At 72.5% G+C, this 55,656-nt stretch carries 52 protein-coding genes (2 of these 52 running past the window's edge); 27 read left to right on the top strand and 25 right to left on the bottom strand.

Annotated elements, in window-relative coordinates; genetic code table 11:
- Positions 1 to 1,403, bottom strand: partial view of a glycoside hydrolase family 9 protein gene (locus tag ACWCPF_RS14435; protein WP_451045328.1) — the 5' portion only. The gene continues 838 nt to the left of window position 1, outside the view; only the first 1,403 of its 2,241 coding nucleotides appear in the window; its start codon is at positions 1,401 to 1,403; the stop codon falls past the left edge of the window.
- Positions 1,404 to 1,864: 461 nt separating this feature from the next.
- Between ACWCPF_RS14435 and ACWCPF_RS14430 the strand changes: the two genes are divergently transcribed.
- Together ACWCPF_RS14430 and ACWCPF_RS14425 are read left to right on the top strand one after the other, a co-directional pair.
- Positions 1,865 to 4,261 (top strand): SpoIIE family protein phosphatase, encoded by a 2,397-nt coding sequence (locus ACWCPF_RS14430; protein WP_451045327.1) that lies wholly within the window; start codon positions 1,865 to 1,867, stop codon positions 4,259 to 4,261.
- Between the two features lie 73 nt (positions 4,262 to 4,334).
- Complete coding sequence (locus ACWCPF_RS14425) at positions 4,335 to 5,630, top strand: SLC13 family permease (RefSeq protein WP_451045326.1); 1,296 nt, start codon at positions 4,335 to 4,337, stop codon at positions 5,628 to 5,630.
- Between the two features lie 9 nt (positions 5,631 to 5,639).
- On the opposite strand, the gene ACWCPF_RS14420 is transcribed toward ACWCPF_RS14425, so the two are convergent.
- Entirely contained in the window at positions 5,640 to 7,619 is a 1,980-nt protein-coding gene (locus tag ACWCPF_RS14420) for a ricin-type beta-trefoil lectin domain protein (protein WP_451045451.1), read from the bottom strand.
- Positions 7,620 to 7,977: 358 nt separating this feature from the next.
- Entirely contained in the window at positions 7,978 to 8,913 is a 936-nt protein-coding gene (locus ACWCPF_RS14415) for a helix-turn-helix domain-containing protein (protein ID WP_451045325.1), read from the bottom strand.
- A 74-nt stretch (positions 8,914 to 8,987) separates the two neighbouring features.
- Between ACWCPF_RS14415 and ACWCPF_RS14410 the strand changes: the two genes are divergently transcribed.
- Positions 8,988 to 9,812: a phytanoyl-CoA dioxygenase family protein gene (locus tag ACWCPF_RS14410; RefSeq protein WP_451045324.1), complete on the top strand. Its 825-nt coding sequence runs from the start codon at positions 8,988 to 8,990 to the stop codon at positions 9,810 to 9,812.
- Between the two features lie 65 nt (positions 9,813 to 9,877).
- Here the strand turns inward: ACWCPF_RS14410 and ACWCPF_RS14405 are convergent, their stop codons facing one another.
- Positions 9,878 to 10,393 carry a flavoprotein gene (locus ACWCPF_RS14405; protein ID WP_451045323.1) on the bottom strand — a complete coding sequence of 172 codons (516 nt, stop codon included), beginning with the start codon at positions 10,391 to 10,393 and terminating at the stop codon, positions 9,878 to 9,880.
- A gap of 226 nt (positions 10,394 to 10,619) precedes the next feature.
- On the opposite strand from ACWCPF_RS14405, the gene ACWCPF_RS14400 reads away from it, so the two are divergent.
- On the top strand, positions 10,620 to 11,243 hold the full coding sequence (locus tag ACWCPF_RS14400; protein WP_451045322.1) for a LysE family transporter: 624 nt from the start codon (positions 10,620 to 10,622) through the stop codon (positions 11,241 to 11,243).
- 116 nt (positions 11,244 to 11,359) lie between these two features.
- Positions 11,360 to 11,821 (top strand): nitroreductase family deazaflavin-dependent oxidoreductase, encoded by a 462-nt coding sequence (locus tag ACWCPF_RS14395; protein ID WP_451045321.1) that lies wholly within the window; start codon positions 11,360 to 11,362, stop codon positions 11,819 to 11,821.
- Positions 11,822 to 11,924: 103 nt separating this feature from the next.
- On the opposite strand, the gene ACWCPF_RS14390 is transcribed toward ACWCPF_RS14395, so the two are convergent.
- Complete coding sequence (locus ACWCPF_RS14390; protein WP_451045320.1) at positions 11,925 to 12,389, bottom strand: pyridoxamine 5'-phosphate oxidase family protein; 465 nt, start codon at positions 12,387 to 12,389, stop codon at positions 11,925 to 11,927.
- A 137-nt stretch (positions 12,390 to 12,526) separates the two neighbouring features.
- Between ACWCPF_RS14390 and ACWCPF_RS14385 the strand changes: the two genes are divergently transcribed.
- On the top strand, positions 12,527 to 12,889 hold the full coding sequence (locus ACWCPF_RS14385) for a DUF1304 domain-containing protein (protein ID WP_451045319.1): 363 nt from the start codon (positions 12,527 to 12,529) through the stop codon (positions 12,887 to 12,889).
- Complete coding sequence (locus ACWCPF_RS14380; protein ID WP_451045318.1) at positions 12,886 to 13,449, top strand: TetR/AcrR family transcriptional regulator; 564 nt, start codon at positions 12,886 to 12,888, stop codon at positions 13,447 to 13,449. Before ACWCPF_RS14385 ends, ACWCPF_RS14380 begins: the two co-directional genes overlap by 4 nt.
- A gap of 10 nt (positions 13,450 to 13,459) precedes the next feature.
- Here the strand turns inward: ACWCPF_RS14380 and ACWCPF_RS14375 are convergent, their stop codons facing one another.
- The 3 genes from ACWCPF_RS14375 to ACWCPF_RS14365 form a co-directional block, all read right to left on the bottom strand.
- Positions 13,460 to 14,320, bottom strand: coding sequence for a hypothetical protein (locus tag ACWCPF_RS14375; RefSeq protein WP_451045317.1), 861 nt, complete (start codon positions 14,318 to 14,320; stop codon positions 13,460 to 13,462).
- A gap of 132 nt (positions 14,321 to 14,452) precedes the next feature.
- A complete protein-coding gene (locus ACWCPF_RS14370) occupies positions 14,453 to 15,559 on the bottom strand; it encodes an NAD(P)-dependent alcohol dehydrogenase (protein ID WP_451045316.1) in 1,107 nt (368 codons plus the stop codon).
- 44 nt (positions 15,560 to 15,603) lie between these two features.
- Entirely contained in the window at positions 15,604 to 17,058 is a 1,455-nt protein-coding gene (locus ACWCPF_RS14365; protein ID WP_451045315.1) for an aldehyde dehydrogenase family protein, read from the bottom strand.
- A gap of 104 nt (positions 17,059 to 17,162) precedes the next feature.
- On the opposite strand from ACWCPF_RS14365, the gene ACWCPF_RS14360 reads away from it, so the two are divergent.
- Both ACWCPF_RS14360 and ACWCPF_RS14355 read left to right on the top strand, forming a co-directional pair.
- The gene (locus ACWCPF_RS14360) at positions 17,163 to 17,627 is read left to right on the top strand and encodes a MarR family winged helix-turn-helix transcriptional regulator (protein WP_451045314.1); all 465 of its coding nucleotides are present in this window, start codon (positions 17,163 to 17,165) and stop codon (positions 17,625 to 17,627) included.
- Between the two features lie 212 nt (positions 17,628 to 17,839).
- On the top strand, positions 17,840 to 18,220 hold the full coding sequence (locus ACWCPF_RS14355; protein ID WP_451045313.1) for an anti-sigma factor antagonist: 381 nt from the start codon (positions 17,840 to 17,842) through the stop codon (positions 18,218 to 18,220).
- A 133-nt stretch (positions 18,221 to 18,353) separates the two neighbouring features.
- Here the strand turns inward: ACWCPF_RS14355 and ACWCPF_RS14350 are convergent, their stop codons facing one another.
- On the bottom strand, positions 18,354 to 19,307 hold the full coding sequence (locus tag ACWCPF_RS14350; protein WP_451045450.1) for a ribose-phosphate diphosphokinase: 954 nt from the start codon (positions 19,305 to 19,307) through the stop codon (positions 18,354 to 18,356).
- A gap of 249 nt (positions 19,308 to 19,556) precedes the next feature.
- Here ACWCPF_RS14350 and ACWCPF_RS14345 point away from each other — a divergent pair, with 249 nt between their 5' ends.
- Both ACWCPF_RS14345 and ACWCPF_RS14340 read left to right on the top strand, forming a co-directional pair.
- A complete protein-coding gene (locus ACWCPF_RS14345) occupies positions 19,557 to 20,246 on the top strand; it encodes a DUF4230 domain-containing protein (RefSeq protein WP_451045312.1) in 690 nt (229 codons plus the stop codon).
- A 47-nt stretch (positions 20,247 to 20,293) separates the two neighbouring features.
- Positions 20,294 to 20,977, top strand: coding sequence for a VanZ family protein (locus tag ACWCPF_RS14340; protein ID WP_451045311.1), 684 nt, complete (start codon positions 20,294 to 20,296; stop codon positions 20,975 to 20,977).
- A gap of 9 nt (positions 20,978 to 20,986) precedes the next feature.
- Here the strand turns inward: ACWCPF_RS14340 and ACWCPF_RS14335 are convergent, their stop codons facing one another.
- Positions 20,987 to 21,223, bottom strand: a complete 237-nt coding sequence (locus ACWCPF_RS14335) for a hypothetical protein (RefSeq protein WP_451045310.1) — start codon at positions 21,221 to 21,223, stop codon at positions 20,987 to 20,989.
- Positions 21,224 to 21,371: 148 nt separating this feature from the next.
- Here ACWCPF_RS14335 and ACWCPF_RS14330 point away from each other — a divergent pair, with 148 nt between their 5' ends.
- Together ACWCPF_RS14330 and ACWCPF_RS14325 are read left to right on the top strand one after the other, a co-directional pair.
- Entirely contained in the window at positions 21,372 to 22,388 is a 1,017-nt protein-coding gene (locus ACWCPF_RS14330; protein WP_451045309.1) for a PHP domain-containing protein, read from the top strand.
- 256 nt (positions 22,389 to 22,644) lie between these two features.
- Positions 22,645 to 23,613: an SDR family NAD(P)-dependent oxidoreductase gene (locus tag ACWCPF_RS14325; protein WP_451045449.1), complete on the top strand. Its 969-nt coding sequence runs from the start codon at positions 22,645 to 22,647 to the stop codon at positions 23,611 to 23,613.
- Positions 23,614 to 23,743: 130 nt separating this feature from the next.
- On the opposite strand, the gene ACWCPF_RS14320 is transcribed toward ACWCPF_RS14325, so the two are convergent.
- Positions 23,744 to 24,703: a phosphotransferase family protein gene (locus ACWCPF_RS14320; RefSeq protein ID WP_451045448.1), complete on the bottom strand. Its 960-nt coding sequence runs from the start codon at positions 24,701 to 24,703 to the stop codon at positions 23,744 to 23,746.
- Positions 24,704 to 24,870: 167 nt separating this feature from the next.
- On the opposite strand from ACWCPF_RS14320, the gene ACWCPF_RS14315 reads away from it, so the two are divergent.
- The 5 genes from ACWCPF_RS14315 to ACWCPF_RS14295 all read left to right on the top strand — a co-directional run bounded on the left by ACWCPF_RS14315 (position 24,871) and on the right by ACWCPF_RS14295 (position 30,374).
- A complete protein-coding gene (locus tag ACWCPF_RS14315; RefSeq protein WP_451045308.1) occupies positions 24,871 to 25,665 on the top strand; it encodes an alpha/beta fold hydrolase in 795 nt (264 codons plus the stop codon).
- Positions 25,666 to 25,814: 149 nt separating this feature from the next.
- Positions 25,815 to 26,414 (top strand): HD domain-containing protein, encoded by a 600-nt coding sequence (locus ACWCPF_RS14310; protein ID WP_451045307.1) that lies wholly within the window; start codon positions 25,815 to 25,817, stop codon positions 26,412 to 26,414.
- Positions 26,415 to 26,615: 201 nt separating this feature from the next.
- On the top strand, positions 26,616 to 27,857 hold the full coding sequence (locus tag ACWCPF_RS14305; RefSeq protein WP_451045306.1) for an FUSC family protein: 1,242 nt from the start codon (positions 26,616 to 26,618) through the stop codon (positions 27,855 to 27,857).
- A 57-nt stretch (positions 27,858 to 27,914) separates the two neighbouring features.
- The gene (locus ACWCPF_RS14300) at positions 27,915 to 28,973 is read left to right on the top strand and encodes a hypothetical protein (RefSeq protein ID WP_451045305.1); all 1,059 of its coding nucleotides are present in this window, start codon (positions 27,915 to 27,917) and stop codon (positions 28,971 to 28,973) included.
- 126 nt (positions 28,974 to 29,099) lie between these two features.
- Positions 29,100 to 30,374 carry a lactonase family protein gene (locus ACWCPF_RS14295; protein ID WP_451045304.1) on the top strand — a complete coding sequence of 425 codons (1,275 nt, stop codon included), beginning with the start codon at positions 29,100 to 29,102 and terminating at the stop codon, positions 30,372 to 30,374.
- On the opposite strand, the gene ACWCPF_RS14290 is transcribed toward ACWCPF_RS14295, so the two are convergent.
- Genes ACWCPF_RS14290 through ACWCPF_RS14280 form a run of 3 tightly spaced genes read right to left on the bottom strand, consistent with a single transcriptional unit; the run spans position 30,342 to position 32,494 of the window.
- A complete protein-coding gene (locus ACWCPF_RS14290) occupies positions 30,342 to 31,067 on the bottom strand; it encodes a DUF2470 domain-containing protein (protein ID WP_451045303.1) in 726 nt (241 codons plus the stop codon). The genes ACWCPF_RS14295 and ACWCPF_RS14290 overlap by 33 nt on opposite strands.
- A gap of 27 nt (positions 31,068 to 31,094) precedes the next feature.
- Positions 31,095 to 31,856 carry a hypothetical protein gene (locus tag ACWCPF_RS14285; RefSeq protein ID WP_451045302.1) on the bottom strand — a complete coding sequence of 254 codons (762 nt, stop codon included), beginning with the start codon at positions 31,854 to 31,856 and terminating at the stop codon, positions 31,095 to 31,097.
- Positions 31,857 to 31,879: 23 nt separating this feature from the next.
- Positions 31,880 to 32,494, bottom strand: a complete 615-nt coding sequence (locus ACWCPF_RS14280; protein WP_451045301.1) for a TetR/AcrR family transcriptional regulator — start codon at positions 32,492 to 32,494, stop codon at positions 31,880 to 31,882.
- Positions 32,495 to 32,602: 108 nt separating this feature from the next.
- Here ACWCPF_RS14280 and ACWCPF_RS14275 point away from each other — a divergent pair, with 108 nt between their 5' ends.
- Positions 32,603 to 34,174, top strand: a complete 1,572-nt coding sequence (locus ACWCPF_RS14275) for a cytochrome P450 (protein ID WP_451045300.1) — start codon at positions 32,603 to 32,605, stop codon at positions 34,172 to 34,174.
- Here the strand turns inward: ACWCPF_RS14275 and ACWCPF_RS14270 are convergent.
- The 10 genes from ACWCPF_RS14270 to ACWCPF_RS14225 all read right to left on the bottom strand — a co-directional run bounded on the left by ACWCPF_RS14270 (position 34,136) and on the right by ACWCPF_RS14225 (position 44,861).
- On the bottom strand, positions 34,136 to 34,999 hold the full coding sequence (locus ACWCPF_RS14270) for a pentapeptide repeat-containing protein (protein WP_451045299.1): 864 nt from the start codon (positions 34,997 to 34,999) through the stop codon (positions 34,136 to 34,138). The genes ACWCPF_RS14275 and ACWCPF_RS14270 overlap by 39 nt on opposite strands.
- 25 nt (positions 35,000 to 35,024) lie before the next feature.
- Positions 35,025 to 35,768 (bottom strand): PIG-L deacetylase family protein, encoded by a 744-nt coding sequence (locus ACWCPF_RS14265; protein ID WP_451045298.1) that lies wholly within the window; start codon positions 35,766 to 35,768, stop codon positions 35,025 to 35,027.
- A 28-nt stretch (positions 35,769 to 35,796) separates the two neighbouring features.
- Positions 35,797 to 37,098, bottom strand: a complete 1,302-nt coding sequence (locus ACWCPF_RS14260) for an alpha/beta fold hydrolase (protein ID WP_451045297.1) — start codon at positions 37,096 to 37,098, stop codon at positions 35,797 to 35,799.
- Positions 37,099 to 37,202: 104 nt separating this feature from the next.
- Positions 37,203 to 38,237 (bottom strand): LacI family DNA-binding transcriptional regulator, encoded by a 1,035-nt coding sequence (locus tag ACWCPF_RS14255; RefSeq protein ID WP_451045296.1) that lies wholly within the window; start codon positions 38,235 to 38,237, stop codon positions 37,203 to 37,205.
- A gap of 91 nt (positions 38,238 to 38,328) precedes the next feature.
- A complete protein-coding gene (locus tag ACWCPF_RS14250) occupies positions 38,329 to 39,753 on the bottom strand; it encodes a BNR repeat-containing protein (protein ID WP_451045295.1) in 1,425 nt (474 codons plus the stop codon).
- A 17-nt stretch (positions 39,754 to 39,770) separates the two neighbouring features.
- Positions 39,771 to 40,091 carry an L-rhamnose mutarotase gene (locus ACWCPF_RS14245; RefSeq protein WP_451045294.1) on the bottom strand — a complete coding sequence of 107 codons (321 nt, stop codon included), beginning with the start codon at positions 40,089 to 40,091 and terminating at the stop codon, positions 39,771 to 39,773.
- 49 nt (positions 40,092 to 40,140) lie between these two features.
- Positions 40,141 to 41,223, bottom strand: coding sequence for a rhamnose ABC transporter substrate-binding protein (gene rhaS / locus ACWCPF_RS14240; RefSeq protein ID WP_451045293.1), 1,083 nt, complete (start codon positions 41,221 to 41,223; stop codon positions 40,141 to 40,143).
- 44 nt (positions 41,224 to 41,267) lie between these two features.
- Positions 41,268 to 42,260, bottom strand: coding sequence for an ABC transporter permease (locus ACWCPF_RS14235; RefSeq protein ID WP_451045292.1), 993 nt, complete (start codon positions 42,258 to 42,260; stop codon positions 41,268 to 41,270).
- Positions 42,253 to 43,347: an ABC transporter permease gene (locus tag ACWCPF_RS14230; RefSeq protein ID WP_451045291.1), complete on the bottom strand. Its 1,095-nt coding sequence runs from the start codon at positions 43,345 to 43,347 to the stop codon at positions 42,253 to 42,255. Before ACWCPF_RS14230 ends, ACWCPF_RS14235 begins: the two co-directional genes overlap by 8 nt.
- Complete coding sequence (locus ACWCPF_RS14225; RefSeq protein WP_451045290.1) at positions 43,344 to 44,861, bottom strand: sugar ABC transporter ATP-binding protein; 1,518 nt, start codon at positions 44,859 to 44,861, stop codon at positions 43,344 to 43,346. Before ACWCPF_RS14225 ends, ACWCPF_RS14230 begins: the two co-directional genes overlap by 4 nt.
- Before the next feature lie 282 nt (positions 44,862 to 45,143).
- Between ACWCPF_RS14225 and rhaI the strand changes: the two genes are divergently transcribed.
- The 6 genes from rhaI (at position 45,144) to ACWCPF_RS14195 (ending at position 52,868) form a co-directional block, all read left to right on the top strand.
- The gene (rhaI, locus tag ACWCPF_RS14220; RefSeq protein WP_451045289.1) at positions 45,144 to 46,304 is read left to right on the top strand and encodes an L-rhamnose isomerase; all 1,161 of its coding nucleotides are present in this window, start codon (positions 45,144 to 45,146) and stop codon (positions 46,302 to 46,304) included.
- Positions 46,305 to 46,418: 114 nt separating this feature from the next.
- Entirely contained in the window at positions 46,419 to 48,458 is a 2,040-nt protein-coding gene (locus ACWCPF_RS14215) for a bifunctional aldolase/short-chain dehydrogenase (protein ID WP_451045288.1), read from the top strand.
- A gap of 5 nt (positions 48,459 to 48,463) precedes the next feature.
- Positions 48,464 to 49,900, top strand: a complete 1,437-nt coding sequence (locus tag ACWCPF_RS14210; RefSeq protein WP_451045287.1) for a rhamnulokinase — start codon at positions 48,464 to 48,466, stop codon at positions 49,898 to 49,900.
- 72 nt (positions 49,901 to 49,972) lie between these two features.
- Positions 49,973 to 50,728 (top strand): (Fe-S)-binding protein, encoded by a 756-nt coding sequence (locus tag ACWCPF_RS14205; protein ID WP_451045286.1) that lies wholly within the window; start codon positions 49,973 to 49,975, stop codon positions 50,726 to 50,728.
- Entirely contained in the window at positions 50,725 to 52,212 is a 1,488-nt protein-coding gene (locus tag ACWCPF_RS14200) for a LutB/LldF family L-lactate oxidation iron-sulfur protein (RefSeq protein ID WP_451045285.1), read from the top strand. Before ACWCPF_RS14205 ends, ACWCPF_RS14200 begins: the two co-directional genes overlap by 4 nt.
- A complete protein-coding gene (locus ACWCPF_RS14195; RefSeq protein WP_451045284.1) occupies positions 52,209 to 52,868 on the top strand; it encodes a LutC/YkgG family protein in 660 nt (219 codons plus the stop codon). The genes ACWCPF_RS14200 and ACWCPF_RS14195 overlap by 4 nt, the downstream gene beginning before the upstream one ends.
- On the opposite strand, the gene ACWCPF_RS14190 is transcribed toward ACWCPF_RS14195, so the two are convergent.
- Positions 52,859 to 53,431, bottom strand: a complete 573-nt coding sequence (locus tag ACWCPF_RS14190; RefSeq protein WP_451045283.1) for a hypothetical protein — start codon at positions 53,429 to 53,431, stop codon at positions 52,859 to 52,861. The genes ACWCPF_RS14195 and ACWCPF_RS14190 overlap by 10 nt on opposite strands.
- 180 nt (positions 53,432 to 53,611) lie before the next feature.
- Between ACWCPF_RS14190 and ACWCPF_RS14185 the strand changes: the two genes are divergently transcribed.
- On the top strand, positions 53,612 to 54,469 hold the full coding sequence (locus ACWCPF_RS14185) for an AAA family ATPase (protein WP_451045282.1): 858 nt from the start codon (positions 53,612 to 53,614) through the stop codon (positions 54,467 to 54,469).
- On the top strand, positions 54,466 to 55,656 hold the 5' portion of the coding sequence (locus tag ACWCPF_RS14180; protein WP_451045281.1) for a VWA domain-containing protein. It continues 162 nt past the right edge of the window; only the first 1,191 of its 1,353 coding nucleotides appear in the window; its start codon is at positions 54,466 to 54,468; its stop codon lies off the right edge, out of view. Before ACWCPF_RS14185 ends, ACWCPF_RS14180 begins: the two co-directional genes overlap by 4 nt.

Genomic DNA, 55,656 nt, shown 5'->3' with positions numbered 1-55,656 from the left:
TAGGGCCGGTAGAGGCGGGCCGCCTGGGCTGCCGTCGCGGCCAGGTTGAGGGTCGCGGCCGTGGTCGGCGGGTGCAGTTCGCGCTTTTGCGGATCGGCGCTCGGCAGCAGCGGCAGGCCGGTCCACTGCTCGTCGTGGATCTTGTGATGGGCCATGCCGGCGAGCGGCTGCCCGTCCGGCACCTGCATCTTCAGCAGGAAGTCCAGCTCCCAGCGGGCCTCGTCGAGGATGTCGGGCACCCGGTTGCCGCTCTCGGGGAGGGCGAGCGTGCCGTCGCCGAGCTTCGCGGGGCGACCGGTGCGGGCGACCAGGGAGCGTTCGTAGGTGCTCAGCAGCTCCCAGGCGGCGATGCCGCCGTTGACGACGTACTTGCCGTGGTCGCCGGCGTCGTACCAGCCGCCGGTGACGTCCAGGGTGTAGTCGCACACCCCGGGTTGGCAGGGGACGGCCCGGTCGCCCTGGTTGGGGGCCACGCCCACATGGCCGGCCGGCCTGCCGTAGCCGGGGCGCAGGTCGTCGCGGATCTCGATGCCGCTGCGCTGCGTGTAGTAGTACTTCACCGCGTCCAGCCGCAGTCGCTGATAGCCGGCCGTGCCGATGTCGAAGGGGTGGCTGGTCTCGCCGTCGGCGACCAGCGTGAAGCCGGCGCCCTGCTTGCGGTGGGCGCCGAAGTCGATGGAGTGGACGTGCTGTCCGGAGGACACGTCGAGGCCGCGCGGCACGCTCCAGCCGTGCGCGACCGTCGCCCCCGCGGCGTTCTTCAGCTGCCAGGGCAGCCGCTCGGCGGCGTCCGTGACGAGCGTGGCGTTCTTCGGCCCGGCGGGCAGATAGCCGACCTGATTGACCCGCACCCGCGGCCCGGTGTCGGGCTCGTAGGCCTCCGGCGGCACCCCGCCCAGCAGCGACACGTCGTCCAGGCAGAACCGCCAGGGATCCGCGCTCCCGCCGACCTGGAAGGCGACCTGCCCCTGTGCGCTGTCGACCGGCGAAGTGAAGGTGTACGCGTACGAGTCGCCCGCCGCGTCCAGCACCGGGGTCGCCTCGTACCAGGTGTCGTACGGGGCGGCCCCGAGGCCCACGATCGCCCGCACCACATGCCCCTCCGGCACTCCGGAGGCGCTGAAGGAGAAGCGGTACGACGACCCCTTCACCAGGGTGATCGCGTCCTGGCCGACAGCGGAGTCCCAGCGGTTGACGGTGCCGCCGGGCACCTCCGCGCAGAGCCGGCCGTCGGTGAGAGCGGCGGTGACGTTGCTGGTCCACCACGGATCGGCGGTCGTGTCGAAGCCGCCGTTCCGGACCTGTTCGACCTCGTCGGCGCCGGCCTGCTGCACGGGCAGCGCGGTGAGCGCCGCGCCCAGCAGGGCCGCGAGGGACAGCAGGGCGGTGCTGCGTCGTGTCACGTCCGGGCTCCTCGGTCCAGTGGGAGCGCTCCCAGAGAAGGGTCGCAGGACATGTTTGTTGCACTCGTGACACCCCGTCAACAGGTGGGACGAGGAGAACCTCGGCGAGTACGGCACTCCGGCCAAGCGGTTCGGGCGAAGTCGGCCGCGGTGCAGCGGCGCCCCGAAGGGGCGCGGGGCGCTGACATATGCGGCTCCGCCGCGCGGGCGCGACCAGGCACGACGGCGCCGCGGCGGGGCGAGGGCGCCGGCCGTCGCGCGGCGCGACCGTGCGACGGCCGGAGGCGGTCGCGACGGCCTCGACGGCCCGCGCCGCCGGGGTGCCGGGGAGCGCTTCGGTGGCCGGTGCGACCGCCCCGGCCGTCGGGCAAGGCGGGCGGTCGCGCACACGTTCCACGCACTAGGCTGGAGCCCGAGTTATGCACTTGTTCACTGTGCGTAAGGGCGATGGAGTGGCGACGATGAGCCCGGTGGATCCGTTCGACGATGCCTCGACCGCGCGGGCCGTCATCGACGAGCGGGGGATCGTGGTCCGGTGGGGCGCCGGCGCCCGTCGGCTGCTGGGGTACGAGGCGGCCGAGGCGGTGGGCCGACCCGCCGCCGACTTCCTGGCCGACACCGACGCCGACACGAACACCGGTGCCGGTACCGGTACGAGCGCGCTCGCCGCGCCGGCCGGCCCCCGGTGGAGCGGCACCCTGACGCTGCGGCACCGCGACGGCCGTGCCGTGACCGTCTGGCTGCTCGCGCTGCGCCGGCCGACGCACGACTGGCAGGCCGTCGTCCCACCGGCCGCCGCGGACCTCGACCCGCCGGACGACGCGCTGACCTCGGCGGCGATGAGACAGTCCCCCTGCCCGATGCTGGTCTGCGACCAGGATCTGCGGCTGCGCTGGATCAACGAGCGGATGACCGAGCTCATCGACCTGCCCGCCCACCCGGTCGACGGCCTGAGGATCACCGACATCGGCGTCCGCCGCGAGAACACGGACCTCGAGGAGCAGCTGAGGGACGTGCTCACGACGGGCCGGCCCCGGGACATCGAGAACTACCTCCGCCCGAGCGGCCTGCAGAACGCCTCCGCCCATCTGACCCGGCTCGCCCCGCTCACCGACGCCGCCGGCCACATCCAGGGCGTCTGTCTGACCGGCCATGACTTCACCGAGCACTACCTGGCCCGGGAACGGCTCCGGCTGGTCAACGAGGCGAGCCTGAGCATCGGCACCACCCTCGACGTCACCCGCACGGCTCAGGAGCTGGCGCAGGTCTGCGTCCCCGCGCTGGCCGATTTCGTCAGCATCGACCTGCTCGACCCGCAGGACGGCGTGGAACCCCCGGCCCGGTTCGCACCGCCGCTGCGGCTGCGGCGCACCGCGCACCACTCGGTCAACCCCGGCACCCCGGAGGCCGTCGCCCAGCCGGGCCAGGCGCAGGAATACCCGACGGGATCGCCGCAGGCCGACTCGCTGGTCGCGGGGCGCACCATCGTCCGCACGGTGGCCGGCGGCGAGCTGGACGCCTGGCTGACCTGGGACACCGCGCGCGCCGCTCGGGTGCGGGAGCTCGGCATCCACTCCACGATGTCCGTGCCCATCCAGGCGCGCGGCGTGACCCTCGGCGTCGCCGTCCTCACCCGGTTTCGCCGGCCCGATCCGTTCACCCCGGACGATGTGCTGCTGGCCGAGGAGGTCACGGCGCGGGCCGCCGTCTGCGTCGACAACGCCCGCCGGTACTCCCGCGAGCGCGAGACGGCCCTCGCCCTGCAGCGCAGCCTGCTCCCGCGCACGCTCCCCCGCACGGCCGCCGTCGACGCCGCCTCCCGCTATCTGCCGGCCGCCCGCGCCGGGGTCGGCGGCGACTGGTTCGACGTGATCCCGCTGTCCGGGATGCGGGTCGCGATGGTCGTCGGGGACGTCGTCGGGCACGGCATCCAGGCCTCGGCCACCATGGGCCGGCTGCGCACGGCCGTGCGCACCCTCGCCGACATCGACCTCGCCCCCGACGAGCTGCTGACGCACCTGGACGATCTGGTCCTCAGGCTGTCCGAGGAGGCCGGCGTGGAGGGCAGCCCCGGCGAGATGGGCGCGACCTGTCTGTACGCGGTGTACGACCCCGTGTCGCGGCGCTGTGTCATGGCGCGGGCGGGGCATCCCCCGCCGCTGCTGCTCCGGGCGGGCGGCACGCCCCGGCTGGTCCAGCTGCCCGCCGGTCCTCCGCTGGGCCTGGGCGGACTGCCGTTCGAATCGGCCGAGCTGGAGCTCGCCGAGGGCAGCGTCCTCGCCTTCTACACCGACGGGCTGATCGAGTCCCGGGAGCGGGACGTGGACGCCGGTCAGCTGCTGCTGGCGGAGGCGCTGGCGGCGCGGTCGGACTCGCTGGACGAGACCTGCGACCGGATCCTGCACGCCCTGCTCCCGCCCGGCGGCGCCGGCGACGACGTCGCGCTGCTGCTCGCGCGCACCCGGGGCCTGCCGGCCTCGCAGGTCGCGACCTGGGACGTCCCGGCGGACCCCGCGCTGGTCGCGCCGATCCGCAAGCAGGTCGTCGAGCAGCTGTCGGCCTGGGAGCTGAGCGACGCGTCGTTCACCACCGAGCTGGTGGTGAGCGAGCTGGTCACCAACGCCATCCGGTACGGTTCCCGCCCCATCCGGCTGCGGCTGATCCACGACGCGGCGACGCTGATCTGCGAGGTGTCCGACGACAGCCACACCGCCCCGCATCTGCGCCGGGCGAAGACCTGGGACGAGGGGGGTCGCGGGCTGCTGCTGGTGGCCCAGCTCACCCAGCGCTGGGGCAGCAGGCACACCCCCGAGGGCAAGACGATCTGGGCGGAGCTGTCCCTGTTCGACGAGGAGTGAGGCGGGCCCTCCAGGCCGTTTCCGGGGCTCTTACCCTCCCGTGTTCTGATGGAGGAGCACCCGGACCTCATCGATGGGCGGGCACCACCAGACCCCGTCCCGGAGTATCGCCCTGAACACCTCGCTCGCCGCATCGCTGTCCGTCGTCCTGCTCGTCGCCGCCCTCGGGTGGGCGGTGCTGCGGCCCGCCGGGCGGTCGGAGGCCCTGGTCGCCGTCCCCGCCGCGGCCGTGGCGATCGTCCTCGGGGCGGTGTCGCCCGGGCACGCGCTGGCCGAGGCGGAGCGGCTCGGGCCGGTCGTCGGCTTCCTGGCGGCGGTGCTGGTGCTGGCGCACCTGTGCGACGTCGAGGGGCTGTTCACGGCGTGCGGGGCGTGGATGGCCCGGCGGGCCGCGGGCCGCCCGCGGCGGCTGCTGGTCGCGGTGTTCGTGCTGGCCTCGGTGATCACGGCCGTGCTCAGTCTGGACGCGACGGTGGTGCTGCTGACGCCGGTGGTGTTCGCCACCGCGGCCCGGATGGGCGTGGGGTCGAAGCCGCACGTCTACGCGTGCGCGCATCTGTCGAACACGGCCTCGCTGCTGCTGCCCGTGTCCAACCTCACCAACCTGCTGGCGTTCACCGCGAGCGGGCTGAGCTTCACTCGGTTCGCCGCTCTGATGGCGCTGCCGTGGGTGGTCGCGATCGGCGCGGAGTACCTGGTCTTCCGGCGCTTCTTCGCCGCCGGGCTGCCCGCCGTCGAGCCGGTCGTGGACGACGGCCCGGCGCCCGAGCTGCCGCTGTTCGCGCTGGTCACCGTGGGCTGCACGCTCGCCGGGTTCGTGGTGGCGTCGGCCGTCGGGATCGAACCGGCGTGGGTCGCGTTCGCGGGCGCGCTGGTCATGGCCGGGCGGGCGCTGGTGCGGCGACGGGTGACTCCGGTCGCCGTCGTGCGGGCCGCCGCGCCGGGCTTCCTGGCGTTCGTGCTGGCGCTGGGGATCGTGGTGCGCGCGGTGGTCGACAACGGGCTCGCCGGCGCGCTGCGGCACGTCCTGCCCGACGGTTCGGGCCTGCTGACGCTGCTGGGCGTCGCCGCGCTGGCCGCCGTCCTGGCGAACCTGATCAACAACCTGCCCGCGGTGCTGGTCCTGGTGCCGCTCGCCGCCCCGGCCGGGGCCGGGGCGGTGCTCGCGGTGCTGCTCGGGGTGAACATCGGCCCGAACCTGACGTACGCCGGATCGCTGGCGACGCTGCTGTGGCGGCGGGTGGTGCAGGAGCGCGGAGAGCGGGTCGAGGTCGGGGAGTTCACCCGCCTCGGCCTGCTCAGCGTGCCCGCCGCGCTGGTCCCGGCCGTCGTGGCGCTGTGGGCCTCGCTCCAGGTGGTCGGCGGCTGACCGCTCGGGTCAGCGCCGGCCGTCGTCGGAGCCGTAGCCGGAGCCGTAGCCGTAGCCCCCGGAGCCGTTGCCCCAGCCGGAGTCGGAGCCGTACCCCCAGCCGCCGGAGGAGCCCCACTGGCCGTCCGACGAGCAGGAGTACCAGGAGTAGGTGCAGGACGTGTCGTCCGAGTCCGAGGACGAGCTCGACGGCGCCTTGGTCGTCGAGGTGGTGGACGGCGTCGGCGTCGTGGGCGCGGCCGCCTTCGGCGTGACGCTCGACTTCGGGGTGACGGTGGGGGTGGCGTCGATTCCCCAGTTGACGAACTGCATCTGCGGGTCGGGCTGCGAGGTGTCGATCACCCAGCGCTGGGCGGCGCCGTCGGCCCGGTTCTTCAGCACGAGAGAGCCCGACCCGTCGGTGGCGGCGGGCGCCAGCGCCAGGTTCTGGCCGGAGCGCGGGACGAGCGTGCCCTGGAGCGTGAAGTCGTAGCGGACGTTCGTGGGATCGGCCTGGCCGGAGCCCGCGCACGGGGCCAGCCGGACCGAGTAGCCGAGGCTGGAGTCGAGGCAGAGGTCGGCGTTGGCGGCGCTGCGCAGCAGACCGTCCGGCTCGTACGACCACTGCTGGCCGGCCACGGAGGAGCAGGCGGCGAGGGTGGCCTCGGTGCCGCTGACCGCCTTGTTGCCGACGAGGCCGATGCACAGTCCGGAGGCGACGTTGTGCAGCCGGCCGCGCAGGGTGCCCTGGGCGTCCTCGTTCAGCACGGGGTCGGTGGTGGCCGTGTCGGTGCCCGGGGCGGGGGTCTTCGCCGTGTCGCCGCTGGCGGTCGTGGTGGCTCCGCCGCCGGAGCCGAGGGCCGCCCACACCGCGAGCGGCAGGACGACCAGACCGCTCACGGTCAGGACGGCGGCGGCGAGGTTGCGGCGGCGGGCGCGACGGGCCGCCTTCTGGGCGAAGCGGCGCGATCCGGGAGGGGCGTCCGCGCCGGGCGTGGCGCCGGTGCGGACGAGCGCGCCGGAGTGCGATCCGACGCGGGCGAGCGCGCCTGCCCGCTGTCCGCCGCGGGCGACCGAGCCGCCGTCCGCCCCGGCGGCGGGGGCGGCTGTCGCCTGGCTGCCGTCGAAGGCCTCGCCGGTGTAGCCGTCGGCTTGCTCGGCGGAGTCTTCGTCGCCGGCCACCCGCACGCCCACATAGGCCGCGGCGGCCCAGCCCAGGATTCCCTCGGCCAGGGCCGCGCCGAGCAGTCCCTCGAACTGGTGCAGCTGGTCGGCGGTGTGGGCGCAGTGCCGGCACTGCTCCAGGTGGCCGCGCAGGTCGGGGTCGACGTCGGCGCCGCCGCGGCGGCAGGTGACGTCGAGCAGCCGGTGGTAGCGGTGGCACTCGTCGTCGGTGGCGAGTTCGCGGTGCACCTGGAGGCATTCCTCGCGCAGCCGCTCGCGGGCCCGGCGCAGTTCGACGCGGGCGCCTTCCTCCTCCAGGCCCAGCAGGCCGGCCGGGACGGCCAGCGGCTCGGCCTCGACCTCGATGTGCCAGAGCAGGCAGCGGGCCGACTCGGGCAGCCGCTGGAACGCCCGGGACAGCATGCGCCGGTGCACGGGCGGCAGCAGCAGGGCCGCCGCGCGGTCGCCGTCCTCGCCCTCGGAGCGCAGCGCGGGATGGAGGAGGTCGCGGCGGCCGTCCGCGTCCCATTCGCCGGCCACGCGGCGCACGGTGACCAGCAGGTGGGGGCGCCACGCGGCGGTCGGTCCGTTCTGCTGCAGGGTCTCGCCGAAGAGCCTGGTGAAGGCGGCGGTGGTGAGCATGCCGGCCGCGCGCTCGCCCTCGGTGCACAGCCGTGCATAGGCGAAGGCGGCCTCCCAGTGGCGATCCAGCAGCTCGCCGACGGGATGCAGCGCGGGCGACGCTCCCGTCCATTGCTTGAGCTCCGAGCTCAGCTGTTCGTCCGTCGCGTCGAAGCGGCGCGCCGAAGGGGAATTCGACAGGCCTGCGTCATTCACGGTCTGCATTCCTTCCGGAGGCATGCGGCATTAATGTCCATACCATCGGGTATGCGATCCCGCCCACGAGACGGGATCGACTCGCACAATGTTCGACACCTCGAACGTCCGTGGGGGACGGCTCTTTTGGAGCGAGGGGGGTGTAAACGTGAGGTGTCTCGTGCACACGGTGGAAATACGTTCTCCGTGCGCCGACACGCCCACCTTGGCACAGCCGGACCAGGAGGAACAAGGGATCTCGCGGTTTCGTGCATAGTGTGCGTGCCGAAGAATTTTGACGAAACGTCAATCCTGGTTCGAGGTCCCGGCTCCGCCTCCGAGTCGCGGCGGGGCGGTCACTGTATCGGTGTCCCTTTTGGTGCTCTGCTCATGTCCCTTTCGGGTCGGTAATTGCCGAGCGCATTCCGTCCCGGTAGGCGCCCGGGGGCGTCCCGTAGCGGGCGCGGAAGACACGGCTGAAGTGGAAGGCGCTCACGAAGCCCGAGGCCCGCGCAACGCGTTCGACGGGCAGGTCGGTGGCCTCCAACAGCCGTGCGGCATGGCGCAGTCGGGTCTCGCGCAGGGCCCGCATCGGGGCCTGGCCGACCTGTTCCGTGAACAGATGGGCGAAACGCGAGGGGGACAGCGCGAGTTCCTCCGCCAGCGAGCGGACGGTGTGCGGGGCCCCGGGGTCGGCCGCCATCCGCGTCTGCGCCCGCCGCACCCGGTCGTCGAGCCCGGCCGGGAGCGCGGGGGCGCGGGCCGAGGCGGTGGCCAGCAGGACGGCCTCTTCCAGGGCGCACAGGGCGAGTTCCCGGGCGGCGGCGCCCTGGGCCACCACGATCCCGTCCCGGCCGGCCGGTGCTTCCCCGCCGGCCGGCTCCGCCCCGCCGGTCCATCGGGCGTCGGCGTTCATGCGCCGCCAGGCCGCCTCAACCCGGTCGTGCAGCGCGGCGGGGACGGGGCCGACGCGGTAGAGGCCGTCGCCGGTGTCGTACGGGCGCAGCCAGGGGGTCCAGGACGGGCGGGCCTGGCAGTGGGCCCACCAGAACCGCCAGTTCGGGGCCCCGGGTTCGACGCCGTAGGAGTGCGGGACGCCGGGCGCGAGCACGACCAGGTCCCCGACGCCGGCCCGCACCTCGCTGCCGCCCTGCCGCAGCCGGCCGCGCCCGTCCGTCGTCCAGGCGAACAGCCAGCTGTCCGATCCCCGGGGCCGGTTGATGCCGTACCCGGGGCCCTCGTCGAAGTGCGCGACCACCACCAGACCGGGCGGCGGGGAGGGAACCCCGGGCACGGCAGTCCCGGGCAGGTCGTCAGCACGCATGGACATCCTCGTGGTGGGGTGCGTCGGCCTAGCGTGGCGGTGTCGAGGGCAGTTGACGATCGAGGAGGGCACGCATGACAGTCACGGATATCGACGCCGCCGGAACCCCCATCCTGACCCAGGCCGGGCTGCGGCAGTACCGGGAGGACGGCTTCACCGTCGTCCGCGCCTTGTTCGGGGACGACGAAGTCGGGCGGCTGTGCGAGGAGTTCGCGGCGCTGCACGCGTCCGGGCGGCCGGTGCCCGGGCACTTCGAGCCGCGCCCCGGAGCCACCGATCCGCTGCGCGCCTACCCGAGGGCGATGAACCCGCACGAGATCGTTCCCCTCGCCCGGCAGGCGCTGCTGGACGCCCGACTGCGGGGCGTGCTGGAGCAGTTGCTGGGCGAGGAGCCGCTGGCCGCGCAGAGCATGTTCTACTTCAAGCCGCCGGGCGCGCGAGGGCAGGCGCTGCACCAGGACAACTTCTATCTGCGGGTCGAGCCCGGCACCTGCGTGGCGGCCTGGCTGGCCTGTGACGTCATCGACCGGGACAACGGCGGCCTCGAGGTGGTGCCCGGCACCCACCGGATGGACCTGTTCTGCCCGGAGGAGGCGGACGAGGCGGTGTCGTTCGCGCGGGAGTACGTGCCGCCGCCGCCCGGCCTCACGGCGACGCCGGTCGACATGGCGCCGGGCGACGTGCTGTTCTTCAACGGCAGCCTGGTGCACGGCTCGCAGCCCAACCGCAGCGCCGACCGGTTCCGCCGCTCGTTCATCGGGCACTACGTGGGCGGCTCCGCGCGGCGCATCGGCTCCCACTACCGGACGGTGTCGATGAGCGGGGAGCCGGTGCCGCTGGCCGTCAGCGAGGGTGCGGGTCCCTGCGGCACCGAATTCGCACCGCAGGGCCCGCACTGAGGCCGCGATGAAACCGCGGTGACCCGGCGAAAGGGAATTCCCGCCCTTTCGCCGGCGGGGTGGATTCAATCGAGCAGGTCCAGCGCCCGCTCCCAGCCGAATTCCTCCCCGGCCGCCCCGTCGTACGGGTAGCCGAACCTGACGCCCATGCCGCGCAGCCGTATCAGGCTGTCCTGGTAGGCGGGGTGGCCGCCGAGGGTCTCGTTCACGCAGGGCAGGACGCCGATGGGCACGCCCAGACCGGCGACCTCGCACAGGGTGCCCAGGGCCAGGGTGTCGGCGATGCCCGCCGCCCACTTGTTGATGGTGTTGAAGGTGGCCGGGGCGACGACCACCGCGTCGGGTTCCGGGAACGGCCGCGGGTCGCCGGGGCGTCGCCAGGCGGAGCGGATCGGGCGCCCGGTCTGCGCCTCGACGGCGGCGGTGTCGAAGAAGCCGTTCATGGCCTGGGGCGTCGCGATGACACCGACATGCCACTCCCGCTCCTGCGCGGCGGTGATCAGCTTGCCGACGTCCGCGGCGATGCCGGCGGCGCAGACGACGACGTAGAGAAAGGGCGGCTGTTCGTCCTGTTGGCTCACCCGCAAACCCTACTCAAGCGGGAAGGACCGGCCGCGTTCGGTCGCGGGGCGCGGGCCGCCGCGGGAGCGGCGTCAGGAAAAACCGGTTGCCGCCGGACGGTCGTCCCCCGCACGATCCGGCCATGGCCACCTTCGACGCCCTTCCGCCGCTCACGTCCGCCGCCGCTGTTCCGGCGCCGGGCCGACAGCAGCCCGGCCGTCCCCGCCGGACCGACGCCACGCGACCGTGACGTCCGCGCTCGTCGCGGGGCTGGTCGCGGGCTACGGCATCGCCGTACCCGTGGGCGCGGTCGGGACCTACCTCGTCTCGCTCACCGCCCGCACCTCCCTGCGTACCGGCATGTGCGCCGCGCTCGGCGTCGCCACCGCCGACGGGCTCTACGCCCTGGTCGCCACCGTCGGGGGCGCCGCCGTCGCCGCCGTGCTGCGGCCGGTGCTGACGCCGCTGAGCTGGGCCTCGGCGGTGGTCCTGCTGGCGCTCGCGGCCCTGGGCGCGCGGACGGCGATCCGCCGCTACCGGGCACACCACCTCACCGTCCGGTCCACACCGCCACCGCCGGGCCCGGCCCGGGCGTATCTCAGCTTTCTCGGGATCACCCTGCTCAACCCGACGACCGTGGTCTACTTCGCCGCGCTGGTCCTCGGCAGCGGCGGTGCGGACGCCGTGCGGCCGCTGGAGCAGGGGGTGTTCGTGCTGGCGGCCTTCGTCGCCTCGGCGAGCTGGCAGCTGTCGCTCGCCGGGGGCGGCGCGCTGCTGGGCCGAGCGCTGACCGGGCACCGGGGCCGGCTGGCGACGGCGCTGGTGTCGAGCGCGGTGATGACGGTGCTGGCCGTGCGGATGGTTGCGTAGCCGTGTCCTCGGGCGGATGAATCGCGCGGGCGGCGGTGTTGCAGCAGGATGCGGGGCGGACGTGCGGGGCACGGCCGCCGCGACGCCATGACGGCACGACGAAGGGGACGGATGCCATGCCTCTCGAAGGTGAGTACGAAGCCAGCCCGGCGCAGTGGGTGCGTGAGCAGGTGGAGCTGTACGAGAGCTCCGGCGGGACGAAGGGGACCACGCTGCGGGACACGGGCCTGCCCGTCATCCTGCTGACGACCCGGGGCGCGAAGAGCGGGAAGCTCCGCAAGACGCCGCTGATGCGGGTCGAGCACGACGGCCGGTACGCCCTGGTCGCCTCCCAGGGCGGGGCGCCGAAGCACCCGGTCTGGTACCACAACGTCAGCGCCGACGCCCGGGTCGAGCTCCAGGACGGACCCCGCAAGCAGGACATGACGGCCCGCGAGGTCACCGGCGCGGAGAAGGCGGAGTGGTGGGAGCGGGCCGTGGCCGCCTTCCCGCCGTACGCCGACTACCAGAAGAAGACGGAACGCGAGATACCGGTGTTCGTGGTGGAACCGGACGACAGCGCTCCAGAGATTTCGTAGAAAAATCTGCCGCGGGAATGCATGAAGGTGTTCCCACCGGGCACCCGTCAGTCAGGCCCCGCCGCGTTCCCCCGTCGCGGCGGGGCCCTTTCGCGCCCGGGGCTCAGTCGGCGACGAGCCACTCCCCGTCCCGCATCAGCTCCCGCCCCTGGATCTCGTCGGCCGTGCGCCAGGCCTGGATCCGGCCGGGCCGGACATGGAAGTACAGGTAGGGCGCGGTCAGTTCGCGCGGGTCGAAGCCGGTCTTGCCCGCGAAGATCTCGGCGTCCTCCTCCGGCAGTTCGGCGGGCGGCACGGCCAGGGCGGCGCCTTCGATCATCACGACGTCCTGGGTCGGGCCGACCGCGATCCGCGCGATGCCGGTGGCCAGCAGATTGCGGCCGGTGGGGCTGGTGGCGGGCGTGGCGAAGAGCAGCGTCGCGCCGTCCCAGACGAAGGAGAGCGGGACGAGATACGGGGCGGCCCCCTCGACACCGGCCGTGGCGACCCAGGCGTCGACGTCGTGTTCCAGCCGGTGCAGAGTGTCGATCTTGCGCTGCCTCGCGGCGCGCGCGGGTACGGGCGTCATGTTCTCAGTGTGACCGCGATCCGCCGGCGGGCCAGTGGTCGTCGGCGGCCGTCGCCCGAGGGGCTGGACTTCTTGGACAGATGTCCCGTTATAGTGGACACCTGTCCAAGACAGTTGCAAGACAGTTGGGGGAGATCATGGAAATCCTGGCGAACGTGCTCGTCGCTCTGGTGGCAGCGCTGCACGTCTACATCCTGGTGATGGAGATGTTCCTGTGGCAGAAGAAGCCGGGGATGGGCTTCCACGGGTTCGATGCGGAGCTGGCCGGGAGAACCGCCGCGATGGCCGCCAACCAGGGGCTCTACAACGGGTTTCTGGCGGCGGGGCTGGTGTGGGGGCTGATCGCGGCCGATCCGACCGGGTTCCGGGCGCAGGTGTTCTTCCTGTCCTGTGTGATCGTCGCGGGCGTGTACGGCGCGGTGACGGCGAACCGCCGGATCCTGGTCGCGCAGGCGCTGCCGGGCGCGCTCGCCCTGACCGCCGTCCTGATCGCGCAGTGACCCGCGACGCGCCCGAGGACCCGCGGGCGGCCCGCACCCGGGCACGGCTGCGCTCCGCGCTGCTGGAGGAGTGCGCCGAGCGGCCGTTGGAGGAGGTCGGGGTGGCCGCGCTGGTACGGCGGGCCGGGGTCGGCCGGGCCACTTTCTACGTGCACTATCCCGACCTGGAGGCCCTCGCGGTCGACGCCTGCGCGGACGTCGTGCGCGAGGCCGTGGAGGCGCTGCACTCCTGGCAGGGGCGGCCGGACCCGGTGCGGGCGCCGGCCGCGCTGGCGGAGTTCTTCGGCTCGCTGACCCCGCACGCGGTGCTGTACCGCACCCTGCTCGCGCCGGGCGGCGGCGGGCCGCTCGGCCGGGTGCTGCACCGGGACCTGCGGGCCTACAGCCTGCGGGAGCGGACCCGGGCGGGCGCCGCGGACGCGCCGCTGGTCGCCTCGGCCGTCGCCGCGACCTTCGCCGGAGTGCTGGCGGACTGGCTGCACGGCGACCTGGAGGGCGCCCCCGGCGAGATCGCCGACCAGGTGTGGCAGCTGCTCGTCGCCCTGCACGCGAGCCGCTGAGCGACGACGGTCAGAGGCAGGCCACCGTCTCCTTCGCCAGCGGCCAGGCCTCGACGCCGTCGGACGTGCGGACGTAGGCCGTCCTGCGGTCGTCCGTCAGCCACAACTGCCGGTCCCCGTGGCGGTATCCGGTGTCGCGCGCCTCGGCCGGCATCCGGACGTCGCCGTCGTAGGGGGCCGTGAGCAGCTCGACCGGGATCACTCCGTCGGGGTCGCGGACGTACTGCCGGTGGTCCGCCCTCCGGCCCATGCCCAGGAAGTGCGCCCGCTCCCAGTCGCAGTGCTCCGCGCCGGCGTGGCTGCTGAGTGTGGTGGTCGCGATCCGCTTCCCGTCGCGGTCGGTCCAGATCTCCTGGTCGCCGGAGTCGGTGACGCTCGCGGGGAGTTCGGCGGGGTCGCAGGAGGCGTGGGTCTCCGGTCCCCAACCCGGCCTGCCCTTCTGGTCCTTGGCGACGACGACCGCCACCTTCGTCCGGCCGCCGACATCGTAGGAGTACAGGACGCGGTCGGACTCCTCGCGCTCGACGCGGAATCCCGAGTGCGGAGCCGGCCGCTCGAACAGGTCGAAGTAGACCAGCAGCCCGTCCTCCGGCGTGTCACCGCCGTCGTCCTCGCCCCACCCGTCGGGCCCACCGCCCCAGGAGATCTCGCCGTCGCACTCCAGCGCCCGGCCCGCGGCGCCCGAGGCGAGGAGCAGCGCCTGCGGGGTGTCCTCGTCCAGCTCCCGGGTGGCGAGGTGGAGCGGGCCGCTGTACGGGGTCGCCGCGGGCCCGTAGTCGATGATCACGTCAGCCCCGTCCCCCTCCTCGGCCCCGCATCCCACCACCACCGCCAGCACCGCCAGCGTCACCGCCACGAACCCTGCACGCATACCCGTCCCCGTTCCACCGGCCGTTTCCACACCCCTGCGACGCCCGGACGGTCCACAACGTTCGACGGCACCGGCCCGGACCGCCGCAAAGGGCGGTCCGGGCCGTGGCGTGGCGCGGGGCTGGGCGGGGGCTCAGAAGGTGAGCACCGGCTTGATGGTCTTGCCCGAGGTCATGTCCTCGACCGCCCGGCCGATGTCCTCGAAGGCGTAGGCGCCGATCAGGCGGTCCAGCGGCAGCCGGCCGGCCTTGACGAGGTCGACCAGGGCCGGGATGAGGCTCTGGGTCTCGCTGTCGCCGAGGGTGAGGCCGACGACCTGCTTGCCGCCCAGCATCCCGTTGACGTCCAGGGCGACCTCGGTGCCGAAGGCCGGTGCGCCGACGATGACCAGGGTGCCGCGGGCGGCCAGCGCGTCGACGCCCTGGCGCAGGACGGCCGTGCTGCCCGTGGTCTCCACGATGCCGTCGGCGCCGCGCCCGCCGGTGATCTCCGCGATGGCCTCGCCGAGGGCGCCCCGGCCGGCGTCGACGGTGTGGGTGGCGCCCAACTCCTTGGCCAGTTCGAGGCGTTCGGCGACCTTGTCGACGGCGATGATCGCGGTGGCCGGGGTGAGGGCGGCCGCCATGACCGCCGACAGGCCGACGGCTCCGGCGCCGAGGACGACGATGGTGGAGCCGATCGCCGGCTTCAGCACGTTCCAGACCGCGCCGACGCCGGTCTGGACCCCGCAGCCCAGCGGGGCGATCGACGCCAGCGGTACCTCCGGGTCGACCTTGACCAGGCTGCGCTCGTCGACCAACGCCCGCTCGGCGAAGGAGGACTGGCCGAAGAAGTGGCCGCCGAGGTTCTCGCCGTCCCGGCTGATGGTGCTGGTGCCGTCGGCGCGGCGGCCGCCGAGGAGGTTCAGCGGCAGCCAGGTCGCGCAGTAGGCGGGGTGGCCGCCGTTGCAGTTGCGGCAGTCGCCGCAGGAGGTGAAGGACAGCACGACATGGTCGCCGGGGGCCACGCCGGTGACGGCCGAGCCGACCGCCTCCACGACGCCCGCGCCCTCGTGGCCGAGGACTCCGGGCAGCGGGAAGGGCAGGCCGCCGCTCGCCACCCCGAGGTCGGTGTGGCACAGCCCGGCCGCCACCAGGCGGACGACCGCCTCGTGCGGGGCGGGGTCGTCGAGGACGACCTCGGAGAGGGTGAAGGGCGCTCCGCCGGACTCGACGACGGCGGCGCGGGTGGTGATGGACATGCTGGTGAACTCCCTTTGCTGCGCAGGCTGTTCGGCGACCGCGTTCAGTCGAGCGAGACGACGACGGACTTGACCTTGGTGTAGGAGGCGAGCGCCTCGGGGCCGTACTCGCGGCCGAAGCCGGAGTCCTTGACGCCGCCGAAGGGGACGGCGGGGTCGAGCATCGCCCAGTCGTTGACCCAGACGATGCCGGCCTGGAGGCGGTCGGCGACCCGGTGGGCGCGGGCCAGGTTGCCGGTCTGGACGCCCGCGGCCAGGCCGTACGGCGTGGAGTCGGCCAGCGCGATCGCCTCGTCCTCGTCGTCGAAGGGCTGGACGGTGAGGACCGGGCCGAAGATCTCCTCCTGGACGACCCGGGAGTCGTTCGCGAGGTCGGCGATGACGGTCGGCTTGTAGTAGTAGCCGCCGTCGAGTTCGAGCCGTTCGCCGCCGCAGACGATGCGGGCGCCCTCCTTGCGGGCGAGGTCGACGTACTCCTCGACCTTGCGCAGGTGCTTCTCCCCCGCCATCGGGCCCACCACGGTCTCCGCCGCGCGGGGGTCGCCGACGGGCACGCCGGGGACGGCCTGGGCGAGGATGTTCAGCAGGGTGCTGTAGACCGGGCGGGCCACCAGCAGACGCGGGCCGCCCATGCAGAACTGGCCGGTGTTGAAGACGAAGCCCTTGATGACCGCGCCGACGGCCTTCTCCAGGTCGGCGTCCTCGAAGACGAGGTGCGCCGCGTTGCCGCCGAGCTCCATCGTGACCTGCTTGAGGTGCTCCCCGGCGACGCTCGCGGCGTGCCGGCCGACCGCGGTGGAGCCGGTGAAGGCGATCTTGTCGACGCCGGGGTGGCGCAGCAGCGCCTCACCGGCGACGGGCCCGCTGCCGGTGACGACGTTGACGACGCCGTCCGGGACGCCGGCCCGCTGGAACAGGTCTGCCATGTACAGGGCGCTGAGCGGGGTCTCGTCGGCGGGCTTGTGGACGACCGTGTTGCCCGCGGCGAGGGCCGGGGCGATCTTCGAGCCGGCCAGGATCAGCGGGAAGTTGAACGGGGTGATCGCCGCGACCACGCCTACGGGGCCACGCTTGGTGTAGGCGAGGGCGTTCATCGGGGTGTCGCGGTTGCCGCCCTCCAGGGAGAAGGCGAGGGTCGCGAAGTACTCGTAGTCGTTGGCCGCGTTCGTGACGTCGACCGCGTGCGCCAGGGTGATCGGCTTGCCGACGTCCAGGCTCTCCAGGCGGGCGATGGTGTCCGCCTCGGCGCGGATCAGTTCCGCGATCCTGAGCAGGACGCGGCCGCGCTCCCGGCCGCTGAGTCCGGACCAGGCGCCGGAGTCGAAGGCCGCGCGGGCCGCCCGCACCGCCGCGTCCACGTCGGCGACGCCCGCCTCCGCGACGGTCGTGACGACCGTGCCCCGGGACGGGTCGACCACCTCGGTCCGCGCTCCGTCCGCGGCCTCGCGCCACTGTCCCCCGATGAACAGTCGACCGGGGTCGATCTCGAAGGTGGTCATCGCCACTCCTCAGCATCGTCGCCAAGATTTCAACAAACAGGATTCCTGTTGGTTCGCAGTCTCTTTACAGACAGGTTTCCTGTCAATGCTCTACGCTCGGACTCATGGCCGGCACCCAGACGAGCAACACAGCGTCCACACCCTCGCCCCACCGGGCGCCTCCGTCCCTGCTCTACATGGTGAAGCAGGTGGAGCTGGTCGTGCGATCACATCTGGACGAGTTGGTCAGACCGTCCGGGATCACCGCACTGCAGTACACGGCGCTCACCGTGCTGGAGCGGCACGACGGACTCTCGGCCGCTCAGCTGGCCCGGGACTCCTTCGTCACCGCCCAGTCCATCGCCGACCTGGTGCGTTCCCTGGAGGGGCGGGGCCTGATCCGCCGCGAGCGCAATCCGCGCAACCGGCGCGAGCTGCTGATCCTGCTCACCGACGACGGGCGCGAGCTGCTCGACCGGCACGCGGGGCCGGTGCGGGAGCTGGAGGAACGCCTGGTCAGCGGGCTCACGGCGCACCAGTCGGAGCAGTTCCGCACAGCCCTCTCCAAGGCCTGGCACGCACTCTCCTAGCGGCCCCGACCATCCCTGGCCGACCCTTCCCGCCACTTCGTTCACAAGGCGAAAAAACTCGGCCAGAGTCGGTTGCATTTCGAAGACATATGTCAATCGAACATGCTGGAATTCACTCCATCGGGGGTAACTTGCTGGTGCGGGGAACTGCTATGCGCTCCCCGGCCGTTGGAAGCTCCCGACCGGTGGAGCGGGTTGGAGGCGATGTCGTCGTGCAGCAGGAACCCGCACCGGACACCCCGCATCTGCGCATTCGCCGGGACCGGGGGTACACGGTGCTCGAGTTCCAGGGCGAGATCGACATCGTCGCGGCGACGGAGATCGGCCCACGGCTCGACGACGCGACCCTCGGCCCGGCCCCGCGGATCGTGATCGACCTGACCCGGATCGAGTTCTTCGACTGCTCCGGGCTGCGCCTGCTGTACCGGGCGCGCCGCCGGGTCCTCGACCACGGCGGGCATCTGCACCTGGTCTGCGCCCATCCGCTCACCCTGCGGATCCTGCGGGCCACCGGGCTGTACCGGCTGCTGCCGCCCGCCACGACGCTGGAGGCGGCCCTGGCACAGCCCGAGGCCACGTCCGGCACGTTATGACGGCTCCCTGCAGCGCCCCTTCAGGGGCGCGGGGCCCTGACATATGCGGCTCCGCCGCGCGGGCGCGACCAGCCACGACGGCGCCGCAGCCAAACGACGGCACATCGCGGCACTTCCAGCAAAGCGGGAGCGCTCATTCGCTGCGCGCCGCGTCGAACAGGGCGCTGACCGACTCACCGTTGTGAATACGGCGCACGGCCTCGGCCAGCGCGGGCGCGATCGACAGGATCCGCAGCTTGTCGGTGTGCTCCTCGGCGAGCACCGGCACGGTGTTGGTGCACACGATCTCCAGCACGTCGCTCTGCTCGCTGAGCCGCTTGAGGGCGCCCCCCGCGAACAGCCCGTGCGTGCACGCCACGCGTATCGAGCGCGGCTCCGACTCCCGCAACCGGTCCAGCAGTTCGAGGACGGTGCTGCCCTTGGCGATCTCGTCGTCGAGGACGATGACGTCCCGCCCGGCGACCTCGCCGATCACCGCGCTGATACTGACCCGGTCGTCGGGGTAGCGCTGTTTGGCGCCCGCCGCCACCTGGGCGCCGATCATCCGGGCGAAGGCCGCGGCCTCCTTGGCGTTGCCGAGGTCCGGTGAGACGACCGTGGTGCGGGTGAGGTCGTAGCGGCGGAAGTGCGCGGCCAGCTCCCGGTGGGCGTGCAGATGATCGACGGGCATCGAGAAGAAGCCGTGCACCTGGGGCGAGTGGAGGGTCATCGTCAGCACGCGGTGCACGCCGGCCGCCGCCATCAGGTCGGCGACCAGCCGTCCGCCCAGCGAGATCCGGGGCGCGTCCTTCTTGTCGGAGCGGGCGTAGGAGTAGTGCGGCATGACGACGGTGATCCGGCCCGCCGACGCCCCGCGGGCCGCGTCGCACATCAGCAGCAGCTCGACGAGATGCTCCTGCACGGGCCGGACCAGGGGCTGGACGAGGAACACGTCCCGTTCCCGGCAGTTCGCCTGGAGCTGGACCTCCAGACAGTCGTTGGCGAACCGGCTGAGGCGGGTGGGGCTCAGGGGCACGCCGAGGTGGGCACAGACCTCGGCTGCCAGCTCGGGGTGGGCACTGCCGCTGAACACGGAGATGTCTCGCACGATCGGCTCCTCGCTGATCATGTCCGGCTGGGGCGGATCTCTCATGCTACGGACCACGCCCGTTTTGCCCACCCTCAGGAGTGCTCTGAAGTCCCTCACGTCCCGAGAAAGCCGGCCAGGCGGTCGACCGGGCGGCGGTCCGGCCGACCGTCCGCGACCTCCGCGGCCCCTCCTGTCACAGGTTGTCAACAGGGCGGTCTGACAACGGAATTGGCGGGCATCCGGTGAGTAGGAAGGAGGACCGTCCCCATGACGACTTCCATCGAGCCCGCCAAGGACACCAAGCCCTCCCAGCGCCGCCTCGGCCGGATGCCCGGCTGGGCCAAGGTGCTCACCGCCGTCGTGGTCGTGCTCGTCGTGATGTTCGCCGGGATCCGGCTCAGCCTGCTGCCGGGACTGCGCGACTTCTTCGGCACCGAGACCCATGACCGCTCCGGCCCCGCCCTGCTCCAGTCCATCCAGGACATGAGCCGCTACGACGCCGCCTCCGGCAACTTCCAGGTCGTCGTCGACCTGGAGAAGGACGCCAAATACCTCCCCGACGCGCTCCGCGGCACGCGCACCCTGTACGTCGGGGCGGGCACCGTGGACGCCTTCGTCGACCTCGGCAAGGTCGGCGACAAGGATGTGACGGTCGACGCCGACCGCACCTCGGCCACGCTCCGGCTGCCGCACGCCCAGCTCGGCACGCCGGCGCTCGACCCCGAGCGCTCCTACGCGGTCTCCAAGCAGCGCGGTCTCCTCGACCGCCTCGGCGATCTCTTCTCGGACAACCCCAACGGTGAGCAGGCCGTGCAGAAACTCGCGGTCAGGCACATCGGGGACGCGGCGAAGGAGAGCGAGCTGACCGCGCGCGCCGAGTCCAACACCACCGACATGCTCCAGGGCCTGCTGCACTCCCTCGGCTTCAAGGAGGTGAAGGTGGCCTACGGCCCCTGATCCCCCGCTCGCCTTGTCACCAGGGAAGTTGAAGACTGGAGGACCGCATGGCCCGTACCGCCCTACGTCCGCTCGCCGCGTTCCGTCTGCGCACCGGCAAGACCGACAAACCCGCCGCGCCGAAGGAACCCCAGGAACAGAAGGCGAGCGGAAAGCCTGCCGCACCGGCCAAGGCGACCAAGGCGACCAAGGCAGCGAAGACGCCGAAGGCGGCAGCGGGCGCTACGGCGAAGAAAGAGACCAGGTCGGCGAAGGCCTCGCCCGCCGCGCGGCGGCCGTTGCCGTTCCCGCTGCGGCTGCTGGCGATGCTGTTCGCCTTCGCGTTCATGGTGGCGTTCGCGGTCCTGCTCGCCCGGGTCACGCTGGAGCCGTCGCCCGCCTCCGCGGCGCTCGTGCACTCCAACCTGCGTCCGGGTGACTCGCTACGGGCCTACCTGGACCAGCCGGAACTGCGCGACGCCGCGAAGCAGATCGGCGGCAACCTGCTGCTCGGCGTGCCCTTCGGCGTCCTGGTGCCGGTCGTGGCGCCCCGGGCGCGCGGGCTGCTGCGGGTGCTGCTGCTGACCGCCGCCGTCATGCTCCTGGTGGAGTTCGCCCAGGGCGCGCTGGTCACCGGGCGCGCCTTCGACATCGACGACGTCATCCTCAACACCACGGGTGCGCTGATCGGCTATCTGCTGCTGGGCCGCAGGGTGAGCCGAGCGGTGCACGCGCGGGACCGGCGCCGGTGACGGGTCGGCTCAGTGCACGGTCCAGGTGTACCGGTCCCCGCCGACCCACCGCACCACATCGGGGTCGTCGAGGTCATGGACGGTGATGCCATGGGCGGCGGCGATGACGAGGACGTCGGTCACTTCCCTCGCCTCGCCGACCACCTCGGCGTCGATTTCCACGATACGGAAGGGGGAGGGGGCCGGCTGCACCCCCAGCACGATGATCCGCGGGTGGGACACACGGAGGTTCGCGATTTCGCTCATGACATAGAGAGTAGGACGCAACCGTGCGGGGCGGATCGCCGGATCCCCCCTCAGGGCCTGTCCGGTGGGTCCGGTCCGGCCGCCGGCGGCCGGACGTCCGTCGTGCGGTCCGGGCACGGGTGGGGAACTCTGGAGCCAGGAGGTGGCGATGGATCCCGTCGAGGCCCTGGACCGGATCGCCTTCCTGCTGGAGCGGTCCCTGGCGCCGACCTACCGCGTACGCGCCTTCCGCACCGCGTCCCGGGTGCTGGCGCGGCTGCCCGCGGCGGAGGTCGAGCAGCGGGCGGCGGCCGGGACGCTGGAGTCGCTCAAGGGCGTCGGCCCGAAGACCGCGCAGGTGGTGCGTGAGGCGCTCGCCGGGCAGACGCCCGCCTACCTGGAGAAGCTGGAGGGCGGCGAGGAGGGCCTGCCGCTGACCGACGGCGCGGGGACCCGGCTGCGGGCGCTGCTGCGCGGGGACTGCCATGTGCACTCCGACTGGTCGGACGGCGGCAGCCCCATCGAGGAGATGGGCCGGACGGCGGCCGCGCTCGGCCACGAGTGGACCGCGCTCACCGACCACTCACCACGGCTGACGGTGGCCCGCGGGCTGTCCCCCGAGCGGCTGCGCCGGCAACTGGACGTGGTCGAGGAACTCAACGCGACCTGGGCGCCGTTCCGGCTGCTGACCGGCATCGAGTGCGACATCCTCGACGACGGCTCGCTGGACCAGGAGCCGGAACTGCTGGAGCGGCTCGACGTGGTCGTGGTGTCCGTGCACTCCAAGCTGCGCATGGAGGCCCGTGCGATGACCCGCCGCATGGTGAACGCGGTGCGCGATCCGCAGGCCGACATCCTCGGCCACTGCACCGGACGGCTGCTGAGCGGACGGCCGGAGTCGCAGTTCGACGCGGACGCGGTGTTCGCGGCCTGCGCCGAGTCCGGTACAGCGGTGGAGATCAACAGCAGGCCCGAGCGGCTCGACCCGCCGCGCCGGCTGCTGCGCCGGGCGGTGACGGCGGGCGTGCTGTTCTCGGTCGACACCGACGCGCACGCGCCCGGCCAGCTGGACTGGCAGGTCCTGGGCTGCGCACGGGCCGAGGAGTGCGGGGTGCCCGCGGAACGGATCGTGACCACCTGGCCGCTGGCGGACCTGCTGGCCTGGACGGGCCGGCACGACGCCTGACACCTACGACGCCCGACAACCACGACGCCTGACACCCACGGTGACGCACCTCACCGGGTGGTGCGGCGGGCCCGGGAACACCTCCAGGTAGTTCATCGTTAAACTGACAGTGGGTGCGGATGCCACAGTGTCCGGCGGGCATTGCCCCCCTTCAGACCGCCCCGACCGCGATTCCCCCGTTGCGGTCGGGGCTCTCCGCTGTCGGCTCGTCGCGCTTGACTTCGAGAGCACTCCAATTCGTAGCGTTGCGGACATGATCGACACCGCACAGCACAAGATCGGCTCGGGCTTCGGCGCCACGAGCACCGCCGAGGACGTTCTGCAGGGCATCGACCTGACCGGGAAGCTGGCTGTCGTCACGGGCGGGTACTCCGGACTCGGCCTGGAGACCACCCGCGCGCTGGTCGACGCCGGCGCCCGGGTCGTCGTCCCCGCACGCAGGCCGGAGACAGCCCGCGAGAACCTCGCCGCACTCGACGGCGTCGAGACGGACGAGCTGGACCTCGGCGACCAGGACAGCGTGCGCGCCTTCGCCGACCGGTTCCTCGCCTCGGGCCGGACCATCGACTTCCTCATCGGCAGCGCCGGGATCATGGCCTGTCCGGAGACCCGGGTCGGCCCCGGCTGGGAGGCGCAGTTCGCCACCAACCACCTCGGGCACTTCGCCCTCGTGAACCGGCTGTGGCCCGCGATCGAGCCCGGCGGCGCCCGGATCGTCTCCGTCTCCTCGCGGGCCCACCACTTCGCGGGCATGCGCTGGGACGACGTCCAGTGGCGCGAGGGCTACGACAAGTGGGCGGCGTACGGGCAGGCCAAGACCGCGAACGTGCTGTTCGCGGTCCACCTCGACCGGCTGGCCCGGGACCGGGGCGTACGGGCCTTCGCCCTGCACCCCGGCGGCATCCTCACGCCCCTCCAGCGGCACCTGCCGAAGCAGGAGATGGTGGAGCGCGGCTGGATCGACGAGGACGGCAAGGTGCTCGACCCCGAGGGCTTCAAGTCCCCGGAGCAGGGCGCGGCCACCCAGGTGTGGGCGGCGACCTCGCCGCAGCTGGCCGGGAGGGGCGGCGTCTACCTGGAGGACTGCGACATCGCCGAGCCGGCCTCGGCGGACGACGCCACAGACGGGGTCAGGGCCTGGGCCACGGACCCGGAGCAGGCGGCACGGCTGTGGGAGCTGTCCGCCGAGCTGACGAGCGTGAACGCGTTCCCCGCGCAGGGCTGAGCGCTCAGCTGGAAGCGCCGCGAGGTGCCGTTGTTCCGCTGCGGCGCCGTCGTGGCTGGTCGCGCAGTTCCCCGCGCCCCTTCGGGGCGCGACCTCCCCCGACCCGCTTGGCCCGCGGGATCTCAGGCCGTCAGAGCGCCGGGTCGGTGAGCTCGTCCAGTGCTGCCTGGAGTTCCGGGTCGACCGCCTCCTGGAGCCAGCGGTCGTGGTCCGCGCCGCTCGCCCGGGGGATCGTCTCGACGAGCATGATCAGGTAGAGGTAGGCGCGGTAGAGGGCGAGGCGCAGCCGGGCCGACCGGTCGAAGGCGGCCCGGCCTCCGGCGTCGCGGTAGCCCCCGAGGAACGCCTCGTCCTTCCTGATGTCCCCCAGCAGCGCCAGCGAGACGAAGTCGGCGAGGGGGTCGCCCCAGAACATGCGTTCGCCGTCGATGAGGCCGCCGATCCGGGGCCTTCCGTCGGCGGGGCGCTCCACCAGGACGTTGCCCTGCCACAGGTCGAAGTGGACCAGCCGTGGGACGGTGACCTCGTCGAGGGCGTCGTAGGCGGTCCGGGCGACGGCGGCCACCTCGTCGACCGGCCGGGGCAGTCGGGCGCCGTGGTCGCGGGCGTCGTCGAGGATGCCGTCGAACATCGCCGTGAACGCGGTGCGCCAGTCGGGGGCGAGCGGGCCGAACGCGCCGGAGGGGTAGCCGAAGCCGGGCCCGGTCACCCGGTGCAGTCGGGCGACCTGACGGCCCAGCTCGGCACGCAGTTCCGTCTGTTCGACGGCGTCGAGCGAGTCGTCCCAGGGGTCGCCCGGGCACGCCGTCATCAGCAGCAGGCGTCCGTCGACGGCCAGGACCTGGGGCGCAGGCACCTCGGCCGCGGCCGCCCCGCGGCAGAACTCCGCCTCCCCGATCAGCAGTCGGCTCTCGTAGCGCAGGCCCGGCGCGGTGGGAGCGACCTTCAGCACATAGCGGCTGCCGTCCGTCAGCCGGAGTTCCTCGACGGTGTTGTACGTGCCGCCGCTGAGCGGACGCACCCCGGCCAGCCGGTCGGGCGGGACGGCGGCGAGCGCCAGCACCTGCCTGGCCCGATCCATCGAGTCCATGGAGTCGGTCGGGTCCTTCGAGTCCGTCACCGTGTGCCCACCCTTCCGCGGTCTACAGGAGCGCGATCCCGGTAAAGGGTACGGACGACGGCCGACTGGCGGGATCGAGACAGCGGTCGGCGGATTGTGCGTACCGGAGTCGGTCGGAACCGGTCTACGGTCGGCTCATGGCAGAGATCAGCTTCCGGGCGTCCGACGACTGCACCCTGCACGCCACCGCCGTCGGAGCGGGCCCGGCCCTCGTCCTGATGCATGCCGGCGGCCCCGACCACCGCAGCATGCTTCCGCTGGCCGAGCGGCTCGCCGACCGCTGGACCGTCGTGCTCCCCGATCTGCGCGGCTATGGCCGTTCGGTCTGTACCGATCCGGCCCGGCACACCTGGGCCCAGTACACCGACGACGTGATCCGGCTCCTGGACCGCCTGGAGCTGCCCGGCGCCGTGCTCGCCGGGGCGGGCCTGGGCTCCACGATCACGCTGCGGACCGCCGCCGCGCACCCGGACCGGGTCCGGGCCGCCGTGCTGATCGGCGTCGAGGACATCGAGGACGACGCAGCGAAGGAGGCCGAGATCCGCTTTCTCGACGCGTTCGCCGCCCGCGTCGCGGCCTACGGCATCGAGGCCGGCTGGGAGCCCATCCTGGCCCGCTTCCCGCCCGTCGTCGGGGACATGGTGCGCGACGCCATCCCCCGCTCGGACCCCGCGAGCATCGTGGCCGCGGCCGCCATCGGCCATGACCGCTCCTTCCGCAGCGTCGACGAGCTCGCCGCGATCACCGCGCCGACGCTCGTCTTCCCCGGCACCGACCCACGTCACCCCACCGCCCTCGCCGAGGCGGCCGCCGCCGTCCTCCCGCACGGACGGCTGGCCACGATCGTGATCGGCGACGAGCTCCGGACCGCCGAGGACCTCGCCCGCGCCCTCGCTCCCGCCGTCCGCGAGTTCCTCACCGGCGTCGCGTGAAGAGCCGTAGCCAGGCGGGTCGGACGAAGTCGGCTGCGGTTCGGCCGCGCCCTTCAGGGGCGCGGGGAACTGCGCGACCAGCCACGACGGCGCCGCAGCGGAACGACAGCACATCGCGGCACTTCCAGCGGCGCGCCTAGGCTGGGCGGATGACGACCGCCCCGACCGTGCTGTCCATCGCCCTGGAGGAGACCTCGGACCCCGCGCTGCGTCCGCTGCCCGCGCAGGTCGCGGTGCTGCTGGACGAGGTCGGCGCACAGCCGCGGCTGGTGGCTCATCTGCGGGCCGTCCACGATGTCGCGGACCGGCTCGTCGACTGGATCGGGGCGCACTGTCCAGCCGCGGCGGTGGACCGGGAGGCGGTGCTGTTCGGCGCGGCCACGCACGACATCGGCAAGACCGTGCACCCCGGGGAGCTGTCCGGCCCCGGCGCCCGGCACGAGGAGGCCGGCCGGGAACTCCTGCTGGCCCACGGCGTGCGCCCCGAGCTGGCGCGGTTCGCCGGGACCCACGCCTCCTGGACGGCCCCCGACGTCGTCCTGGACGACCTGCTGGTGAGCCTGGCCGACAAGGTGTGGAAGAACAAACGGGTGGCCGACCTGGAGGACCTGGTCGTGGCGGAGCTGTCGCGGGCCGGCGGCCGGCCGGTGTGGCAGGAGTTCCTCGACCTCGACGAGTTCCTCACCGCCGTCGGCGAGGACGCGGACCGCCGGCTGGCCTGGCAGACGGCACATCCGCTCCACGGCTGAGCGGGGGTGCGGGCAGCCCGGGCGTGAGCTCGGGGGATTCCCGCCGCGCCCGCGTGCGCCCGGCGTCTTCCCCGGCCGGTGGGAACGATCTAGGCTCGCTCGCGGACAGGTCCGGTCCTCGATGCAGCCGATGGTCCGTCGGGTCCCGCGAGGTGGTGAAGAGACGTTCGAGGCTGCCGGGGAAAGGGAACGGATCTGGCGATGCGAGATGTACGTGAGCGTGCGGCGCCCCTGGTGCGGCTGGCGCGGCGGCACCGGGAGCCCGGTGTCGTCCAGGCGCTGCGGTCCGCCGCCGCGGCCACGATCGCGTATGTCATCGCGCTGCGGCTGAGTCCGGAGGCGCTGCCGCTGACCGCGCCGCTGACGGCGCTGCTGGTCGTCCAGGTCACCCTGTACGCGACGCTCACCAACGGGGTCCGCCGGGTGAACGCGGTGGTGGCCGGGGTGCTCGTCGCCATCGCCTTCAGCCTCCTGGTCGGTCTGACCTGGTGGAGCCTCGCGCTGCTGATCATCGCCTCGCTCGCGGTGGGGCATCTGGTGCGGGTCGACGAGTACGTCCCCGAGGTGGCGATCAGCGCCATGCTGGTGCTGGGGGTGACCACGGTCGGGGACACGGCGTGGGCGCGGGTGGTGGAGACGCTGATCGGCGCGGTCGTCGGGCTCGCCTGCAATGTGCTGCTGCCGCCGCCGGTGTGGGTGGAGGAGGCGGGCGAGTCGATCGAGGGACTGGCCCGCCGGCTGCGGCAGCTGATGCTGCGCATCGGCGAGGAGGCCGCCGGGCGCACGCCGTTCGAGGAGGCGGCCGCCCGGCTGCACGAGGCCCGCCGGCTGGACCACGACATCGTGTCGGTGGACGCGGCGCTGCGGCAGGCCGAGGACAGCCTGCGGCTGAACCCTCGGGTGCGCGAGGGGCTGCTGCACCGGGTGGTGCTGCGCACCGGTCTGGACACGCTGGAGATCTGCACGGTCGTGCTGCGGGTGCTCGCCCGGACCCTGACCGACCTCGCCAAGGAGCGTGAGCCGCAGCCGCTGTTCCCGCCCGCGATCGGCGAGACCGTGGAGCGGCTGCTGTCGGAGATCGCCGACGCGGTGGTCAGCTTCGGGGTGCTGGTGACGACGTCCGTCAGCAGCAACGCGGACGCCGCCGAGGCCCGGCTCAGCGCCGAGCTGCGGCAGGCGGCGGCGACCCGCGACAAGCTCGCCCAACTGCTGCTGGAGCAGCTCCAGCACGACGCCCGCCAGTGGCAGCTGCACGGCGCGGCGCTGGCCGAGGTCAACCGCATCCTCGACGAGCTCGACACCGAGCACCGCACCCGCCGTCTCCTGGAGGAGCTGGACCTGGTGTCGCGGGAGCAGCGCGAACGGATGCCGCGGCTGACCCGTTTGCGCGAGCGGCTGGGCGTTCAGGAGCAGCTGTGGCGGAACCGTACGGGGATCGGCTGACGTTCTCCCTGAGGGAGCGCCGGGCGGGGCCGGCGCGGGACACGAGGGAGCGGGCCGATGACCGGGACCACCGTAAGGATCGACGGGGACACGCTGCGGCTGCCGGGCGGGGTGGCGGTGCGGTTCATGCGGACCCTGCGGCTGCCGGAGAGCGGTACGCACGACCTGCCGCCGGGGCTCGGCACGTTCCCGGTGCGGCGGGTCTCCGACCATCCCGACACCGTGCCGGCCGACTGGCTGGCGCGCGGTGGCGTGCTGCTGCCGATGTATCTGCGCGAGGCGATGTGGCTGAGCTTCGGGGGCTCGACGGAGCCGGCCGCGCTGCAGGTCGGAGCGGGCAAGGTGTGCGCAGTGTCCGGCAAGCCGTGGAGCGACCGGCTCTCCCGTGATCCGCAGAACTATGTGGCGCTGCCCCGTCAGCCCTGGCTGGACGGCATCAACTCGGGCCGGGGCACGGTGCGCCAGTTCGTGGCGGTGCCGCTGGGCCTGGGGGCGACCGTGGAAGGCCAGGTCACCGGCGAGGAGGTGTGGGGCGGGGTGCAGCTGCAGTCGTTCCCGCTCGACGAGCGCAAGCGCGCCGCGTGGCTGGAGGCGGAGCGCCGCCGCGCCCTGGAGACGAGCAGCGTGAAGTCGGTGCGGACCGTCGGATTCGGCGCCCCGCCCGGGACGGGCGCGGTCCCGATGATGCCGGCCGCCGCCCCCGCTCCGGGCAGCGCGCCCCGGGCCCGGGCGGCCGCGGCGATGGGCCTGGGGGTGGGCGGTTCGATGCGGCAGGAGGTCTACCGGGACGGCCGTCCGGTCGCGGACTACACCGAGAGTCCCGCCGCCCGGGTCTTCGTGCATCTGGTGACGCCCCCGGAGTGGCGTCGCATCACCGGCGAGGAGCCGCCGGCCTCTCCGGTGGACCGCGCCGCGTACACCAGGGCCGGGCTGCCCTGGTACGACTACTACGACGACGACGCGCAGGACGTCGCGCCCAGCGACACCCTGGCGGCCGTGCAGCCGGTCGGCGAGTGGCTCGGGGCCGATCTCGACCCGTGGCAGCCGCCCGCCCCCGGCCAGGTGCACCACCTGAAGGACGCGCCGGGGCAGGCGGTGGAGGACGGCGACTGGTAGGCCGGATCCCCCGCCACTGATAGCCCCGCTCCCCCGCCCTCGGGGGTTCCGCTTTTGCGTTCGACCGCCGGTCCGGGTGAAGGTGGCAGTCACGGCGGTGACGGACGACGACCTGAGGTGCTGGCCATGGGCAGTGGGACGGAAGCGGCGCGCGGCGGCCTGAGCAGGCGTCGTTTCGTCGGACTGCTCGGCGGCGCGGGCGCGGCTTCGGCCCTGGCCGCCTGCGGCGACGAAGGCGGCTCACGCGATGCGCTGGGAGTCCGGGAGACCCAGGAAGCGCGGGAAGCGCGGGAGGCGCAGCAGGGCGCGCCGAAGCAGCCGGCGTCGTCGGCGTCGCCGGAGCCGTCGGCGTCCGCCTCGCGCAGTGCGTCCGGTCCCCGTCCCCTCTACCTGGGCACCTACACCTCGGCCGCGGGCGGCGGGAAGGGCGTCGGCGTCGCCTCGTACGACTCCGCGTCGGGGCGGATCACCGGCCGGGGCACGATCACCGGCGTCCCGGACCCGTCGTATCTGGCGGTGCACCCGGACGGCAGCACGCTGTACGCGGCGAACGAACGCGAGCGCGGCGCGGTGACCGCCGTACGGCTGTCGGATCAGAAGGTGCTGGGCAGCCAGGCCACGGGCGGGACGCACACCTGCCAGGTGTCGGTCCATCCGAGCGGCCGGTGGCTGCTCAGCGCGGACTTCGGCTCGGGCAGCGTGGCCGTGCACCCCATCGACGCCTCGGGGGCGCTCGGCGAGCGCACCGACAAGGTCGTCCACAGCCGTCCGGCCCCGCGGTCGGGCCAGCAGGGGCCGCACGCGCACCAGTTCATCACGTCCCCGGACGGCGGCCATGTGCTCGCCGTCGACCTCGGCACGGACACGGTGTACAGCTACCGGCTGGACGGCACGGCGGGGACCCTCACCGAGGTCGCGCAGGCGCACACCCGTTCGGGGGCCGGTCCGCGTCACCTCACGTTCCATCCGGGCGGCCGGTACGCGTACCTCGCGAACGAGGCCGACGACACGGTCGCGGTCTGCTCCTACGCCCCGTCGAGCGGCCGGCTGACGATCGGGAAGCCGCAGTCGACGGGCGCGAAGGCGAAGACCAACTACCCGGCGCAGTTCGCCGTCACGCCGGACGGCAGGTACGCGTACCTGGCCAACCGCGGCGACAACACCCTCGCGCGCTACGCGGTGGAGTCGGACGGGGCCCGGCTGCGACTGCTCGGCACGGTGCCGGTGGAGGGGGACTTCCCCCGGCAGATCGCCCTCTCGCCGGACGGCGGTCTGCTGTTCGCCGCCAACCAGCGCTCCGGTACGGTCAGCGTCTTCCGGGTGGACGGCGCGGACGGTGGACTGCGGCTCGCGGGCGAGCCGTTCGCGTCACCCGTCGCGGTCTGTGCGCTGCCGCTGTAGGGCGCGCGGGCAGGAGACGGCCGCCGCCTGGGTGAGCAGGACGTGCATGCGTTCGGTGAGCTGGGAGACGTCGTCGGCGGGCGCGTGGAAGGGCAGGCGTACATCGCCGTGGGCGCGGGCGCGCTCGATGCGCAGCGTCAGCCCGTGCCGGTCCACGGCGAGCGGCTGGACCCGGACGGCGCCGAGCAGGCTCTCCCGGTCGACGAGCCGGGTGAGCCGCTCCACGGCGTCGGGGTGGGAGTCGGCGAGATGCGTGAGCAGGTGGGCCTCGGCGGTCGCGAGGGGATCGGGCTCGGCTTCCGCGAACTCGTCGAGGCCGACGACGACCGCGCCGGTGGGCTGTTTCAGCACGACGCGGGTCGCGTGGAAGACGAGCGCCTCGTCCTCGGGGGCGAACCAGCCGGCCAGCCAGAGCCGGGCCCGGATACGGTTGCGGACGGGGACGGGGGCGACGTCGCCGAACTCCAGCACCGCGGACGGCTCGCCGCGGGGCGCACAGATCGCCGCGGTGAGCAGGGCGCTGTCCTCGGGCACGTGCAGGATCACCCTGCCGTCCTCGTCGACGGTGTGTGCGCCGACGAACTCCTCGCGCCCGCCGTCCGCGGTCACCGCGCAGGACCACGAGGCCGCGAGCACCGAACGGGCCCGCTCGGCAGCGGCAGGCACGGCAGCCCAGCTTTGGCTGTCACCCATCCCAAAACCTCCTTAGGTAAGCCTTGCCTAACCTATCGGAGATCCGTGCCCGCGCCAACCACCATGGCCACACCCGTCGGGTTCGGGCATCAGCCGCCACCCTTCGGGGGTGAAGGTGAAGGTGTCGTCGAGGGGGCCTTCCTCGCCGCAGCGCACGGCGAGCAGGATCGGCTGCGGGCGTTTCGGGGGCCACTCCCCGTCCGGCTCAGTGCCGTTCCAGAGGTGGAACCACACCACCGGCTCCGCGAGCTCCGGCCCGAAGTAGCCGAGCGTCTTGCCGTAGTACGGGTTGGTGCCGCCCAGCATCAGGGCCGGCTCCCCGAACTCCGTGACGACGTCCGGCCAGGTGCGGTCCTCGGCCGCCCAGGCGCGCGCCCGGTCCCGCACGCGCGCGTGGTCGTCCGCGCCGAGAACCCGGTCCGGCCGAAGCCAGCCGCGCCGGCGCGCGAACTCCGCGTACACCGACGCAAGTTCGTCCGCGTCGACCCGGTGGCCCGGCGCCATGTCCCGGAAGACGCCCTTCACCCCCGTGCTCCTCCCGGAGCGATCGAGCCAGGACCGCCACTGCTCGTCCCAGGCCCCGGTGGCACGCTCGACGAACGCCAGCTGTCTGAAGGCCACCCACAAGGCCGGCTCGCCCCCGTACATGCCAAGGCGTCTCAGCATCAGGTTCACCTGTTCGACCAGGTCGGCATGGATCTCCTCGGCGCTCGCGAGCGAGTCGAGGGAGCCGCGGGCGTCGAGGGCATCGGGCGCGTTGCGGGAGTCGAGGGCGTCGGCGGAAGTCATCCCCCATTCTCCCCCGCCGGAGATCATCCCGGCAGGGAAATGACCCCCAGCAGCGCCCGGGCGCACAAGTCCCGCACCTGCTCCCGTGACAGGTCCGAGCCGCGCAGCCACTCCAGGCAGACCGCCGTCGTGAACGCCAGCCAGCCGCGCACCGCCAGCCGCACGTCCGGGCGCTCGCCGAAGAGCGGGCCGAACTCCGGGTCGGCGCCGAGGGCCGCCAGGATCTGGCGCTCCTGCGCCTGGAGCGCCCGCCGGTAGACCTTGCGCACGGCCTGGTCGCCGGCCGCGTCCGCACGGTGGAAGGCGCGGTAGCCGTGCGCGTGCGTCTCCACGTACTCCAGGTAGGTGTCGAGGCCGGACGCGAGCTGATCGCGGACCGGGATGCCGGGGACCGCCGCCGTCATGCGCAGCATCCGCTCGCTCTCGCGCTCGACGACCGCCGCGAAGAAGTCCCGCTTGGTGGGGAAGTAGTGGTACAGCAGCCCCCGGGAGACGCCCGCGATCTCGGCGACCTGCTCGATCCAGACGTCGTCGTACGGACTCTCCGAGAACAGGCGCGCGCCGACCGTCAGGAGCTGTTCCCTGCGTTCCCCGGTGCTGAGTCGGCGCCGGGTGCGCTCCCCCTGGTTCGCGGCCATGCCCGCACCTTACTTGACGCCGGTTCGACGACGGGACCAGACTGAGCCGCGTTATTGAACCCACGTACAACATGCTCAACCTGCCGCTGCATCAAGGGAGATCGCGTCATGGCGGAGACGGGGACGACGACCGGCGAGATACTGCCGAAGGGGTTTCGCAGCGCGGAGCTCGGCTGGCCCGAGCTGGAGCGCATTCCGCATCCGCCGCACCGGATCCCGCTGCTCGGCGACCTCCTGGGCGCGAGCCGGCGCACACCCCTCCAGGACTCCCTGCGGTACGCCGAAGAGCTGGGGCCGATCTTCCGACGCAAGGCGTTCGGCCGGGAGTTCGTCTTCGTGGGGGGCGCGGCGCTGGCCGCCGACATGGCGGACGAGGCGCGCTTCGCCAAGCACGTGGGGCTGGGCATCGCCAATCTGCGGCCCGTCGTCGGGGACGCCCTGTTCACGGCGTACAACCACGAGCCGAACTGGCAGTTGGCGCACGACGTCCTGGCCCCGGGCTTCAGCCGGGAAGCCATGGCGGCCTACCACCCGATGATGCTGGACGTGGCCGAGCGGCTCACCGGCCACTGGGACCGGGAGCTGGCCGCGGGCCGGGCGGTGGACGTGCCGGGCGACATGACGAAACTGACCCTGGAGACGATCGCCCGCACCGGCTTCGGCCACGACTTCGGCTCCTTCGAACGCGCCCGGCCGCATCCCTTCGTGACGGCGATGGTGGGCACCCTCACCTATGCCCAGCGCCTCAACACGGTGCCGTCCCCCGCCCTGTTGCGGCGGGCCACGCGGCGCAACGAGGCCGACATCGCCTACCTCGACCGCACCGTCGACGACCTGGTGCAGGCCCGCCGGGACCGGGGCGGCCGAGGCGGCGCGGACGGCGGGGACGGTGATCTGCTGGACCGGATGCTCGACACCGCCCACCCCGAGACCGGCGAACGGCTGTCGGCGCGGAATGTGCGGCGTCAGGTCATCACCTTCCTGGTCGCCGGCCACGAGACCACCTCCGGCGCGCTCTCCTTCGCTTTGCACTACCTCTCCGTCAACCCGCGGATCGCGGCCCGCGCCCGCGCCGAGGTGGACCAGGTGTGGGGGGACACGGCGGCGCCGGCCTACGAGCAGGTGGCGAAGTTGCGCTACCTGCGCCGGGTGCTCGACGAGGCGCTGCGGCTGTGGCCGACGGCGCCCGCGTTCGCTCGGGAGGCCCGGGCGGACACGGTGCTGGGCGGGGAGCATCCGATGCGGCGGGGCGGGTGGGCGCTGATCCTCACCGCGATGCTGCACCGGGATCCCGAGGTGTGGGGGCCGGACGCCGACCGCTTCGACCCGGACCGCTTCGAGGCGGCGGCCGTCCGTGCGCGGGCCCCGCACACCTACAAGCCGTGGGGCACCGGGGCGCGGGCCTGCATCGGACGGCAGTTCGCGCTGCACGAGGCCACGCTGGTGCTCGGGCTGCTGCTGCGCCGCTACGAGCTGCGCCCCGACCCGGCCTACCGGCTGCGGGTCACGGAACGGCTGACGCTGATGCCGGAGGGGCTGCGGATGCACCTGGAGCGCCGCACGCCGACGCAGGTTCCGGCGGAGGTGCCGATGCCGATGCCGTCCGGCGTGCCGGTCGACGAGGAGGCCGCGGGGCCGTCCTCAGAGGCGCGGTGCCCAGTGCGCCGGGCGGGTGACTGACTCCGGCAGCCTGGTGCCCGCGCTGCCCCGGGCCGCGTTCAGCTGCGGCTGGGTCAGGAAGATCGCGCCGGTCAGATCGGCGTCCGTGAGGTCGGTGTCGCGCAGGTCGGCGCCTATCAGGTCCGCTCCGCGCAGATCGGCGCCGGTGAGGTCGGCCGCGATCAGGTAGGCGCCGCGGAGGTTCGCGCCGCGCAGCTCGGCGCCCTTGAGGCGGGCGCCCATCAGGTCGGCGCCCCGGCGCTCCTTCTTGCGCCCGCCGATACCGGCCCGGGCGAGTTCGCTGGTCTTCAGCAGCAGTGCGTTGACATCCTGGCGGTGTGCCGGGACGTCGAGCGCGATCAGTTCGTCCGGGTTCAGCCGGGTGAGTTCCTCCGTCGCCCGCAGGGCCCGGCTCAGGTCGCCGTGGATCGGGCGGGCGGCGGGGAGGGTGAGCGCCTCGGCGAGGTACCAGAGGAGTTCGTGGAGTTGCCGGACGACCGGGAACACCTCGGTCATCCGGCGGGCGTCCGCCCGGGTGGCCGTGCGCCGGTCGCGGCCGCCGAAGGTGAGCTGCGAGACCTTCTGGCCGGCGCCGAAGCAGTCGTAGACCGTGCAGCCGGTGAAGCCCTTCTGCCGCAGCCGGGCGTGGATGCCGCAGCGGTGGTCCTCGCCCAGGTTGGGGCACTCCTTGCCCGCCGGCTTGTCGATGGCGAAGTCCGCGGAGCGGGCGAAGGGCAGGGCCACACAGCACAGGCCGAAGCAGTTCTCGCAGTCGCCGCGCAGTCCGGCCCGGTCCGCAGTGGTGTCCGTCGGGTCCGCCGCGTCGTCCGCCGTCGTGTCTCGCATGTCGTCCACCCTAGTGACCTGCGGACTACCGGCTGAAGAGCTCGAAGGCCACGGCCGGGCGGCCGCCGAACCGCTCGCCGACGGACTTCGCCACCCCGGTCAGGAAGCCCCGTACGTAGGTCTCCGGATCCTCGTCGGTGAGCGCGGCGATGTAGGCGCGGTGCTCCAGCAGCGAACCGACCGCGCGCTCCAGGCCCGCCGACGCGTCCATCGCGTGGCTGGGCGTCGCCGATCCGGCCACGGCGACCCAGCGCACGCCGTTCCAGGGTTCGAGGCCCTGCTCGACGAGTTCGGGGAAGATCCATCGGTTCCCGGCGTCCCCCGCCGCGTCCAGGACGGCGCGGCCGACGGCGACGTGGTCGGGGGTGTTCCAGGCGACCCCGCCCCAGGTGTCGCGGTGGTTGAGGGTGATGACGAGTTCGGGGCGGTGCCGGCGGATCGCGGCGGCGATGTCCCGGCGCAGCGGGATCCCGTACTCGATGACGCCGTCCCGGTGGTCGAGGAACTCGACCGCGGAGACGCCGACGACGGCCGCGCTCGCCCGCTGCTCCCGCTCGCGCAGCGGGCCGCACTCGGCCGGCGGGAGGGTGTCGATGCCCGCCTCGCCGCGGGTCGCCAGCACATAGGCGATCTCACGGCCGGCGTCGGTCCAGGCGGCGACGGCCGCGGAGCACCCGTACTCGAGGTCGTCCGGGTGCGCCACCACGGCCAGGGCACGGCTCCAGTCCTCGGGCATGGGCTGGAGCTGGGGGACAGTCGGCTCGGTCATGCTCGAAGACTAATGCGTGACACTGACATCACGCTTCGTCACGGATCAGGGCGAGCAGCCGGTCCAGGACGCGGGGGCCGCCGGCCCGGACGCCGTCGTGTTCGAACTCGTCGGTGACCCAGGTGCGCAGGCCGCGGATCGAGCGGGCGGTGCGCAGCGAGTGGGCGGTGTCGACGTAGAGGTCGTCGTGGTAGATCGCCGCCGCGACCGGGACCTCGTTGGCGGCGAGGCGGGCGGAGTCGTACAGGGGCGGCCAGTCGGTGCGGGCGGCGAGGAGTTCGGCGGTCTCGCGCAGCGGGCGCAGCGCGGGGTCGGTTTCGAACATCCAGGGGTGGATCGTTTCTCCGGTCAGCAGCAGCGGTCCGTCGCCGGTGAGCGTCTTCGCGGCGTCGAACTGCGGGAACTCGGCGCGCACCCGCTCGGCCGACCAGGCGGTGGGGCGCTCGTCCTGGCCGTAGACCGCCTCGTGGACGAGGGCGTAGAGCGGGTGTCCGGCGTAGGAGAGCAGGCCCTGGATCTCCTCCTGGAAGGCGTCGGACAGCTCCGGGCCGTGCGGGGTGGGGACGAAGGCCTCCTCCAGGAGGTGGTGCAGGCGGTGGCTGCCCTCGCTGCCGCCGAGGAGGATGCCGAGGGTCTGGAAGGCCTCGACGGTGAGGCGGTAGCCGTTGGGCAGCGTCACCTCGTGGTGCTGGAGGTGGTCGGCGATGCGGCGGACGCGTTCGACGTCCTGCGGGTAGCGGGCGTAGTGCGCGGCGGCCTTGCGCTCCATGCGCGGGTAGGCGGCGCGGTAGACGTCGTCGGCGTGGGCGTCCAGGGAAGGCAGGCCGCCGGTGATCAGGGCGGCGGCCAGGCCCTCCGGGGCGGTGGAGAGGTAGGTGACCGTGCAGAAGCCGCCGAAGCTCTGGCCGAGCACGGTCCACGGGTCGCCGCCGGTGACCTCGCGGCGGATCAGCTCGCAGTCCCGGACGATCGAGTCGGCCCGGAAGTGCGCGAGGTGGGCGGCCTGTTCGGCGGGGCCGCCGCGCAGCGGGAGCGTCTGGCGGTTGGCCGGGGTGGAGTGGCCGGTGCCCCGCTGGTCGAGCAGGAGGACCCGGTACTCCTTCAGGGCGCGGCCGAGCCAGGCCGGCTTGCCGACGAAGCGGTTGGCGCCGAAGCCGGGGCCGCCTTGCAGGTAGAGGAGCCAGGGCAGGCCCTGGCCGACCTTGTCGCTCGCGACGACCTCACGGGCGTAGAGCCCGATCGTCTCCCCGGTCGGGTCGGCGTGGTCGAGCGGCACGGTGAAGCGGCGGTCGGTGAGTACGACGCCGGGCTGGCGGTAGCTGAGGGACAACAGGGGTCTCCTGGGACGCTCGGTGTGCGGGCCGCGTCCCAGTTCAGCACATGTCCGGTCGGCGCCGGAGCCCGGGGGATCATGACCGGCTGCTGAACGGCCGATCAGCGCGCCGAGAGGCTGGACCTGCGCACCACCAGTTCGGGCTGGAGCACGACCCTGCGGTGTTCGTGCGGGGCGACGGCCACCCCGTTCTCGCTCTCCTCCGTCTCCTCCAGCAGCATCTCGGCGGCCAGGGCGCCCATGGTGACGGCGGGCTGGCGGACCGAGGTGAGGGGGACGGCCGCGGCGGCCGCGAACTCGATGTCGTCGTAGCCGACGATGGCGAGGTCGTCGGGGACGCCGACGCCGGCCGCGTACATGGCTTGCAGGACGCCGAGGGCGAGCAGGTCGTTGGCGCAGAACACGGCGGTCGGGCGGTCGGCGAGGCCGAGGAGGCGGGCGCCCGCGTCCCGGCCGGCGGCCACGTCGAGGCGTTCGGTGGGCAGCTCGCGCAGGGCCTCGGGCCCCAGGCCCGCCTCGGCGAGCGCGTTGAGGGCGCCGGTGCGGCGGTCGCGGACCTGGGTGAAGCCGGGCGGGCCGCTGACATAGGCGAGGGAGCGGTGTCCGGCGTCGATGAGGTGGCGGACCGCGAGCGCGCCGCCCGCCACGTCGTCCACCGACACCGAGCATTCGGTAGTGCCCTCGGAGACCCGGTCGACGAGCACGAAGGGGATGCCGTGCCGACGGAAGGACTCGATGTTGCGGCCGGTGGCGTCGGCCGGGGTGAGCAGCACGCCGCGCACCCGCTGCTCGGCGAAGAGCGACAGGTACTCGGCCTCCTCGCCGGCGCTCTCGGCGCTGTTGCAGACCATCACGCCGAGCCCGGCGTCCCGGGCGGCCCGTTCGGCGCCGCGGGCGACGTCCACGAAGAAGGGGTTGCCCATGTCGAGGACGAGCAGCCCCATGATGCGGCTGCGCCCCGCGCGCAGCTGGCGGGCGGACTCGCTGCGGACGTAGCCGAGCCGGTCTATCGCCGAGAGCACGCGTGCCCGGGTCTCGGTGGCGACGGTGTCCGGGCGGTTGATGACGTTGGACACCGTGCCGACGGAGACTCCGGCGGCTCGGGCGACGTCCTTGATACCCACCGAATGGGCCATCAGGCGGGGACCTCCAGGTGAACGGGGCACGGCGGGACGGCCTTCACATTACCGTCGTCCCGCCGGGCCCCTGTCCGCGTAAGGGTGCGGATCATGCGGGCAGTGCGAAGTCGATGACATGGAGCGCCGACGGGGTCGTCCCGGTCGACTTCTCCTGGTACATGAACGACAGCACGTTGTCGGCCCCGACCCGCAGTTCGTCGATGACGACCTCGCCGAAGGCGTTCAGGCCGGTGCCGTCGAAGAGGACCGTCCAGTCGGTGTGGCCGGAGGCCTTGGAGGCGCCGGCGATCCGGCCGAAGGGGAAGATCGCGTAGGCGTTGTCGTACTTGTCCAGGACGAGTTTGGTGCGCTGGCTGGAGCCGAGGACGACGGGGATCTCCGTCTTCTGCCAGGTGCCGGCGGAGTTCTTGCGCACGTGGAAGGCGCGGCCGTTGGCGGTGCGGTCGCTGACGTAAGCGGTGGTGCACTGGCCGAAGCGGCCGGGGACGTAGCTGATGATCGCGTGCGGCAGGCCGGTGGAGTCGGTGGCCTGGCTCTCCTGGTTCATCAGGGAGTGGTCGGGGTTGAGCGCGTCCACGACGAGTCCGCCGTCGGTGACGGCCACCTTGTCGGAGCCGCCCGTGGTGCCGACGGCGGTGCCCGCGTCGTTGCGCCAGGTCCGGCCGCGGTCGTCGGAGTAGACGTAGCCGGTGTCGTGGTTGGTGATGCCGCCGCCGGAGCACATCACGGCGCCGTTCTGCTCGCGCCAGGTGAAGAACGCGTGCAGGCGGCCGTTGACGTCGTAGTCGATGCCGTGCAGGTACATGTTGCGGACGGTCGACGTGCCGTGCTCGCTGGTGTAGGAGCCGGTGGAGCTGGACCACTCGCCGAGGTTCGTCCAGGTCGAGCCGTCGTACTCGGCGAGCGCGTTGCGGCCGTTGCCGGAGACGCCGGCCCGGTAGCTGAGCTGGAGCCTGCCCTCGGGGGTGGCGACGAACTGCGGGTAGGTGAACTGGGCGGTGAGCGCGAGCCCGTCGAGGGTGGTCTGGACGGCGCCGAAGACGGACGAGGTCCAGGCGGTGCCCGCCGGGTCGTCGAGGAGTCCGGCGGCCGACTTCACGTAGAAGAAGCCGTCGCTGTGGGAGTCCATGTTGAGGTGCAGCCGGCCGTCGACCCGGGAGACGCCCATGGAGATGACGTTGTGCGAGTCGCTGGCCTTGAGCTGGTGGGAGAGGGTGACGGTGGACCAGGCGACGCCGCCGAGGACGCGGCGGGCGACGACCGCGTTCCTGGTGGCGGTGTACCAGGCGGCGTACTGGTAGCCCTTGTAGGTCAACAGGCCGTTCTTCTGGAACGAGTTGTTGTTGACCAGGCCGTCGTAGGACACGAAGAAGATCGCCGTCGCGTCGAGCCGGGTGGTGCCCGTCCGGGTGACCGAGGGGCCCGGGTCGGCCGCCCGGGCGGTGCCGGCGGCCAGGGCGGGGGTCGCCACGGCCCCGGCGAGGGCGGCTCCGAGCAGCGTACGTCTGTTCATCTCGCAACCTTTCGTCGTCACACGAGGTGGAACACTTCGGTGAGCGGTTTCATCGCCTCGTCGGGGCGGGATCCGTCGAGCGACTCGAAGAACGGGGACATCTCGGCCTGCCAACGGGCGTTGACGTCGGTGGCCTCCATGCCCGCGAGGGCGGCTGCGAAATCCTCGGTCTCCAGATAGCCGACGAGCAGGCCGTCGTCTCTGAGGAAGAGCGAGTAGTTGTGCCAGCCGGTGGCCGAGAGAGCTTCCAGCATCTCCGGCCACACGGCGGCGTGGCGTTCGCGGTACTCGGCGATGCGGTCCGGTCGGACCTTGAGCAGGAAACAGACGCGCTGCATGAAGTACCGCTCCCAGTGGGGTGGGTGACAGGGGATCAGAACAGGGGGATCAGAAGTTGAACTGGTCGATGTTCTTGGCGTCGAACACGGTCGGCTTGCCGAGGCTGATCACGCCGTCCTTGCCGATGGTGTACGTGGTGCCGCCGGCCTTGAAGGTCTCGCCCTCCTTGCCGGTGATCTGGCCCGAGACCAGCGCGACGGCGGTCTGCGCGGCCAGCGCACCGAGCTTCGAGGGGTCCCACAGCTCGAACGCCTCGACGGTGCCGTCCTTGACGTAGTTGCGCATGTCGTTGGGGGTGCCGAGGCCGGTCAGCTTGACCTTGCCCTTGTACTTGGAGCCCGACAGGTACTGGGCGGCCGCCTTGATGCCGACGGTGGTCGGGGAGATGATCCCCTTCAGGTTCGGGTACTCCTGGAGCAGGCCCTGGGTCTGCTGGAAGGACTGCTGGGCGTCGTCGTTGCCGTACGCGACCTTGACGAGCTTGACGTCCTTGTACTTGGCGTCCTTCAGCTCGTCCTTCATGAAGTCGATCCAGGTGTTCTGGTTCGTCGCCGTCTGCGCGGCGGACAGGATCGCGATCTCGCCCTTGTAGCCGATCTGTTCGGCGAGCAGCTGCACCTCGGTGCGGCCCAGGTCCTCGGCGGACGCCTGCGAGACGAAGGCGTTGCGGCACTCGGGGTTGGTGTCCGAGTCGTAGGTGACGACCTTGATGTCGTTGCTCATCGCCTGCTTGAGCGCGGTGCACAGGGCGCCCGGGTCCTGCGCGGACACGGCCATCGCGTCGACCTGCTGCTGGGTCAGGGTGTTGACGTACGACACCTGCCCCGAGGTGTCCGTGGCGCTGGACGGGCCGACCTCCTTGTAGCTGGAGCCCAGCTCCTTGAGGGCCGCCTCGCCGCCCTTGTCGGCGGAGGTGAAGTAGGGGTTGTTGACCTGCTTCGGCAGGAAGCCGACGGTCAGGCCCTTCTTGGTGGCCGCGTTGGGGTCGGCCTTCCCGCCGGAGGCCGCGGCGCCGGTGGACTCGTTCTTCACGTCCTCCTTGGTGGTGCCGCCGCAGGCGGTCGCGGCGAGGGAGAGGGAGGAGACGACGGCGAGAGCCGCACAGGCACGGCGCAGGGATGACTTACGCATGGTGGTGTCGGTCCTTTACGAGAAGGGCTGGGGAGGGCTGTTTCTCAGGCCGTCGTGGTCGAGGCCGCGGCTCTACGGCCCGCCCTGGCGACGGAGATCTGCCGTGCGACCCGGGGGGCGAGCACGGAGACGACGAGCAGAACGCCGGTGACGACGATCTGCGACTGTGCGGAGACGTCCTGGAGGCTCATGACGTTCTGGAGCGCGCCGAGCAGGAAGACGCCGGCGATGGCGCCGCCGAGCGTGCCCTTCCCGCCGTCGAAGTCGATGCCGCCGAGCAACACCGCGGCGATGACGGAGAGTTCGAGGCCGGTGGCGTTGTCGTAGCGGGCGCTGGCGTAGTGCAGGGCCCAGAAGATGCCGGTGAGGGAGGCCATCAGGCCGGTCGTCGTGAACAGGATCAGCTTCTGCCGCTTGACGCGGATGCCGGCGAACCGGGCGGCCTCCTCGCTGGCGCCGGTGGCGAACACCGAGCGGCCGAACGGGGTGGCGTGCAGCACGACCACGGCGATCGCGAGGAGCACGACGAAGGGCAGGAAGGCCTGCGGGAGGAAGCTGTCCCCGACGCGTCCGGCCGCGAAGTCCAGGTACTGGGTGGGGAAGTCGGTCACCGCGTCGGAGCCGAGCACGATCTGGGCGATGCCCCGGTAGGCGGCGAGGGTGCCGATGGTGACGGCGAGCGAGGGCAGGCCCAGCCGGGTGACGAGCAGACCGTTGATCAGGCCGCAGACCACGCCGATCAGCAGGCAGATCGGGATGATCGCCTCGATGGTCAGGCCCTGGTTCCACAGGGCTCCCATGACCGCGCCGGACAGACCGGCCGTGGAGGCCACCGACAGGTCGATCTCGCCGGAGACGACCAGCAGGGTCATCGGCAGGGCGATCAGCGCGATCGGCAGGGTGTTGCCGATCAGGAACGACAGGTTCAGCGCGTTGCCGAAGCCGTCGACCGTGGAGAAGGAGAACAGCAGCAGGACGATCAGGAGGGCGCCGACGACCGTGTCCCAGCGGACGGCGCGGGTGAGCGACTCAGGCATGGCCCGCGTCTCCCTTCGTGACGGTGGTCTTCTCGGGGGCCGTGGTGCTCCTGGCGGCGGCCGACTTCTTCTTCAGGGCGGACGCCACCCGCAGCGCCACGATCCGGTCGACGGCGATGGCCAGCAGGAGCAGCACGCCGTTGATGGCGAGCACCCAGACCGAGCTGACGCCGAGGGCGGGCAGGACGCTGTTGATGGAGGTGAGGAGCAGCGCGCCGAGGGCCGCGCCGTAGACGCTGCCGGAGCCGCCGGTGAAGACGACTCCGCCGACCACGACGGCGCTGACGACGGTGAGTTCGTAGCCGTTTCCGGTGCTGGAGTCGACGTTGCCGAACCGGGCCAGGTACATCGCCCCGGCGAGCCCGGCGAGGCCGCCGCAGAAGGTGTAGGCGACCAGGATCCGCTTGCGGACCGGGATGCCGGCGAGGCGGGCGGCCTCCGGGTTGGAGCCGAGCGCGTACAGCTCGCGGCCGCTGCCGAAGTGCTTGAGGTAGTAGGCGGCTCCGATCAGGACGACGACGGCGATCAGGGCGAGCCAGGGCACGGCGGAGAGGCCGCCGGAGCCGAAGTCGACGAAGGAGCCGGGCAGGTCGGCCGCGGTGATCTGGCGGGAGCCGACCCAGATGGAGTCGATGCCGCGGATGATGTACAGCGTGCCGAGGGTGACCACGAGGGCGGGCACCTGGCCGAGGCTGACCAGGAGGCCGTTGAGGAGCCCGAAGCCGACGCCCGTCAGGATCGCCAGCACGATCGCGATGACCGGGTTGCCGCCGCCCTGCAGATAGGTGCCCGTGGCGAAGGCGGAGATGCCGAGCGTGGAGCCGACCGACAGGTCGACGTTGCGGGTGATGACGACCAGGGACTGACCGGTGGCGACCAGCACCAGGATCGTCGCGTTCAGCAGCAGGTCCTTGATGCCCTGCTCGGACAGGAACTCGCTGTTGCCGGCCTGGGTGACGGCGATCATCACCAGGAAGACGGCCAGGATGGCGAGTTCGCGCATTTTGAAGACGCGGTCGACCAGCCGGGTGCCGCTGGACTTCGGCGCCTCGGCGACGGGCGCCTCGTGGGACGTGGTCACCGTCATGCGGCGGCCCTCCCGGTGGCTGCGGCCATCACGGTTTCCTCGGTGGCTTCGGTGCGGGGGATCTCGGCGGTGATCCGGCCCTCGTGCATCACCAGCACGCGGTCGGCCATGCCGAGGATCTCGGGCAGGTCGGAGGAGATCATCAGGACGGCGACCCCGTCGGCGGCCAGCTCGCTCAGCAGCCGGTGCACCTCGGCCTTGGTGCCGACGTCGATGCCGCGTGTCGGCTCGTCGACGATCAGCACCCTGGGCCCGGTGGCGAGCCACTTGGCGAGGACGACCTTCTGCTGGTTGCCGCCGGACAGCGTGTTGACGGTGTCGGCGATCCGGGCGTACTTCACCTGGAGCTTGACCGCCCAGTCGAGGGAGCGGCTGCGCTCGGCGCCGCGGTCCATCAGACCGGCCCTGACGGTCGTGCGCAGGCCGGTCAGGCCGATGTTCCGCTCGATGGACATGTCCATCACCAGGCCCTGGGCGCGCCGGTCCTCGGGGACCAGGGCGAGGCCCGCGGACATCGCGGCGGAGGGCGCGCCGTTGGTGAGCCGGCGGCCGTCCACGGAGACCTCTCCGGCGTCCCAGCGGTCGATGCCGAAGACCGCGCGGGCGACCTCGGTGCGGCCGGCGCCGACGAGTCCGGCGAGGCCGACGATCTCGCCGCGCCGGACCTCGAAGGAGACGTCGGTGAAGACGCCCTCGCGGGTCAGCCGGCGCACGCTGAGGGCGACCTCGCCCGGGGTGACGTCCTGCTTGGGGTAGAGCTCGTCGAGGTCGCGGCCGACCATCCGGCGGACCAGGTCGTCCTCGGTCATGCCCGCGATGGGCTCGCTGGCGATCCAGGCGCCGTCGCGCAGGGTCGTCACCCGCTGGCAGATCTCGAAGATCTCCTCCAGGCGGTGGGAGATGAACAGCACGGCCGCGCCCTGTTCGCGCAGGGTGCGCACGACCTTGAAGAGACGGGCGACCTCGCTGCCGGTGAGGGCGGCGGTCGGCTCGTCCATGATCAGGACGCGGGCGTCGAAGGAGAGCGCCTTGGCGATCTCGACGATCTGCTGGTCGGCGATGGACAGCCCGCGCGCCGGACGGTCGGGGTCGAGGTCGACGCCCAGCCGGCTCATCAGCGCGGCGGTCTCGGCGTGGGTGGCCTTGTGGTCGATGCGGCCGAGGGTGCGCCGGGGCTGGCGGCCCATGAAGATGTTCTCGGCGATCGAAAGGTCGGGGAAGAGCGTGGGCTCCTGGTAGATCACGGCGATGCCGGCGTCGCGGGCGTCGCCGGGACCGTGGAAGGCGACGGGCTCGCCGTCGAGCAGCACCCGGCCCGCGTCGGGTCGGTGCACCCCCGCAAGGGTCTTGATGAGGGTCGACTTGCCCGCGCCGTTCTCGCCGGCGAGAGCGTGCACCTCGCCGGGGAACAGCTCCAGGGAGACGCCCCGCAGGGCGCGTACGGCGCCGAAGGACTTGGTCACGTCCTTCAGTGCCAGCACCGGTGGTGCTCCCGTGTCGGACGGGTGGGTCATGGGTGGCTCCTCGACGACGTCCGCGCACCGTTCCCACCGAGTACCGGGGGGCCGTCACGACGTCGTGAAAGGTTTCAACTGGATTGCCGGGACGTTAGACATGGGCGGCATGTCACGTCAATGGGTCCGTCTCGAAAAGTTTTCGATAGCCGAAGGTCACGCGAGGGTCACGGACAACAGTCCTGGCCGAAGGGGTTGACACTCCCCCGGCAGCCTCATAGCTTCCCGTTCTGAATCGTTTCATCCGGGAGTTGTTCCGGACCGATGTCTCAGGAGCCCGAAGTGACCGACCTCGCCGCGGTGAAGGCCGCGCTGAAGACCCAGGCCGTCGAGACGCCGTCATGGGCGTACGGGAACTCGGGGACCCGCTTCAAGGTGTTCGCGCAAGCGGGCGTCCCGCGCACCCCGCAGGAGAAACTGGACGACGCGGCGCAGGTGCACGCGTTCACCGGAGTGGCCCCGACCGTGGCGCTGCACATCCCCTGGGACAAGGTGGAGGACTACTCCGCACTTGCGAAACACGCCGAGGACCGGGGCGTGAAGCTGGGGGCGATCAACTCCAACACCTTCCAGGACGACGCCTACAAGCTGGGCAGCATCTGCCACCCGGAGGCGGCGGTCCGCCGCAAGGCGCTCGATCATCTGCTGGAGTGCGTCGACATCATGGACGCGACCGGCTCCGCCGATCTGAAGCTGTGGTTCGCCGACGGCACGAACTATCCCGGGCAGGACGACCTCCGCGAGCGGCAGGACCGGCTGGCGGAGGGGCTGGCCGAGGTGTACGAGCGGCTCGGGGACGGGCAGCGGATGCTGCTGGAGTACAAGTTCTTCGAGCCGGCCTTCTACGCGACGGACGTCCCGGACTGGGGCACCGCGTACGCGCACTGTCTCAAGCTCGGCCCGAAGGCGCAGGTCGTGGTCGACACCGGGCACCACGCGCCGGGGACCAACATCGAGTTCATCGTCGCCACGCTGCTGCGGGAGGGGAAGCTCGGCGGGTTCGACTTCAACTCGCGGTTCTACGCGGACGACGACCTGATGGTGGGCGCGGCCGATCCCTTCCAGCTGTTCCGGATCATGTACGAGGTCGTGCGTGGGGGCGGTTTCACCTCCGAGGTGGCGTTCATGCTCGACCAGTGCCACAACATCGAGGCGAAGATTCCGGCGATCATCCGGTCCGTGATGAATGTGCAGGAGGCGACGGCGAAGGCGTTGCTGGTCGATCGCTCGGCGTTGGGCTCCGCCCAGGCTGCGGGGGATGTGCTGGAGGCCAACGCCGTGGTGATGGATGCGTACAACACGGATGTGCGTCCGCTTCTTCGTGAGGTGCGGGAGGAGATGGGGTTGGACCCCGAGCCGCTTGTGGCGTACCGCCGATCCGGATGGGCCGAGAAGGTTGTTGCTGAGCGGGTTGGTGGGGAACAGGCCGGTTGGGGCGCGTAAGCGTCTGCCTGGATCTGTTTCGTCGCGGAGTGCGGGCCGGATGTGGCTGGTCGCGCAGTTCCCCGCGCCCCTAGGGAATGCACTCATCCTCTTTCAAGTAAGGACCCCAAGTTCATGGCACCGCACCCCGAAGCCGCTGCTCTCCTGGCCCGGTCGCACCGGCTGGGCGCTGATCCGCGGAACACCAACTACGCCGGCGGGAATACCTCCGCCAAGGGCGTCGACACCGACCCTGTGACGGGTGGGGGCGTCGAGCTGATGTGGGTGAAGGGGTCCGGGGGGGACCTCGGGACGCTCACCGAGGCGGGGCTCGCCGCGTTGCGGCTGGACCGGCTGCGGGCGCTCGTCGACGTCTACCCGGGGGTCGAGCGCGAGGACGAGATGGTCGCCGCGTTCGACTACTGCCTGCACGGCAAGGGCGGGGCGGCGCCGTCCATCGACACCGCGATGCACGGGCTCGTGGACGCCGCGCATGTGGATCATCTGCACCCGGACTCCGGGATCGCGCTCGCCTGCGCGGCCGACGGGGAGAAGCTGACCGCCGAGTGTTTCGGGGACACCGTGGTGTGGGTGCCCTGGCGGCGGCCCGGGTTCCAGCTGGGTCTCGACATCGCCGCCGTGAAGGCCGCCAACCCGCAGGCCGTCGGGTGTGTGCTCGGCGGGCACGGGATCACCGCATGGGGCGCCACCTCCGAGGAGTGCGAGCGCAACTCGCTGCACATCATCCGCACGGCGGAGGCTTTCCTGGCGGAGAAGGGCCGGGCCGAGCCGTTCGGGGCGGTCCTCGCCGGGTACGAGGCGCTGCCCGAGGGCGAGCGGCGGGAGCGGGCCGCCGCGCTCGCGCCGTATGTGCGGGCGATCGCCTCGCAGGACCGGCCGCAGGTCGGGCACTTCGACGACTCGGAGGCCGTCCTCGACTTCCTGGCGCGGACCGAGCATCCGCGGCTCGCCGCGCTCGGCACCTCGTGCCCCGACCACTTCCTGCGGACCAAGGTCCGGCCGCTGGTGCTGGACCTGCCGCCCGGCGCCCCGGTGGCGGACGCGGTCGCGCGGCTGAAGGAGCTGCACGCCGAGTACCGCGAGGAGTACGCCGCCTACTACCGGCGGCACGCCGACGCCGACTCCCCCGCCATGCGGGGCGCCGACCCGGCGATCGTGCTGGTGCCGGGCGTGGGCATGTTCTCCTTCGGCAAGGACAAGCAGACCGCCCGGGTCGCGGGTGAGTTCTATGTCAACGCCGTCAATGTGATGCGCGGGGCCGAGGCGGTGTCGACGTACGCGCCGATCGAGGAGTCGGAGAAGTTCCGCATCGAGTACTGGGCGCTGGAGGAGGCCAAGCTTCAGCGGATGCCGAAGCCGAAGCCGCTCGCCACCCGGGTGGCGCTGGTGACGGGGGCCGGGAGCGGGATCGGCAAGGCGATCGCGGGCCGGCTGGTCGCGGAGGGCGCGTGTGTCGTCGTCGCCGATCTGAACGGCGAGAACGCCGCCGCCGTCGCGCAGGAGCTCGGCGGGGCCGACAAGGCGGTGGCCGTCACGGTCGACGTGACGTCCGAGGAGCAGATCCGGCAGGCGTTCCAGGCCGCCGCGCTCGCGTTCGGCGGGGTCGACCTCGTCGTCAACAACGCCGGGATCTCCATCTCCAAGCCGCTGCTGGAGACGTCCGCGAAGGACTGGGATCTGCAGCACGACATCATGGCCCGCGGGTCGTTCCTCGTCTCGCGGGAGGCGGCGCGGGTGATGATCGCGCAGGAGCTGGGCGGCGACATCGTCTACATCGCATCGAAGAACGCGGTCTTCGCCGGCCCCAACAACATCGCCTACTCCGCCACCAAGGCCGACCAGGCCCATCAAGTGCGGCTGCTGGCAGCCGAGTTGGGCGAGCACGGGATTCGCGTCAACGGCGTCAACCCCGATGGCGTGGTGCGCGGGTCCGGGATCTTCGCGGGCGGCTGGGGCGCGCAGCGGGCGGCGGTGTACGGGGTCGAGGAGGCGAAGCTCGGCGAGTTCTACGCGCAGCGGACCATCCTCAAGCGGGAGGTGCTGCCCGAGCATGTCGCGAACGCCGTCTTCGCCCTCACCGGCGGGGAGTTGACCCACACCACAGGTCTGCACATCCCGGTCGACGCCGGCGTCGCGGCTGCCTTCCTGCGGTGACGGGCGTGAAGTCGTACGCCGCCGTCGACCTCGGCGCGTCCAGCGGGCGCGTCATGGTCGGCCGCGTCGGCCCGGACTCGCTGGAGCTGACCGAGGCACACCGGTTCGCGAACCGTCCCGTGAGGGTGCCGGAGGGGCTGCGGTGGGATGTGCTGGCCCTGTACGCGGGGGTACTGGACGGGCTGCGGGCGGCCGGCCCGGTGGACTCCGTCGGCATCGACAGCTGGGCCGTGGACTACGGCCTGCTGGACGCCGACGGGGCCCTGCTCGGCAACCCGGTGCACTACCGGGACGCCCGCACCGAGGGTGTCGCGGAGAAGGTGTGGGGCACGGTTCCGGCGGCCGAGCTGTACGCGGCCACGGGACTGCAGTACGCGCCGTTCAACACCCTGTACCAGTTGACGGCCGCCGCCTCCTCGGCCCAACTCGCGCAGGCCCGGCGGCTGTTGCTCATCCCCGATCTGCTCGCGTACTGGCTGACGGGCGAGCAGGGCACGGAGCTGACCAACGCCTCGACGACCCAGCTGATCGATCCCCGCACCCGCGACTGGTCCTACGACGTCGCCGCCCGGCTCGGCATCGACCTCGGCCTGTTCGCCCCGCTGCGGCAGCCCGGCGATCCGGCGGGGCTGCTGCGGCCGGAGGTGCTGGAGCAGACCGGGCTGAGCGGTCCGGTGCCGGTGACGACCGTCGGCTCGCACGACACCGCGTCCGCGGTGGCCGCCGTCCCCGCCACCGGCGAGCGGTTCGCCTACATCTGCACCGGCACCTGGTCGCTGGCCGGGCTGGAGCTGACGTCGCCCGTGCTCACCGAGGACAGCCGCGCCGCCAACTTCACCAACGAGCTGGGGCTGGACGGCACGGTCCGCTACCTGCGCAACATCATGGGGCTGTGGCTGCTCCAGGAGTGCGTCCGGGCCTGGGGGGACCCGGAGCTGGGCGGGCTGCTGCGGGAGGCGGCCGCCGTGCCCGCGCTGCGGTCGGTGGTGGACGCCGGGGACGCCGCGTTCCTGGCGCCCGGGCGGATGCCGGAGCGGATCGCCGAGGCGTGCCGCGCCTCCGGGCAGCCGGTGCCCGAGACGCCCGGCGAGGTCACGCGCTGCATCCTCGACTCGCTCGCGCTGGCGCACCGCAGGGCGATCGAGGACGCCCAGCGGCTCGCCGGCCATCCCGTGGACGTGGTGCACATCGTCGGCGGCGGCACCCGCAACGCGCTGCTGTGCCAGCTCACCGCCGACGCCTGCGGGCTGCCCGTGGTGGCCGGGCCGACGGAGGCGGCCGCGCTCGGCAATGTGCTCGTCCAGGCCCGGACGCACGGCCTGGTCGGCGACCGCGCCGACATCCGGCGGCTGCTCGCCCGTACCCAGCCGCTGACGCGCTACGAGCCGCAGGGCGGCACCGGGCGATGGCGTGAGGCTCAGGCCCGGCTCACCGCGCGGTGAGCCGGGGTCTCCCCCGGGGCCTTGGACCGGACTACCCTGCACTCATCCGATGATCTACCGCTAGGAGCCGCGATGCGTGTCGCACTGTTCCTGACCTGTGTCAACGACACGCTCTATCCAAACACCGGCCGCGCCGTGGTGAAACTGCTGACCAGGCTGGGGGTCGAGGTCGATTTCCCGATGGCCCAGACCTGCTGCGGGCAGGCCCACTACAACACCGGCTACCGCCATGAGGCCGAGCCGCTCGCCCGGCATTTCTCCGATGTCTTCGGCGAGTACGAGGCGATCGTGACGCCGTCGGGGTCGTGCGGGGCGATGGTGCGGGAGCTGTATCCGCGGATGGGCGAGCGGGCCCGCGCCGAGGGCCGCGGTGACACCCTGGCCGCCACGTTGGCGCCGGTGGTGCCGAAGACGTACGAGCTCACCGAGTTCCTGGTGGACGTGCTCGGGGTGACGGACGTCGGCGCGTACTACCCGCACACGGTGACCTACCACCCGACCTGCCACGGGCTGCGGAGCCTGGGCCTCGGGGAGCGGCCCCGGCGGCTGCTCCAGGCGGTCAAGGGGCTGGAGCTGGTGGAGCTGCCCGGCGCCGACGAGTGCTGCGGCTTCGGCGGGACGTTCGCGCTGAAGAACGCCGACGTCTCGGCGGCGATGGGCGCCGACAAGGTGCGCAACGCGCAGTCGACCGGCGCCGAGGTGCTGTGCGCGGCGGACAACTCCTGTCTGATGCACATCGGCGGGACCATGACCCGGCTGAGGACGGACATGCGGCCGGTGCACATCGCGGAGATCCTGGCGAGCACGGAAGGGGATGCGGCCCTGTGAGCGGGACGTTCGTCGGGATGCCGGCGTTTCCGCAGGCGGCGCGCGAGGCGGTCGGCAACGCGACCCTGCGCGGCAATCTGCGGCACGCCACCCACACCATCCGCGCCAAGCGCGCGAAGGCGGTCGCCGAGGTCTCCGACTGGGCGGAGCTGCGGGAGGCCGGCAAGCGGATCAAGGACCACACGCTCCGTCATCTCGACCGGTATCTGGTCCAGTTGGAGGAGTCGGTCGTGGCGGCGGGCGGCACGGTCCACTGGGCCGCCGACGCGGCCGAGGCCAACGACATCGTGACCCAACTCGTCAAGATGACCGGCGAGTCGGAGGTCGTCAAGGTCAAGTCCATGGCCACGCAGGAGATCGGGCTCAACGAGGCCCTGCTCGAAGCGGGCATCCGCGCCTACGAGACCGATCTCGCCGAGCTGATCGTGCAGTTGGGCGACGACCGCCCGTCGCACATCCTCGTCCCGGCCATCCACCGCAACCGGGGCGAGATCCGGGACATCTTCCGCCAGGAGATGAGCGAGTGGGGCCGGCCGGCCCCGGAGGGCCTCACCGACACGCCCGCCGAACTCGCCGAGGCGGCGCGCCTGCATCTGCGCGAGAAGTTCCTGCGGGCCAAGGTCGGCGTCTCCGGCGCGAACTTCATGGTCGCCGAGACCGGCACGCTGGTGGTCGTGGAGTCCGAGGGCAACGGGCGGATGTGCCTCACCCTGCCCGAGACGCTGATCTCGGTCGTCGGCATCGAGAAGATCGTGCCGACCTGGCGGGACCTGGAGGTCTTCCTGCAGACGCTCCCCCGCTCCTCGACGGCGGAGCGCATGAACCCGTACACGTCGACCTGGACCGGCACGACGGACGGCGACGGACCGCAGACCTTCCATCTGGTGCTGCTGGACAACGGCCGCACCGACACCCTCGCCGACGAGGTCGGCCGCCAGGCCCTGCGCTGCATCCGCTGCTCGGCCTGTCTGAACGTCTGCCCGGTGTACGAGCGGGCCGGCGGACATGCCTACGGCTCGGTCTACCCGGGCCCGATCGGCGCGATCCTCAGCCCGCAGCTGCGGGGCACCGCCAGCGAGATCGACGCCTCGCTGCCGTACGCCTCCTCGCTGTGCGGGGCCTGCTACGAGGTCTGCCCGGTCGCCATCGACATCCCCGAGGTGCTGGTGCATCTGCGGGAGCGGATCGTCGAGGGCGGGCCGGTGACGCGGGAGGGCAACAAGACGGTCCTCAAGCCGGCCAAGGGGCATGCCGCCGAGCGGGCGGCGATGCGCGCGGCCCGCTGGGCCTTCTCCCACCCCGGCGCGCTGCGCACCGGCCAACGGCTGGCCTCCCGCACCCGCCGCCTGCACCCCCGGACGCTGCCCGGCCCCGGCCGGGCGTGGAGCGGCACCCGGGATCTGCCGGCCGTGCCCGCGGAGCCGTTCCGCGACTGGTGGCAGCGGACGAACGGCGGCACGGACGAGAAGGGGGCGGCGAAGTGAGCAGCAGGGAACGGATCCTGGGCCGGGTGCGGCGCGCGCTGGCCGACGTGGGGCCGGACGACCCGCCGTACGCGGACGCCGTCGCGCGCGACTATCTGCGCGAGCACGGCGAGCGGAGCGTCGAGGAGACGGTGGAGCTTCTGGCGGAGAACCTGGCGGACTACCGGGCGATCGTGCACCGCACCGACGGCGAGCGACTGCCACACCTGGTCGGGCGGTTGCTCGCCGAGCGCGGCGCACGTCAGGTGCTGGCGCCGCCGGGACTGCCGCCGCGGTGGCTGTCAGCGGTCGACGCGCCCCGGGTGGACGACCGCGCGGACAGCACCGCCGACGAGCTGGACGAGGTGGCGAGCGTGGTCACCGGCTGCGCCCTCGCCATCGCCGAGACCGGCACGATCGTGCTCGACGGCGGCCCGGACCAGGGCCGTCGCCGGATCACCCTGATCCCCGACCACCACATCTGTGTCGTCCGGGTCCCCGACCAGGTCGTCTCCTCGGTGCCCCAGGCTCTCGAACGCCTGGACCCGAGGCGCCCGTTGACCTGGATCTCCGGGCCTTCGGCGACCAGCGACATCGAGCTGGACCGGGTGGAGGGGGTGCACGGTCCGCGCACCCTGGAGGTGATCCTGGTGGCGTCGGCCGAGACTCAGGAGTAGGTCATCGCACAGCCGTGCCGCAGGGAGTACTGGGCGGCCCGCAGGTACACCGCGGTGTAGAACGCCGCGGCCAGGTCGTCGGCCCAGGGGCCGGGCCGGGCCGCGGCGGCCTGCTCCCCTTCGCCCTCCAGGAACCACAGGGTGAGTTCGAGGTTGCCGAAGGTCGCCGGTATCAGGTCCAGCGGCAGGGCGAGCGCTTCGGCGAGCCGCTCGGCGAGGGCGAGGACGTACGGCGCTCCGACGACCACCGTCTCGTCCACGTACGCGGAACCGAAGGGCAGCTCGATGCTCTCCGCCAGCGCGAACGGGACCAGGAGCGTCCAGCCGAGGAGGGTCCGGTGCTCCTCGGGGGTGAGCCGCGCCCGGCACAGCGCGTCGAAGCCGTCCATCGACGGGCTCATCTTCTCCTCGAACCAGCCCTTGGCCTCGGGCCGGCCCGCTTCGTACGGCGGCAGCCCGCGCCGCGCCAGCTCCTCGTTCAGTGCCGAGGCGACGTCTGCGCGGCCGTCCTCCCCGGGCGCCGACCAGTCTTCCGCGCTCACGCTCACCAGATACACACCCATGATCGCAACGTACCGCGCGCCACTGACAACGGCTCCGACCGCTGATGACAAAGCCGGTGAACAAGCGCTTAGATAGTGAGCGGATCAAGCCCAGCCCAGCACAGTCCAGCACAGCAGAGCTCAGCACAGCAGAGCTCAGCTCGGCTCAGCACAGCTCGCGCCGTTCGCCCGGAGGTCTTGTTGTTCACGTCCGTCGACGATGTCTCCGCCCGACTCGCCGAGAGCGGCTATCTGGCCTCCCCCGCCGTCGCCACCACCGTCTTCCTCGCCGACCGGCTCGGCAAGCCGCTGCTGGTGGAGGGCCCGGCCGGGGTCGGCAAGACGGAACTCGCCAAGGCCGTCGCGCGGGTGGCGGACGCCCGGCTGGTGCGGCTGCAGTGCTACGAGGGCGTCGACGAGTCCCGGGCGCTGTACGAGTGGAACCACGCCAAGCAGCTGCTGCGCATCAGCGCGGGCCGCGACGAGACATGGGACGAGACCCGCACCGACATCTTCAGCGAGGAGTTCCTCCTCCCGCGCCCGCTGCTGACCGCCATCCGCGGCGACGAGCCGACCGTGCTGCTGATCGACGAGACCGACAAGGCCGACGTCGAGGTGGAGGGACTGCTCCTCGAAGTGCTCAGCGACTTCCAGGTCACCGTCCCCGAGCTGGGCACGATCACCGCGACCCGCCGCCCCTTCGTCGTCCTCACCTCGAACGCGAGCCGTGAGCTGTCGGAGGCGCTGCGCCGCCGCTGTCTGTTCCTGCACATCGGGTTCCCGGAGGAGGAGCTGGAGCGGCGGATAGTCCGGCTGAAGGTGCCCGGCATCGAGGCGGCGCTGGCCGAGTCGGTGGTCCGGGTGGTCGGCGCGCTGCGGGCGATGGACCTGCGCAAGGCGCCTTCCGTCGCCGAGACGATCGACTGGGCGCGCACCCTGCTCGCGCTCGGCGCCACCGCCCTCGACGAGAGGATCGTCCGGGACAGTCTGGGCGTGATCCTCAAGCACCAGGACGACATCCTCAAGGCCGGCGCCAAGCTCGACCTGGACGCCGGGTGAGCGCCGAGGCCGCCGACCGGCTGGTCGGCTTCGTCGCCGCGCTGCGCGCGCACGGCCTGCGCGTCGGCACCGGCGAGACGGTGGACGCCGCCGAGGCCGCGGCGGCGCTGGGGTTCGCGGACCGCGGGCGGCTGCGGGAGGGGCTGGCCGCGACGCTGCTGCACTCGACGGACCAACGGCGGGTGTTCGACACCGTCTTCGACCTGTACTTCCCGCGCGCGGTCGGCGCGCCGCTGGGCGAGCCCGGCGACCGGGACGAGCTGCGCGACCGGCTGGCCGCCGCGCTCGCCGCGGGCGACGAGGCGATGCTGGCCCGGCTGGCGGTCGAGGCCGTCGACGGGCTGGGCGGATACGGGAGTTCACCGGGCGCGGACGGCTGGTCGTCGTACCAGACCCTGGAACGGCTACGCCCGCAGACGCTGTTGGCGCGGGTCCGGGACGAACTCCGCGCCGGGGGCGGCGCCGCCGGGTTCACCGACCGGCTGCTGGAGGACGAGATCCGGCGGCGGATCGAGGTCTTCCGGGCGCTGACGGCCGAGGAGGCGCGGCGCCGGGTGGCGGAGCGCCGGGGGCGCGACGAGATCGCCCGGCGCGCGGTGGCGCCGACCGCCGACCGGGTCGACTTCCTGTATGCCGGGCAGGACCGGTTGGCCGAACTGCGGCGCATGGTACAGCCGTTGGCCCGCAAGCTGGCGACCCGGATGGCCGCGCGCCGCCGCCGGGCCGCCCGGGGCACCATCGATCTGCGGCGCACGCTGCGCGGCTCGCTGTCGACGGGCGGGGTGCCGATGCGGCCCGTGCTGCGCCGCCGGCGTCCGGTCCGCCCCGAACTGGTGCTGCTGTGCGATGTGTCGGGCTCGGTGTCGGGGTTCTCCGACTTCACGATGCTGTTGGTGCAGGCGCTGCACGACCAGTTCGCCAAGGTGCGGGTGTTCGCCTTCGTCAACCGGATCGACGAGGTGACGGGACTGCTGGAACACGGCGCGGCCGACCCGGAGGGCCTCGGCGCCCGGATCCGGGCCGAGGCGAAGCTGACGGGCTATCACGGCAGCAGCGACTACGGCGTGGCCCTGGGCGAGTTCGCCGGGCGGTACGGCGCCGCGGTCGGCCCGCGCACCACGCTGTTCGTGCTGGGCGATGCCCGGACGAACATGAGCGACCCGAACCTGTCGGCGGTGCGGCAGCTC

Source organism: Streptomyces sp. NPDC001858 (genome assembly GCF_053594615.1).
Note: the sequence above shows the minus strand (reverse complement) of the source record. Positions and strands in the feature narration are given on the sequence as shown.

Coding starts and splice junctions, on each gene's coding strand:
- ACWCPF_RS14370 (WP_451045316.1), bottom strand. CDS start 15,559: ATGTCCATCACCACCCGCGCCGCCGTCGTCGAGTCCGGCGGAGCGCCC.
- ACWCPF_RS14410 (WP_451045324.1), top strand. CDS start 8,988: ATGACAGTCACGGATATCGACGCCGCCGGAACCCCCATCCTGACCCAG.
- ACWCPF_RS14190 (WP_451045283.1), bottom strand. CDS start 53,431: ATGGGTGTGTATCTGGTGAGCGTGAGCGCGGAAGACTGGTCGGCGCCC.
- ACWCPF_RS14430 (WP_451045327.1), top strand. CDS start 1,865: ATGAGCCCGGTGGATCCGTTCGACGATGCCTCGACCGCGCGGGCCGTC.
- ACWCPF_RS14250 (WP_451045295.1), bottom strand. CDS start 39,753: ATGAACAGACGTACGCTGCTCGGAGCCGCCCTCGCCGGGGCCGTGGCG.
- ACWCPF_RS14275 (WP_451045300.1), top strand. CDS start 32,603: ATGGCGGAGACGGGGACGACGACCGGCGAGATACTGCCGAAGGGGTTT.
- ACWCPF_RS14215 (WP_451045288.1), top strand. CDS start 46,419: ATGGCACCGCACCCCGAAGCCGCTGCTCTCCTGGCCCGGTCGCACCGG.
- ACWCPF_RS14235 (WP_451045292.1), bottom strand. CDS start 42,260: ATGCCTGAGTCGCTCACCCGCGCCGTCCGCTGGGACACGGTCGTCGGC.
- ACWCPF_RS14295 (WP_451045304.1), top strand. CDS start 29,100: ATGGGCAGTGGGACGGAAGCGGCGCGCGGCGGCCTGAGCAGGCGTCGT.
- ACWCPF_RS14395 (WP_451045321.1), top strand. CDS start 11,360: ATGCCTCTCGAAGGTGAGTACGAAGCCAGCCCGGCGCAGTGGGTGCGT.
- ACWCPF_RS14290 (WP_451045303.1), bottom strand. CDS start 31,067: ATGGGTGACAGCCAAAGCTGGGCTGCCGTGCCTGCCGCTGCCGAGCGG.
- ACWCPF_RS14285 (WP_451045302.1), bottom strand. CDS start 31,856: ATGACTTCCGCCGACGCCCTCGACTCCCGCAACGCGCCCGATGCCCTC.
- ACWCPF_RS14255 (WP_451045296.1), bottom strand. CDS start 38,237: ATGGCCCATTCGGTGGGTATCAAGGACGTCGCCCGAGCCGCCGGAGTC.
- ACWCPF_RS14305 (WP_451045306.1), top strand. CDS start 26,616: ATGCGAGATGTACGTGAGCGTGCGGCGCCCCTGGTGCGGCTGGCGCGG.
- ACWCPF_RS14230 (WP_451045291.1), bottom strand. CDS start 43,347: ATGACGGTGACCACGTCCCACGAGGCGCCCGTCGCCGAGGCGCCGAAG.
- rhaS (WP_451045293.1), bottom strand. CDS start 41,223: ATGCGTAAGTCATCCCTGCGCCGTGCCTGTGCGGCTCTCGCCGTCGTC.
- ACWCPF_RS14225 (WP_451045290.1), bottom strand. CDS start 44,861: ATGACCCACCCGTCCGACACGGGAGCACCACCGGTGCTGGCACTGAAG.
- ACWCPF_RS14415 (WP_451045325.1), bottom strand. CDS start 8,913: ATGCGTGCTGACGACCTGCCCGGGACTGCCGTGCCCGGGGTTCCCTCC.
- ACWCPF_RS14340 (WP_451045311.1), top strand. CDS start 20,294: ATGGCCCGTACCGCCCTACGTCCGCTCGCCGCGTTCCGTCTGCGCACC.
- ACWCPF_RS14375 (WP_451045317.1), bottom strand. CDS start 14,320: ATGCGTGCAGGGTTCGTGGCGGTGACGCTGGCGGTGCTGGCGGTGGTG.
- ACWCPF_RS14270 (WP_451045299.1), bottom strand. CDS start 34,999: ATGCGAGACACGACGGCGGACGACGCGGCGGACCCGACGGACACCACT.
- ACWCPF_RS14345 (WP_451045312.1), top strand. CDS start 19,557: ATGACGACTTCCATCGAGCCCGCCAAGGACACCAAGCCCTCCCAGCGC.
- ACWCPF_RS14315 (WP_451045308.1), top strand. CDS start 24,871: ATGGCAGAGATCAGCTTCCGGGCGTCCGACGACTGCACCCTGCACGCC.
- ACWCPF_RS14265 (WP_451045298.1), bottom strand. CDS start 35,768: ATGACCGAGCCGACTGTCCCCCAGCTCCAGCCCATGCCCGAGGACTGG.
- ACWCPF_RS14245 (WP_451045294.1), bottom strand. CDS start 40,091: ATGCAGCGCGTCTGTTTCCTGCTCAAGGTCCGACCGGACCGCATCGCC.
- ACWCPF_RS14320 (WP_451045448.1), bottom strand. CDS start 24,703: ATGGACTCGATGGATCGGGCCAGGCAGGTGCTGGCGCTCGCCGCCGTC.
- ACWCPF_RS14385 (WP_451045319.1), top strand. CDS start 12,527: ATGGAAATCCTGGCGAACGTGCTCGTCGCTCTGGTGGCAGCGCTGCAC.
- ACWCPF_RS14280 (WP_451045301.1), bottom strand. CDS start 32,494: ATGGCCGCGAACCAGGGGGAGCGCACCCGGCGCCGACTCAGCACCGGG.
- ACWCPF_RS14300 (WP_451045305.1), top strand. CDS start 27,915: ATGACCGGGACCACCGTAAGGATCGACGGGGACACGCTGCGGCTGCCG.
- ACWCPF_RS14310 (WP_451045307.1), top strand. CDS start 25,815: ATGACGACCGCCCCGACCGTGCTGTCCATCGCCCTGGAGGAGACCTCG.
- ACWCPF_RS14390 (WP_451045320.1), bottom strand. CDS start 12,389: ATGACGCCCGTACCCGCGCGCGCCGCGAGGCAGCGCAAGATCGACACT.
- ACWCPF_RS14425 (WP_451045326.1), top strand. CDS start 4,335: ATGGGCGGGCACCACCAGACCCCGTCCCGGAGTATCGCCCTGAACACC.
- ACWCPF_RS14205 (WP_451045286.1), top strand. CDS start 49,973: ATGCGTGTCGCACTGTTCCTGACCTGTGTCAACGACACGCTCTATCCA.
- ACWCPF_RS14330 (WP_451045309.1), top strand. CDS start 21,372: ATGGATCCCGTCGAGGCCCTGGACCGGATCGCCTTCCTGCTGGAGCGG.
- ACWCPF_RS14335 (WP_451045310.1), bottom strand. CDS start 21,223: ATGAGCGAAATCGCGAACCTCCGTGTGTCCCACCCGCGGATCATCGTG.
- ACWCPF_RS14365 (WP_451045315.1), bottom strand. CDS start 17,058: ATGACCACCTTCGAGATCGACCCCGGTCGACTGTTCATCGGGGGACAG.
- ACWCPF_RS14360 (WP_451045314.1), top strand. CDS start 17,163: ATGGCCGGCACCCAGACGAGCAACACAGCGTCCACACCCTCGCCCCAC.
- ACWCPF_RS14420 (WP_451045451.1), bottom strand. CDS start 7,619: ATGCAGACCGTGAATGACGCAGGCCTGTCGAATTCCCCTTCGGCGCGC.